A 57,671-nucleotide genomic window follows, 5' to 3' on the forward strand; every position below is an offset into this window, starting at 1 on the left:
GTGCCACAAAAATTCAGTTTTATTGTGGGAAGAACAGGCTTTCCGGCCTGTGCCACAAAAATTCAGTTTTATTGTGGGAAGAACAGGCTTTCCGGCCTGTGCCACAAAAATTCAGTTTTATTGTGGAACGGGCATCTTGCCCGTTCCTAAAAATAATGAAAGATCCGATTTCTAATCAGTCACTGCTTTAACTTCCTTCAAATGACCAAATCTGTAATTAACGGCAAATGATCCGAACCGACATTGCGGCCAGTACGAATCTTCAAAACACCAATTTCTTTGCTGACTAGAAAGTGGTCGATCGGAATATAAGCTAGCGGCATAAAAGTCGGCCAAGTCGGTAAAATGCCAAAGCCCGATCGCGCATTTCGCAAATTTCCGGTTTTTACCATATTTTTGTAGAATGGCGACCACATTGTGGTATTTAAATCCCCAACCACAATCAGCGGATTTTTTACTTGGGCTGCATACTCGCCGATGGCTGCTAGCTGTTTATTGCGATTGATAAAACTCTCCTGTTTGACTGGCACAGTCGGATGAGCAAGAATCAGAGAAATGATTTTACCTTGAAATTTAACATCCGCCGACAAGCTCTTTCTTTGATTTGAAAAGGCTTTAACCGAAGAATTTTCTAAAGGCAGCTTGCTGTATATTGCACTGCCAAATCTCTCAGATTCTTGCTGGGTAGAAGAGTAAGGAAAAATCTCGCTTAAAACCGATAACTGTTTTGCCCAAGTTGAGTTGACTTCTACAAAAACCGCGATATCAGGTTGTTCTGCTTGAACCAGCGAGATCACCTCAGAATATCGCCGATTACTCCTTAAAACATTTGAATGCAAAATCCGCAAGTTGTGTCCGGGCGTTGCTCCTGCAAATGCTGGCGCTGGAAAATACCAAGGAACAATTTCCGCCAAATTAATGATAATGCAAAATGCGCTCACCAGCCACCATATTTTTTTTGAGCGCACGAGAGCGAAGAATATAAAAGTAGAGAAACCAACCAGCAGATATTGTAGTTTAAAATGAGAACTCAATTCAAAAAAAATGTTGAATTCTCCCAGATAACCGACTATTGACAATACGGTATTTACAGTTGCTGCGATAATAAACCATTTTAAAATTACGTACTTCAAACTAAGGTTTTTGTTGGGTATTCTGTGCATCACCGCCCATTTGAGCTTGATTTTGAGGTCGTTGGTAATCAGCAATTTATCAATTTCTGTTACCAGTTGTTCTTCCTGTCCCAACACTCGCCGCTTTTGATAAAATCTCACCAGCAAGCTATCTACCACAAAATAACTAAAATAATTTGCAACAAATCCTACAAATACCAACACACCTAAACCGATCAGCATACCAAAGGAACCGCCGACTTTAACCAAACCCGACCAAACGGCTGCGTCACCTGTTTTCCCTGTAGCTGCTATGGCTATAAATAGCATTAAAGCAGGCAATCCGATCGTGATTGTGTTTCTGATGATATAGTCCATTATACAATGTTAGGTTTTAGATTTTAGATTTTAGATTGGGAATGAATCATGCAGTTTTTAGGGCAATGCACACCCCACATATTGACTTAAGAGCGACTTTACAAAATCGGGATAATCCTTAAATTTCATAGATTTCTAAGGGTAAGTTGTCGGGATCTCTGAAAAATGTAAACCGTTTTTCTGTAATCTCGTCAAGGCGAATGTTTTCTACTTCTACTTGTTGGGATTTTAAGTAAGCAACTGATGCTTCTATGTCCTCAACTGCAAAAGCTAAATGCCGCAAACCGCAAGCTTCAGGATTGTTAACTCTTTCAGGAGGATGGGTAAATGAGAAAAGCTCGATGGTGTCGCCGTTTCCGACTCGCAAATCTAGTTTGTAAGAATTCCTCTCGGTTCGGAAAGTTTCTTTGATAATGGAACATCCCAATACTTCTACATAAAATTTCTTCGACGCTGCGTAATCCGAGCAAATAATCGCCACATGATGTATTGCTTTTATTTTCATCTTAAAAAAGTTAGTTAGTTGCGTTTTTCTGAGATGTTGCACCATTCTCAATAAGCTTTTTATGAACAGGCTTTTCGGCCTGTTCCACAACAAAATTCACTCTTTGTGGAACAGGCCGAAAAGCCTGTTCTTGAGAATGGTGCAAGATGTGAGGTTTTTCCAAAAGCACAGCACGCTATTGACAATTATATTTGACGATCGCAGACTCTGCGAGAAACCCTGCTAAATTCAGGGCGAGATCCTTTTATTTTCCCCCGCCCAAATCTTAATCTGAAAAATTTCTGCAAAAAAAGTACCCTACTTTGATAAAATGAGAGTTTTGCAGTCAATCACCCAATTTGCATCTCAGGAGACAAGCACTATGGCCCGTATGTATTACGACACCGACGCGAACCTAGACCTCTTAGCCAACAAAACTGTGGCTATCATCGGCTACGGTTCCCAAGGACACGCCCACGCCCTTAACCTCAAAGACAGTGGCATGAATGTCGTTGTCGGTTTGTATCCCGGTAGCAAATCTGCAGCCAAAGCAACCGACGCGGGTTTAACAGTTCACCCGGTAGACAAAGCAGCCGCCGCTGCTGACTTCATCATGATTTTATTGCCCGATGAAGTTCAAAAAACTATTTACAAAGAACAAATCGAACCGAACCTTTCTGAAGGAAATGTTTTAGCATTTGCTCACGGTTTTAACATTCACTTCGGCCAAGTTGTTCCCCCTGCCAATGTAGACGTAGTAATGGTTGCCCCCAAAGGCCCCGGACACTTGGTGCGACGGACTTACGAACAAGGGGAAGGTGTTCCGAGTTTGTTTGCAGTATATCAAGATGCTTCCGGTCAAGCGCGCGATCGGGCAATGGCCTATGCTAAAGGTATCGGCGGCACCAGAGCCGGCATCCTTGAAACCACTTTCCGCGAAGAAACAGAAACCGATCTTTTTGGCGAACAAGTAGTTTTGTGCGGCGGTTTGAGCGCCTTAATTAAAGCTGGATTTGAAACTTTAGTTAACGCCGGATACCAACCGGAATTAGCTTATTTTGAATGTTTGCACGAAGTTAAACTTATCGTTGACTTAGTAGTAGAAGGAGGCCTCGCCAAAATGCGCGACAGCATCTCCAATACCGCAGAATACGGCGATTTAACTCGCGGCCCCCGCATCGTCACGGATCAAACCCGCGCCGAAATGCGTAAAATTCTCAGCGAAATTCAATCCGGTCAATTTGCCCGCGAATTCGTTCTCGAAAACCAAGCCGGCAAACCGGGCTTTACCTCCATGCGCCGTCAGGAAGCAGAACATCCTATTGAAGAAGTTGGTAAAGATTTGCGAGCTATGTTTAGCTGGTTGAAAAAGCAGGCTTAATCAATTTTAGATTTTAGATTTTAGATTTTAGATGGGAGGACAAATCTAAAACAGTCCTGGACGCCTAACCTCTATCTGTAGGGTGTGCAATGCACACCTTACCGATGGGAAAATCTCAAATCTCAAGTTTAATCGATTACAGATTAGAGATGGGATAAAAAATCTAAAATCTAAAATCCAAAATCTAAAATCGTCATGTTTGGTTGTGCTTCGCTTAACCCAACCTACAAGAAAATGGCTAAGTATTGTTAGAGAAACCGGGTTTCTCGCTGGTAGATCAAAACTATCGACTCGGGCTAGGACTTTTTTGCAATTTCTCAATATCCTGTTGCCTTTTCTCGTTGAAATCTCTCGGCCTCAACCAATCTGGCCACAACCCGACGAAGAACTTTCGACTGGCCACGCTAGTATCTCTTACAGGTTTGGGGAGAAAAGTTAAAGTGTCACCGTAAAGGGTAAACAGGGCTGCCAACAGAAGCAATAGCGGGATAAGATTTTTTTTAGGCATCGCAGTTGGGGAGTAGAGTTTGTGAAAGCGCTTGGTTATATTTTGCCCCTGCACGGACAAAAAATATCAGAAACAGCTTAAGAAGAAAAATAGACCTCAGCAATCTCGGACGCGGCCGTGCCGTTTCCCTACCCCAAAATCATCAATCTTCTTCGATGAAAGATGTAACCATCGCCCGATTAATTGTAGGAAAACGGCACGGCGCGGTGTCCTGACTGTGGGTAATATCAATTCCGATGTCACCGGATTTGATATTATATCATGTCCGATCGATTGACCATAATATCCCGGCCGGGGCGGGTTTTTGAGATTGTCAATTATTGGCAGATATTGTTGGTGAACCCGCCCCTACCTAATTTCGGGTAATTGACCAGAGATCATATTAGTTAATGACTAATCACTAATCACTAATCACTAATCACTAATCACTACTTATTCCTTTGAATAAAAGTTTGCACGACTGTATTAATTTCCGGGGAAATTTCTGTTACTAGCCGCACCGGGATTGCCGATGTAGAAGCAAATTGCGCGTATTCTGGTGTTAGAAAGACGGCATATTTGTCAGCTTCGGCAGTTAGTTGAGCGGCGGTAGCCAAACTTACAGCTTTAATATAATTGCGTATGCTAACAGCTTGGTCGCCGACAAGTTCATCGCCGGTAATTTCTGTGCTGGGTCGGCGAACTTGGTTTAAAGTTGTACTCGGATCTTTGACGCTTAAGTGGGTTGCTCCTACAAAACCGACTAGCCATTTAGGAGATGGAATTTTCGGAAAGCCGGCAATTTGTTCGGCTAAGGCGGGAGTGGTTTTGTCGGCAGAAGATGCTACTATTAATGTGGGAATCTTAATTTTACTTAAGCCCGTTTCTCCAAATAATAATGATGCGATCGGATTCATGGCGATCGCCCTTTTAATCCTCCCATCCCGCAATTGATACCGTTCTTCGGGCAATCCGGCCGCGGCGCACTGAATGCCTTCGCCTAAGCTGAACCCAATCAAGTCCCCTTGACACCTTTGTTTGAGTCCGCTCAATTGCAGTTCGGCGCCGGCCACGGACAAGGCTGTAGCGCCGCCGAAGGAATAGCCAATTATTATCGATCGGTCGATCGCAATTTTCCCCTGCAAGTTATCATCAGTTTGGTTCAATTTTGTCAGTTCGTCGAGTACAAAACTGATGTCTTTGGGACGGTCTAAAAACTCTTGAGGAGCTAGCAACGGACACTTCCCCGCCATCGCAGCATTGGTGTTCGTCTCGTTGCTGCCCGGATGTTCTAAAGCTGCTACCACATAGCCGTGAGACGCCAAATGCTCGGCTAAATAGCGCAAATCCGTGCGGACGGAACCCAAGCCGTGAGAAAAGACGATCGTCGGTTTGTCGGCTGTCGCAGCTCTCGACCAATACACATCAACCGGAATAGGTCGATTGCGGGCGCTATCGTTCAAATCTAGCGCCCGTACCTGCACGACATTAGGGCCTGGCTGGGTTGGATCGAAAGGCAGCTTAAACGCGGGTTTAACCGCTGCTAACTGAGGTGCGATCGCCGCCATAAAGCGCTGAGTTTGCCAAAAACTTACGTTCATATTTCCCAAAACAGCGAAAGCTCGATCGAGATCCACCACCACCCGCGAGCTCGGATAAGATTCAATGAAACTCAATATAGATAAGCCTTCCGGTGCTTTTGCTCCCTGCACCAGAGCGGATCGCAGCGCTTCCACACCCCCACCGTCGCGCCTGGGTATGACAGTAGTCAAATCCGTCAGGATGCCAGTGCCGATGCCCGTATTTAGCAAGTTGCTCAGGCCGACTACATTTAGGGGAATTTTCGCTTGCAGCGCCCGAAAAATTTTACTCCGCTGTTCCTCAGACAGGAGATTGGCGTATGCTTGCAGTTTGGCGGGGACTTTTCCTGTTTCTGCGAGTTCGCGCAAATCCGCAACCGATATTGACGATTCTAAAATACCTTTGCGGATAACAACCGTTTCTGCCGCTTTTACAGAGGATGTCGCGTCGCTGAAAGTGCCGATCGAAATCGAACCCAAAATACTCGCCACCGAAGAAAACCATCTGAAATTTGGTCTGATGCTCATTTTTACGTTATTGAACTAGAGGGGGTATATCACCATATTCTCAAAATTCTCCCAGATACTGAGAAATTATCTCGATCGGGGTGCCAAAGGCTTTGCCTTTGGTATATTTAATTGCAGATCGATAATGCTTCTATTGCCTACTTACAGTTAAATCTAGACTTCGAGAACTTATTAGCCATAATTGTCAAGCAAAGATGGTCATTTCGCTTAAGGTACTAAGGGGAACTGCGGTTGACATAATATTTTGTGTTAACTATAATAAGCAACTAAACCCTATCCTATCGTTTCCGCCGAAATCGGAATCATAATTTTTCGAGTGCAGTGCCAGCGTCCCGCTCGCATCATATCGTTGCCGCAGGCATGAGAAAAAATATACTTACCTCAGCTATCAACATGATTTCAATGAATACCTTGACACTTCCCGACTACCAAATCAGCGCCCCTATCTCCGACGGCTTGAATACCTGCATTTACCGAGGCATTAGAGAATTAGACGAACAACCAGTCATCATCAAAATCCTCAAGGCAGAATTTCCCACCCTCGAACAAATTACCCGCTTAAAAAACGAATATAAAATTACTCAGCATTTACAGGTAGAAAGCATCGTCAAATCCTACAGTCTCGAAACATATCAAAACCGTCTCGCCCTGATTTTAGAAGACTTTGGCGGCAACTCACTCAGCAAAATAATCTCAACAAAACTCAACTTAACAGCATTTTTAAACATTGGCATTCAACTAGCATCAGCACTAAACTCGCTGCATCAAAACAGTATCATCCACAAAGACATAAAACCATCCAACATTATCATCAACCAGGAAACAGGAACTGTCAAACTTACCGACTTCAGCGTCGCTTCCCGGCTGAGCAAAGAAAACCCCCAAATTAACAGTACCAACTTAGTTGAGGGTACGATCGCCTATATGTCTCCCGAACAAACCGGGAGAATGAACCGCACCTTAGATTATCGCAGCGATTTCTATTCCCTCGGCGTCACATTTTACGAAATGCTGACAGGCAAATTGCCGTTTAACAGCAGCGATATTTTAGAACTCGTGCACTGTCACATTGCTAAACATCCCGCGCCGCCTTGTGAATGCAGAACAAATCAAGAAAATGGTGATGAAATTCCGCAAGTTGTTTCTGATATTGTGATGAAGCTTTTGGCGAAAAATGCCGAAGATAGGTATCAGACTGCCGAGGGGATAAAGGCAGATTTAGAAAAGTGTTTGAATAGTTGGCAGACAACTGGAGAAATTGTTTATTTTGTACCGGGACAGTTGGATCGATCGGGACAACTGTCAATACCTCAAAAACTCTACGGGCGAGAAGCCCAAGTCGATCACCTGCTTGCTGCTTTTGAAAGAGTAGGGACACCGCATTGCCGTCTCCTTACGGGTGACGGTGAAAATGTAGGGATACGGCACTGCCGTCTCCCTACGGATGACGGGCGAAGCGAAATAGTCCTAGTTTCCGGTTATTCGGGAATTGGCAAAACCGCTATTGTTAATGAAGTTCACAAGCCAATTGTCCGGCAGCGCGGCTATTTTATCAATGGCAAATTTGACCAATTTAAGCGCAACATTCCTTATGCAGCTTTGATTCAAGCTTTCCAGTCATTAATCGGGCAGTTGCTGACTGAAAGTAGCGAAAAATTGCAAGCTTGGCGCGAAAAATTGTCGGCTGCTTTGGGTGCAAACGGTGCAGTAATTGCTGACGTGATTCCTGACATTGAGCTAATTATTGGCAAACAGCCGGAAGTGCCGCAACTGGGGCCTGCCGAATCTCAAAATCGCTTTAATCGAGTTTTCCGAGAGTTTATCGGCGTCTTTACTCGTGCAGAACATCCGCTGGTACTCTTTTTAGACGATCTGCAGTGGGCGGATTCGGCATCGCTGAATTTAATGCAATTGTTGGTTGGCGATTCGGAAAGTCAATACTTGCTTTTGATCGGTGCTTATCGGGATAATGAAGTTAGTCCGACTCATCCGCTAATGCAGGCGATCGAGCAAATTGAAAAAACGGGCACTCCCGTTCATCATATCGTCTTGCAACCGCTGGATTTTGCGAATGTCTGCGAATTAATCGCCGATACCCTCACCGTTAACGACAAGGTGCAATTGCTGGCTGAGTTAATCTTTCACAAAACGGGCGGCAATCCTTTTTTTATCACGCAGCTTTTGCAAGCACTTTATCAAGAAAATCTGTTAAAATTTGAATTTAGCAGCGGCCATTGGCAGTGGAGTTTAGCGGAAATTCAGGCGATCGGCATTACTGATAAAAGTGTCGTGGAACTGGTAGCCAGCCGCATCGAAAAACTGCCAGAAACAACGCAGCAAATGTTAAAATTGGCGGCTTGTATTGGCGATACATTCAGCCTCGATGTCTTGTCAATTGTCAGCGAACAATCCCCGGCGCGAGCAGCTAGCGAACTCTGGGCGGCACTGCAAACTGGATTGGTTCTCCCGTTGAGCAATGCTTACAAGATTCCGCTGGTTGGAGGCTGGGGATCGGAGAATTTGCGATCGGGGCGGGCCGGGGGGCACAGCCCCTACGAGCAATCGAAGATTTCCTACAAATTCCTGCACGACAGAGTGCAGCAAGCAGCTTATTCTCTGATTCCCGACGGCGAAAAGCAAGCAACGCACTTAAAAATCGGTCAACTGCTGCTAGACAATACTCCCGCCTCCGAGATTGAAGAAAATGTTTTTGATATTGTCAACCAACTGAATGTCGGCGTTGAATTCCTCGCAGAAAAAACAGAAAAACATCAACTGGCCAAACTGAATCTGATCGCTGGGAAAAAAGCTAAAGCATCTAATGCTTACGAAGCTGCTGTCAGATATTTGAATGTCGGTTTGGGACTCATCAACCCCCTTGGCGTGGGAAGTGTAGGGGGGTCAAGTTGGGAGACTGATTATGACTTGACGCTGAACCTGCACGTAGAAGCAGCGGAAGCGGAATATCTCAATACTAACTTTGGGCGATCGCAAGAATTAGCTGATGCCGTTTTGCAACAAGCTACAAACCTGCTCGATCGAGTTAAAGTCTACGAACTGCAAATCCAGTCTTATTTGTCTCAAAACCAGATGATAGAAGCCATCGATACTGGTTTAAGAGCTTTGGGAATGTTGGGAAATTCCCTATCTGAAATCCCCCGAGAGGGTTTGGGTGGAATTAAGTTACCTCAGCTTGATGAAATCGAAAAATTTCCGGTAATGACTGATGACTATGAGTTAGCCACAATGCGGATAATCTCGGCTGTTCTTTCTCCTATTTTTATTGCAAAATTAGAACTATTGCCACAAATTATCTTCACCATGGTCAATTTTTCTATGGAACGGGGTAATTCAGCACTTGGGGCGATCGCCTATAGTTGGTACGGCTTGCTGCTGGCTGGGGTATTCGGAGAGATAGAGGCTGGATATCATTCGGGAAAGCTAGCTTTGAAGCTATTAGACCAATTCAATTCTAAACAACTTAAATGCCAGGTTTATACCACATTTAACGCTTTTATCCGGCACTGGAAAGAACATACCAGAGAGACGATTTTACCTTTAAAAGAGGCGATGCAAAGCGGCTTAGAAACAGGAGATTTAACTTATAGCATTTATGCTGGTTACAACATTTTTACAGGTGCCTTTTTGATGGGAGAACCGCTAAACACTGTCGAACAAAAACAATTGCAATGCTTGATTTTAGCACGGCAACTAAAACAAGAACATTCGATAGACTTAGTTGAAACATGGGGACAGCTTCTTTTGAACTTACAACAAAACTCCGCCAATCAATTTCATGTGGTCGATGAAAAATTTAATGAACAAGAAATGTTGCCGCGACTTAAAAAAACCCATAACAACCTGGGAATTTTTAATTTTTATCTTGGTAAAATGCTGAGTTATTACTTATTTAAACAATCCGAAAAAGCAGTTGCCAACGCATCTTTAGCTGCCGGATATGCACAAGTAGTAATTGGCTTTGCGATCGTCGTCACGCACAATTTTTACTATTCCCTGGCCCTCCTCGCTGTGTATCCAACTGCTGGCAGTGCAGCACAAGAAAAACACTTGATGCAAGTAGCAGCAAATCAGGAAGAAATGCAGAAATGGGCGCACCACGCCCCCATGAATTACCAGCACAAATACGATTTGGTAGAGGCAGAAAAAGCGCGTGTTTTCGGTAAAAATTGGGAAGCAGCAGATTATTATGACAAAGCCATTCAAGGAGCCAAAGAGCAGGGATACATCCAAGAACAAGCACTCGCCAACGAACTTGCAGCCGAGTTTTATTTGTCTTGCAACAAAGACAAAATCGCTCAAGTCTATCTCACAGAATCTTACTACGGTTACATCCGCTGGGGAGCGATCGCGAAAGTCAAAGATTTAGAAGCCAGATATCCCCAATTAGTCGCCCAAACCCTCAACCGAGAAACCAAAACCCGCGATTTAACCGTCACCGCCACCACCACAACCACCAACAGCAATTTTAGCAATGCCTTAGATATCGGCACATTCATCAAAGCATCTCAAGCTATTACCAGCGAAATTTTCCTGGATAAATTGCTCGCCCGTTTAATCAAAATTTTTTTAGAAAATGCCGCCGCTCAAAAAGCAGTGCTGATGCTCTACAAAGATGACAATCTTTTGATACAAGCAGCTTGTACGGCAGAGCAAAATCAAGCCGCCGTCTTGCAATCCCTTTTAGTTGAAATTAGTCAAGATTTGCCCGTCTCGATTGTAAACTATGTTGCGAGAACTCAAAAAGACTTGGTTTTAAACAATGCAGCCTCAGACGGCTTGTTTACCGCCGATCCGTATGTTGTCAGCCGTCAGCCCAAGTCAATTATTTGCAATCCAGTCATTTATCAGGGCCAACTCACAGGCATTCTTTACCTGGAAAACAACTTAGCAGCGGGTGCATTTTCTCCCGAAAGATTGGAAGTTTTAAAGTTGCTCACTTCTCAAGTTGCGATCGCCCTCGAAAATGCCCGACTCTACGGGAAAGAACAAGAAAAATCCCAGCAGCTAGAACAATATTTGCACAAATTGCAGCAAACCCAAGCTCAACTCGTGCACACGGAAAAAATCTCAAGTTTGGGGCAGTTGGTAGCAGGAGTTGCTCACGAAGTCAATAACCCCGTTGGCTTTATTTCCGGCAATCTCCACCACGCTAACGATTACGTACAAGACTTGATTTCCATTGTCAATCTTTACCAGCAGCACTATCCGCAGCCGGTGCCGGCAATTGCAGAAGCCGCAGAAGAAGTTGAACTCGATTATCTCATGGAAGATTTGCCTAAAATGCTGGGTTCCATGCAGCTAGGAACCGATCGCATCCGCGATATCATGCAATCATTGCGGAACTTCTCGCGCATTGACGGCACCGAGAAAAAACCCGCCGACATTCACGCAGGTATCGACAGCACGTTGATGATTTTGCAGCACCGCTTGAAAGCTAAACCCGAACGTCCAGCAATTCAAGTGATTAAAGAATACGGATCTTTGCCGGAGGTTGAGTGTTACAGCGGACAACTCAATCAGGTGTTTATGAACTTGCTCGGAAATGCGATCGATGCTTTGGATGAATCCAACGGCGAGCGCACTTACGCTGAGATTGAACGCGCTCCCAATACTATCACAATTTGCACCGAAGTCAAGGAAGGTTCGGCAACGGATTATGTAACGGATGTAACGGATGTTAGGAAGGAAGAAGTAGGAAGAGGAAGAAAAATCGAGAGTTTTGCGGTGATTCGGATTAAGGATAATGGGCCTGGGATGCCTGAATCAACGCGGTGTAAACTGTTCGATCCGTTTTTTACAACTAAACCAGAGGGTAAAGGTACTGGATTGGGATTATCGATTAGCTATCAAATTGTTGTCGAAAAACACGGCGGGGCGATCGAGTGTATTTCGGAACCGGGAAAAGGTACCCAATTTGCGATCGCAATTCCGTTGGATTAGGATTAAATCTTAACAGCAGATCAATGCAGATTCATAACGTAATCTGCGGTTCAAATATTCCTCAAGATACAGGAAAATAAACAACAAGCATCGAAATATTTTGGTGAGTCCGGGCGATCGCTTCCGGTTCTTTGAGAGTTCCTGGTTTTTCCCACAAATTCTGTTGTTGAGAAATGGTTGTTAAAATCAGCAAATCGTGTTCTAACAAATTCTGCGAAACTAGCTTGATAAAATTTCCCCGCACCCGATTTACTGGTATCTCAGAGAGAATTTCCACCTCCGCCGCACTTTGGTTGCTTTGTTCCCGTTTTGTCGCCACCAACAACACTTGCAAACTCGCCTTAAGTTCCTCGGCCAAACTCTTAGCAATACCCACGGTTTCCTGAAATCCAAACCGAGTCAACTCGCTGTCAGTTACCGCCAAAATAACTCTGGCTGTATTCTGGAGAGGATCGGGAAATCGAGCAATCAGTACGGGTACGGGCGATCGCCTTACCACATTGTCAATGATGCTGCCAAAAAAATTGTCGCGAGTCGTGGAAAATCCCTTCCAACCACAAACTATTAAACTAGCCTCGCGTTCGGTTGCACTCCGCAGAATTCCGCGATCGATCGCATCATCTATCCTCGCGATCGGTTCAACCGCACAAGCAGCCGCATGGGCCACAGTTTCCGCAGCCGTCAAAAGTTGAGTTTGCTGCATTTTATCTGCCGGTGAAATTGCTTCCCCGCGATCGGACAAAATATGCAGCGGCAGTAAAGTTCCGTGAGATGTTTTTGCTAAAATCAAAGCCAAACGCAGCAAATTATCTTCCGTATTCGGATTAGCAACAGGTACTAAAACTCGGTCTCCCCAGGAATGCTTTCCCGAAGTAGCAGCCGGCAAACTCGACCCCGGCTGCTGCATTTGTTGACCCCACCGAGCTACAATCCAAGGAGAAGCCACACAAGTTACTAAAATCATGGCAATGATGCCGTTCACCGTTACGCGATCGACCAATTTAATCTCAAAAGCAACCGTAATCGCCGCCAAAGTAGAAGCAGCTTGAGCAACAGAAAGACCGAACATTACCATAATGCTGGGAAACTCAAAACGAAATAATTTCCCCGGTAGCCAAGCTGCCAAAAACTTGCTCACCACTTCAGCTAAAATCATCACCGCAGCCACCAACAAAGACTGCGGCTGCTTTACCAAAATTAGCGGGTCAATTAACATCCCCACAGAAATCAGAAAAAACGGCACAAACAGCGTATTCCCAATAAACTCAATCCGATTCATCAGGGGACTCATTTTGGGAATAATTTGAGTAATGGCAATCCCCGATAAAAATGCACCAATAATTGCCTCAATTTCAATTAGTTCTGCTGCGTAAGAAACTAGAAATAGGGTTGCCAATACAAATATAAATTCTGCATTTTCGTCGTGTCCAAATTTCTTAAAGAACCAGCGACCGATTTTGGGAACGCCCCACAAAGTAGCAAAAGTGTAGATAGCAAGAGAGGGAATTAGAAACAGCCAAAATTCGATCGTGAGATTTCCTTTGAAAGCTTTAACAACAATTGCCAGCACCAACAGCCCCAACACATTCGTAATTAAAGTCCCGCCCAAAGTCGTAGTAATAGTCTGAGTTCGCATCAATCCCAATTTTGTGAGAATTGGCAGTGCTAAAAGGGTGTGCGTAGCAAAACAAGAAGCGACTAAAATTGCAGCCAGCCAGCTATATCCCAACAGCAACATCGCTGCTGTCCCCAATATCATCGGTAGCGAAAAAGTAGCCAGCCCAAATATGACAGCTTTGTCCGCATTGAGTTTGAGGTCGTCGAGGCTAGTTTCCAGTCCCGCTAGGAACATCAAAAACAGCAATCCTACAGTACCTAACAAAACAATAGTAGCGTCCCGTTGCAGCAAATTGAGACCGTTGGGCCCGACAATTACGCCAGCAATAATTAAACCCACTATTCCCGGTAGTCGCAAGCGCTCAAATACCAGCGGCGCGAGTAGCATGATTGCTAAAAGAACCAGGAAAACGGGAACGGGGGCGGTAATTGGCCCGGAAGTTAACATAAATTTTTTACCCTACATATTGGCAGCGAACTGCTACCAGTTTTAAAAGGAAATAATCAAAATGTCTATCAATCTAAAGAGGTATTATCAATATTTTACAGCGTAATTGGTAATAAGTAGGACTGGGCGGGAGCAACTGGGTTTATTTGTAAAATATAGGTTGGATGACTAGAAATTGGGCGAAGCACGAACTCCGAGAAAAAAAACTATATTTTTCAGTCCTGGAAGCACAAGAACCAGGTTAAGAGTCAAAATAACAGGTTGTGAGCGATCGACTTTAACGCCGAAACCGGGTTTTTTATCCTATTTGCGTCCACAACTATTTAGGTATCAAATGCAGGGGGACACAGATATATATCCCAAGATGGACTTTGGCATACTCGGTCTAATTCAGAAACCCGGTTTCTTAAAAAAACCGGGTTTTTCACCACAACAGACAATTTAAATGGGTTAGTCTTGGACGCGAAAAAACCGGGTTTCTACGCAACTTACTTAACCGTACCCTTACGGTAGCTAAGTATGTATTTCTTGTCAAGATTTTTCCATCTAATTTTCAATGATAGGCTAAGCGAGCGACACAATGCTAGCTCGCTCGTAAGGCAATCTGTTTGTAGGCAAAACCTCCAGATTAATTTGCAACGAATCCAAAGCCGGATTTTCGGCTAGCAGCTTTTGCGTCAAACTCTTATTAAGAATTTCCCAGAAATCCGTTTCATTGGGATAATTAGTCAAGAAACTGTCGATGCTTTTGTAAATCGGCACAAAGTCTGGATACTCATCCTGCGTAATTCCTGGTTTGTACTGATATTTGACATCCATATTGAGGTTATTCAAACCCTGGTGATCGATCGAGTAATTAGGAATCTTGAAATCCCATGCTTCGCCTAATTTACCATCTTGAGTGCGAGTAACGGTACTGCTGCGATCGTAAGGCAATCGGTTCGTCGGTAAAACATCCAAATTAAGCGTCACCGACGAAAGTGCCGGATTGTCAGCGAGCACTTTCTCGGTCAGATTTTTGTTGACAATTTCCCAAAAATCTGTTTCGTTCGGGTAGTTAACTAAAAGATTGTCAATGCTCTTGTAAATCGGCACAAAATCAGGATACTGATAATTTAGAATCCCGTCTTTGTACTGATAATTTACATCAATATTCAGGTTGTTTAACCCTTGATGATTAATTGGGTAATTTGCCAAGCTAAAATTCCATTTCTGCGTCAGTTGACCATCGGACGGAAAGAAAGAAATTCCTATTGGACGCTGTAGCTTGCTGTCGGGAGGGACAAAAATAGAACTGTTACTCGACCCTGGATTCCCCGATATGGGCAGCGGTTCGTCAGTCTTGCCATTGTACCGCAAAACAGCGCCGGCACTGTTAGCATTGGTGCGGTTGTCAAAGCCAACTGCAAACAAATTGCCGATCGGCGAAAAGGCCAAACTACCTACATAATTGCTACTGGGGGAAGTATCAGTATAATTGGTAGATAAAACCTTGACCAATTCCCCACTTTGTAAATTGTAGCGCCTGATATCGTTAGCAAAATCGCTGACATAAAGGTCGCCGTCACCGGGCCCGATTGCCATTCCCAAAAGACTTGCAAATCCCTGACTCCGAGGCGAAGGATCGGGCGAAGCAAAGATACTTGACTGCCGGGTTTCAGGGTTGTAACGCAGCACCTGACTGGGGAAACCGGCGCTATAATCTGCTTTACCATTGCGAGCAACACTCCCCTGCGTTGTCACATACAAATTGCCGTCAGGAGCAAACAGTAAACCGTTCGGGCCATTCAATCCTCCCCCTTGCTGATTTCCCGAAGCAAATACATCAATAAACTGTCCTGTTTTGCCGTTATATCGGAGAATTTGGTCACTCAAAAAACTGCTGACATAAAAATTACCGTCAGGGCCAAAAGCTAAACCGTAAGGGCGAAACAATCCGCCAGTTTCATCTACCGCCGTGTTCGGATTATCCCCGACAAACTTGTCAATAAATGCGCCAGTAATTCCGTCATACCGCAATACCGCAGATGCTGTCGGTTCTCCCGAATTTCCGGGCTTTTCGCCGCTAGCAACGTAAATGTCCGACTTATCATCGCCATTGCCATCTGGCCCAAAAACGATCGTATCTGGATTGGACAAACCGCCGCTTCCCGGTGAAATAAATTCGCCTAGAAAATTGCCGGTATTGCCGTCAAACCGAAGTACATTATTTCCCCTGCTATTGCCAACTAGGAAAGTTCCTTGAGGATTGCTGGGTTGAGTGCGAGTAACTTTGCTGGTGCGGTTGTAGGGCAAGGTTTGGCTTGGCAGAACGTTGAAATCTATCTTAATTGCCGCCAATGCAGGATTTTCGTTGAGGATATTTTGAGTCAAGTTTTTATTGACAACTTCCCAAAAATCAGTTTCGTTCGGATATGTGGTGAAAAAGTTATCAATGCTCTTGTAGATTGGCACAAAATCGGGATATTCATTGGGAGCGATTTCCGGCTTGTACTGGTAATCTATATCGAGATTCAGCTTGTTCAATCCTTGGTGATTGATTGCGTAGTCTTTGACTGAAAAATTCCAATCTTCTGTGATTTTGCCCGATTGACTGCGGAAAACTGTACTGGCGCGATCGTAGGGCAATCTCTCCGTTGGCAAAACTTCCAGTTGAATCGTAACATCTGTCAGTACCGGATTTTCATTAAGCACCTTTTCCGTCAAATTTTTGTTAACAATTTCCCAAAAATCTGTTTCGTTCGGGTAGTTAACTAGGAAATTATCAATACTTTGGTAAATGGGAACAAAATCTGGATATTCGTTCGGGGTAATTCCCGGTTTTAACCCGTAACCAACTTTGAGGTTGAGGGTGTTTAAACCTTGGTGTTCGATGGTGTAATCTTTAAAATTGAAAGCCCACTTTTCATCAGGAAATAGGGAAGAAGTTTGGGATAGGGAGAGTTCGGGCTTGCCACCACTATCACCAACAGCAAAATCCATCCCTGTCAGTTCGTCTCTCTGAACTTGATTGGAGACAGCAATCTGGGATTTTAGACTACTATCAACTTTAAGATTGTCCCCTCCTGACGATTGGAGACCGAAGTCGGTGGATGGCTCAAAAAGGCTGATCGCACTACCAGTCGCAGCAGCCGCCCAATCGGGTTTTTGAGTCGAATCGTAGCTGGTATCACATAAACCATTGGTATCCCCGACGGCACTTTGGCTGATCCGATTTAAGCGCTCGAACTTACTGCCCAATAAGTCTTGTATTGCCGCTGAAACACCCACAACATTTCCCGGAATCTGGTTTTCTTCAAACAGTCCTGCTGTGTTAAACATAAGGTATTTTTTTAGATACACCCGCCATCGGGAAGGAAGTTGAAAAGATTATACCCTCTTTCGCCAAAAAATCAAGTACCTTAAGAAGTGTTTTATTTTTGTTTACCCAAACTAAAACAGAAAATTGTCCCCTTTCTCAATCCTCTCGTTTGCCGTTGCATGGGTATTGTTCAAATGTCAAACAGTCAACACTCAATAGAAATTTCTGCGAAAAACCGGATTTCTAGTTCCCCGCGCACCAATCCTGATTTGGCATACCCCTAAAAAAGGGAAACGTGCTTTTATCCCTTGCTCTTCTCTATTTAAAATCTAAAACGGGGAAAGGTTTCGCCGCTTCCATCTGCGCCGCTAAAGCAATTAAAGTTGCTTCCGCCGCTGGCCGCCCGATAATTTGAATTCCCACGGGCAAACCGTTGTTATCTAAAATTGCAGGAAGTGCGATCGCAGGCAAACCGCTAGCATTAAACGGCGGACAAGGAGCAACCCAATTAATAATGTGCTGCAAAGTTTCTTCAAAACTCAAATCCGCCCACTCCCCAACCCGGATTGGCGAGTGCATATAAGTCGGCAAAACTAACACATCAAATTTTTCAAAGAATCCCACAATCCGCCGTGAAATCACCTGCATTTGATTCACCGCCCGCAAATATTCCCCAGCCGAAATAGTTCTTTCTAACAGCCAGCGATTCATCGGTTCCAAAGCAGGGCCGGGAATACCGCTTGCCGCCGCCCCCGACTGCCAAACTGCGATAAACGGTTCGATTAAACCCGTAAAATCCGGGCATCCAGGTTCGACATCATGACCCAAATCTGTCAATAATTTTACTGTTTCGAGTACCGCTTGCTGACAGATAGGCGCAGCCTCGCCCACAGGGGAAATAGTCGTAGAAAACGCAATTCGCAGTTTGCCCTGCTGTTGACGGGAAGCCTCTAGAAAAGTCGGATTTGAATCTGGTAGCCAGTACGGATCGCCTGTTGTGTAGCCTGACATCACGTCCAAAAGTGCGGCGGCGTCAGCTACAGTGCGCGCCAGTGGGCCGTTGGCAGAAATGCCACTGAGGTAATCTCCGACAGGTGCCCAGGAAACTCGCCCCCGCGACGGTTTAATGCCCACTAAACCGCAGCAGGAAGCTGGGCCTCGAATCGAACCGCCACCGTCTGAACCTTGGGCGATCGCACACAAACCCGCTGCTACAGCCGCCGCTGAGCCACCGCTGGAACCTCCGGGTGTATAGTCTAAATTCCAGGGATTGCGGGCGGGTGGGAAACCTTCGGGTTCGGTGTAAGGTAATGAGCCAATTTGAGAGGTTGCTGTTTTCCCCAGAATGTTAAATCCCGCTGCTTTTATCCGCCATACTACTGACTCGTCGTAGGCAGAGATGTTACCCAGCAAAGCCTGAGTGCCGTATGTACACGGAACGCCGGTAACTGGTGTCAAGTCTTTAATGGCGATCGGCACTCCGAAAAAAGGTGGCAATTCCTGTGGCTTGTTTAACCCAGCTAGTTTTTCGGTTTGAGATTTAGCCAGGGCGATCGCCCGCTCGGCCGTTACAGTAAAATAACTGCCCAGATCAGGGTTTAATCGCTCAATGCGTTCCAAGTAGAGATTGACAATTTCTAAAGGCGACACTTCCAGGGTGCGGATCGACTCCGCCAACTCCAGAGCTGGAGTAAAAGCCCGATCGGCAGAATTCATCGGTTTAAGTCCTTAATATTTGGATAAAGTATCAATTTATACTGCCTGGCTGCGGAAAACTCTTTTCCTTAACAAAAATTCTCCCAAAAAGTAGAAAATCCATATTTGCTGCTAGGGCCAGAGCGATCGCATCCTCCAATTGGCAGAATATTTCCTTATTAGTGCAGCATTATGACCCCCTCTTAGGATAGACTTAGTACAACAGTTAAGCTTTTGTGCAAGACGCGCACAATGGCGATCGGCATTGTCCAACTTCCACAAATCATCTGTTCGAGTCAGCCTTCTCACCAACTTAAGGTAGCGCATATGACACAACAGCATCCGCCCGCTCCTCGCCCGCCCGTACCCGGAGCCCCCCCACCGCCCGGAATGCCCCGCCCTCCAGCTCCAGGGATGCCCCCCAGAGCAGCAGGAATGCCACCAGCACCGCCGCCCGCACCCGCACCAGCAGCGCCACCCGCACCAGCGCCGCAATCCTTCGCCACACCTAAAGGCCCGCTCTCTAGCAGCGGCGGATCTCCGACTTTGAAAGAGCTAGTCATGCGAGCCAAAGAAGAAGGAGTATCCGACCTTCACCTCGGAGTAAACGAAGTTCCCCGCTTCCGCACGCGGGGCGAGATTGCCGACATCGGCTATCCACCGACGGATTTAGATACGTTTTTTGGCTGGTTGCGCGAGTGCATGAGCGATGAAGAAATTGAAATTTTCCAAAAAACCCTAGACTTTGACGGCGCTTTCGACTTCGGGTTCGTCCGCATTCGGATCAGTTGCATGGACTCCTTGGCCGGCCCGGCGATGGTACTGCGACTAATTCCTGCCAAAATCTTGACAATGGAGGAATTGAAACTGCCGGAGGTATTTAGGAAAATATGTGGCTACCACAAAGGGCTGATTTTGGTGACAGGCCCGACAGGTTCGGGTAAGTCTACCACGTTGGCCGCGATGATCGACTACATCAATAAGAATAAAGCCTACAATATCATCACGATCGAAGACCCGGTAGAATTCGTACACGAAAGCAAAAAATCCTTGATTAAGCACCGGGAAGTCGGCAGGCACACCCTCAAGTTTATGAGCGCTCTCAAAGGCGCTCTGCGACAAGACCCGGATATGCTGCTAGTAGGAGAAATTCGGGACAGAGAGACGGTGGAAATCGCCCTCAAAGCCTCTCAAACCGGTCACTTAGTTGCAGGAACCCTGCACACCAACAGTGCGGTTAAGACCCTGAACCGGATTCTTGATATGTTCGGGGCGGAAGAACAGGATGCCATACGGGTCTCAATTTCCGAATCCCTAGTGGCGATTATTGCTCAACTGCTGTGCAAAACCACAGACGGAAAGCGGGCTGCTTTCCACGACGTGATGATCAATACCGACGTGGTTAAGGAATACATTCTGAAGGGCCAGAATGAGGAAATCAATCAAATCATGATCAAAGATACTTATGAAGGCATGACGACGATGAATAAGTCGCTCTACGGCCTTTATCAAGAAGGTCGGATTACTGAAGAACTTTGTGTAGAGAACTCGCCGTTCCCGAACGAAATGGCTCAGATGCTCCGAGGTCGAGTCTAAAGGTCGAGTGTTAACAGTTAGCAGTTAAAAGTTAACTGTTAACTGTTAACTTTTATTGGTGTACTGAATTGAAAGTCGATCGCCCTATTTTGCCAGAAATTTTCAAAGGCATTGCGCTGTTTACACCAGGGGGAGACTTAATCTATTGCATAGACCCCCGCAAGCAAACTCGGTGGCATTTGCAGTTGTGCGTAGCTCTACAGGAGATTCTCGGTTTGTCGGAACCGCCGCATTTTCTGATACCTTGCTACACAGCAACCGTTGACTCCTGGCTCGATCCAGGCGATAGGCAGGTGCGGCTTGCTGCCGAGGCTTACCCCCCCGTGCTCCGACATCAAACACTGCTGAACGCCATTTTTGGGACTGGCGACTTAGTGTGGCATCCCCGCAGCGAAGAAATGTGCGAACCGATGGCAATCGCTACTTATCACGAACAATTCCCCGAACTTTGGGAAAATCACGACTTAGTTGTACAGTATGCCAGCCCCGAAGCTCGATCGGACTGGAACAGTTCGATCGTAACTCCCTTGGGCTTTCCGCAATCGCAGCAGACTCGGCTTCCCAAACCAACAGCACTCACCCCACCGCCACAAACTCAAGGGTACGTTTTGCGTCTGTTTGTTTCCGGCAGCAACCCCAGCACCGAACGCACCCTCGAAACTTTACACCAGTTCTTAGAGAAATGCCTCGATCGTCCCTACACTTTAAAAGTAATTGATGTTTTGAAACATCCAGACCAAGCTGAGGCAGATCAGATTTCAGCAACTCCTACTTTGATTAAAATCTGGCCGAAACCCGTGCGACGAATTGTCGGCGAATTGAACGATAATGAAAAAATAGTGCGGCTGCTGAGCTATGCGGAATTTTAGATTGGGGCGAGGATTTTTGCGATTATTTAATACGGGCGATCGCGCAATACAGTTCAGTTAACACTGTTAATTCCCCGGAGATCCCCCTAAATCCCCCTGATTGTTGGGGGACGCAAGAGCAACTTCTTGTCCCCCCCTTCGTAGGGGCGGTGCCAAGAGTGCCCGCCCTCTTGGCTTGGCTAGGGGGGATCAGTCTTATCTGAACCGTATTGGGCGATCGCGGGTTAACTCACCATTGAATTAACAGCATAAGACTTATGCACGATTGTTTAGAAACCGGGTTTTTTTACGAAAAGACCTGTTGTAGGCCGCAGATTCGGTGAAAAACCCGGTTTCTCCGTCGCCATGCGACTGGGGCAGTCCTGGACGCACGAGACCAAAAAAACCCGGTTTCTCTTTGTGGCGATCGAGCGTATATGACAAAATTACCTGAAGAAACCTGGTTTTTGCGTCCATGACTGTTAGGTTAACTTACTTGGCTTGAAAATTGTGGTAAGGTGCGCCGAAGAGCACCCTACTTTACCACAATATTTCTGGCAATCACGAGAATTGAGAACCGTGCCTGAAGTAAAAAAGGTCGATCGACTTAATCAGGAAGACAAACATCCGGGGCGCACAAACTGGGGAAATCCAAAGTTGTGACTTCCAGCGTATCCAACTCAACTCTTCGGATTACATGATTGTTCGTATCAGCAACAAACAAATGAGGCCCGATCGCACTCAACCCTGAAGGTTCAAAAAATCGAGCCTTGAGACCTTTAGCATCAACCAAACCTGCTGTACCATCTCCAATCATTGTTCTGCACGTACCGCCCCGGTGGTCGATCCGCTTAATTTTGTGATTGTAAGTATCAGCAACCCAGAGGTAATTTTGAGCGTATTCAACACCTAAACAGTGCTGTAACCTTACCTCCTCAGCGCGACCATCTTTATCTCCAAAACCAAACAATTCACCGCTACCGCAGACTGTACGCACCTTCGGGTCTTCATCAATACCCACAGCGCGAATCGAACTAATTTCGCTGTCAGCAACAAACAACTCCGATCGATCGGTAGACAACCCGCTGGGCTGAGAAAAAGCAGATTCTGCAAGACTTCCGTCAACACAGGATTCTCGGCCAATACCTGCATAAGTGCCGATCGTGCCAGTGTCTAACTGCATTTCCCAAATTTGATGGGAACCCGCCATTGCAATAAAAAGTCTATTTCCAACTCTTTCTAAATCCCAAGGCGAATTCAATTGCGTTTCTAAACCCTTGCCGCTGCGGGGGGAAATTTCGTGACTTTGTTCGCCGGTACCAGCAACAGTTTCTACCCGTTGAGTCGTAAAATCAATCTTTCTGAGAGCATGATTTTCCGTATCAGCAACATATAGAATTTGACTTTCTGCATCAAAAGCCATACCTTGAGGTGCATAAAACTCAGCCTCTTCAAAGTTCCCATCAGTTAAACCCGGTTTACCGCTACCGATAACGTGCAGCACCTCACCTTCGAGGGTGCTGACAACAATCCTATTGTGGCCGGAATCGGCAATAAATAAGCAAGAACCCACTAAGTTTTGGATGACTGAATTAGCAGGCCCCGGCAATACAGTTTCATCTACAGATTCATTTTCCTGACTCATTTCGCCCAAAAGCGCGCCCTGTTGGTGAAGCTGTTTTGCCTCCGTTGCAGCGATCGCAAATGCCAGCACTTTACCGGGAAAAGCCAGCGGTGTTGATACAGGTTTGCGCTGTTTTTCTAAGGTAAAACGCAGTTGTTTAAAGTTGAGTGCATTTTTATCTTTGTATTCAGCAATTAACTTGCCAACTAACTCGTCAAGTGCTTCTCTATTGCCTTCGCCCGAAACAAAGCCAACGACATAACTTTCAGGATCGATCACCATTAAAGTCGGCCAAGCGCGAACCGCGTAGCTTTGCCAAACTTTCATGCCGCTGTCAACGATTACAGGATGTTCGATATCGTAGCGGAGGATAGCTTGGCGGATGTTTTCTACTTCTTTTTCGTTTTCAAATTTAGCCGAGTGAACGCCGATAACCGTGAGGGAATCTTTATATTTTTGTTCGAGGTATTTTAAGTCGGGCAGGACGTGCAAGCAGTTGATGCAGCAGTACGTCCAGAAGTCGAGAAGGACGACGCGCCCTTTTAAGGATTCAATGGATAAAGGTTTTTCGGTGTTCAGCCAGGGGTAGTTTCCGGGGAATTCTGGTGCTCTGACGCGGGGCATGGCATCTCCTGGGTAGGACGTGAATGATTTTTTTACTTCTTTAATTTAGCGGGAAGTTTGGCAGGATGGGAAGAAAGCTTACTAAACCAGGGTTTTTGGAGACAGCCAAGATGGCTGTGCCACCAGAGGGGAGTGAGTTCAGTGTTCATATTGCCACATTGAATACTTTAGTCTGTAGAACTTTTGTATTCAAAACCTTACTATTTCTCTCTATGCAGCCTAGCAAACTAGACCAAACTTTAGGACTAGAAATACAACGTCGTCGCATAGAGAAACGTTGGTCACAAGAATATCTGGCAGAAGTCACAGGTCTGCACAGAACCTATATCAGCCAGCTTGAGCGAGGACTGAAAAGTCCATCTGTTAGAGTTCTTAGTCACATAACAAATGCTCTGGACATAACAATGGGTGAATTTTTACGAGTTGTAGAGGAACTCTTGAGTGCTGACGGAAAACGAGATTGAAAGATTGAGGCAAGCCATTATTGCTACCATTGCATCTCCAGTTATAGGCTCGATAGAGGATTATACTTGGGAAGCTATTTTTCATTATGTCAAGCATATTCCTTTATCAGATCCAGCATTAGGACGTAGCAAACTCCTCTATGATGCTGTTGACACCACGACTGCAACTGGTTGGTCACTCAAATCTCTTCAACTGAATAGTCTTACTGTTGTAAATACATTTTTGTTTGTCATTCAGAGAGCAGATGTGATCAAAAAGGCTGCCCAACTTGGTTTTCCTGGTTTGACGGAACAATCCTCACCTGCTGAACTCGGAGCAGCTATTGTTCAGCATTGGAACGAGAAAATTATATCGAGTCAAGCAGCACAGAGCATTACCAATAGCTATGAAGGCATACTGCTGAAAACCATTAGAGGATATGAATATATTTACTGTGAATTCCCTCTTAATCCACTTGACCCAAATGCTTTTTCTTGGGCTTGGACAGTTGATAGAGTTACTGGAAGATCCGGAGTAGGCCTACAAGGCAATGTTGCAGGTAAGCTAGAGTTAGTTTGGTACAAGAATCAAAAGCAACTTTTTAGAGCTAGAACCATTCCTCCAGAAGCCGTTCACATTAGGGTTCAGCGAACTCGTATTACACTTGATCGATATGTGCAAACTGTTCTCTCAGCTTTGCAAGATCAACTCAGTACACAGTCTTTGGACAGTGAACTTGGAGAATAGATGCAGCTATTGCTTTACCTAGAAGTGGGGGTACTGATTCTCCGATTTGAGAAGCCATATCAGTGTATGTTCCCAGAAAGTTAAAGTTATCTGGGTAAGAGTGCAATCTTGCAGCTTCACGGATGGTAATTGTCCGATTTTGGGTTGGATGAAAAAACCTGCCCGATCCGGGATGGAAAACCCACCTTGTGATAGTTCTTGCTGGTTTATCCCAGTAAAGCCTTCCATATGCACCGCTATAGTGCTTTTTAGGAGCTAATTCCGGTGGCAAGTCTCTAGCATCTTGCCCTTCACTAAGAAGACGCACTCTTGACATTTGAATGGGGCTCAAAGCACGAGCAACGTGATTGAAAAGTTTCGTACTTCCATTACGTATCATTGCTTGGTACGCAGTTTGGGGTGGAAAAGGATAAACTTCAGCATTATATTCCTCTCCTGCGTTCAATGACGGCAAATCTCCAATCGCATCTTTAACTGTGACGACTGAAGAAATGTTTGATTCTAGGAGACTAAGTTGGTAACAAGATTTAGTAGATCTGTAATCGCTTCTAATGTCGCCAGCGTGTGTAGGTTCAGGGAATTGAAGTGGTTTATCTAAACTCGCCAGGAAAAAAGCCCTCGATCTGGTCTGCGGTACTCCATAATGCGCGGAGTTTAGTGAGCCATAAGTGACTTTATAACCTTGCGACTCAAGTTGCTGTGTAATTTCATTCTTAACTACACCACCATAAGCTTTCAATATTTCAGGTACGTTCTCCATAACAACGTAAAGAGGTCTAAATTCCTGTACGAATTCTAAAAATGTCCGATATAACTGATTGCGAGAGTCGCTGAGGTAGCGATAGTCAGCAGGAATATTTCTTGAAAATCCTTGGCATGGGGGGCCGCCTATCAACGCTGTTAGTTCCTCTCTCTGCAAACCCAAACATAATCGCAAATCCAAAGGATTGATCTCACGTATATCCTGATGAACAATTTTGGTGTTTGGGTAATTATGCTTATAGGTCGCTAGAGCTTTCGCATCCATCTCGATCGCACATAAAGATTCAAAACCAGCCAGGTGAAATCCTGTAGTCAAGCCACCCGCACCAGAAAATAAGTCAATAGTCTTATATGTCATAATCGAATACTATAGTATTAGGAAGCTATTGTCAACCAACTTCAGCAATTGGCGTCTCTTGCTTGTCCTAAATTTTAGGCTTGCTTTTCCCTGCAATTATTTTCCAAAATAACCAATACACCGTTAATTTTTTTGTGGTCGATCGCACTTGCGATCGAGTTAACCCACAGATTGATATTCTGCGGTTCCCCTTGCAAAGGCAATCTTGACGCGATCGCAGTAATATTGTTTTCATTTGAGTGGTAGACGGATTGTAAATGTACTGCCTTTTCCTAACTCACTCTGGACTTGAATGCTGCCTTGATGAGCCACTGCGATCGCACTTGCAATCGATAGCCCTAATCCAGCACCACCCGTGGCTCTAGAACGATCGCTCTGCACTCGGTAGAAACGATCAAAAATCCGCGTTTGCTCGGCTAGGGCAATACCAACACCTGTATCTTGAACTTGAATTATGGCTTCCTTGTCGGTGCAATCGAGGATGGCAAGGATTAGCCCTCCTGGGGGAGTGTAGTTAATCGCGTTGGTAATTAAATTCGTCACCATTCGGTAAAGTTGGGCTTCATCCCCAAGAATTACAACGGCTCGCGAAGCACGAATTTCTAACTTCAATTCCACCGAAGCCACCATTGCTAAACCTGCAAGTTCTTCTACTAAATCGCCGATCAGATAGTTGAAACAGCAATGCTGCAATTGAGTCGGAATCTGTTGTTGCTCAAGTCTACAAATAAACAATAAATCTTTCACTAACCTAGAAAGGCGGATGTTTTGTCGTTCGATAATATCGAGGTTTTGACTAACCTCCGGTAAATCTTCAGCCAGACGAGTATCCTCAACAGTAGCCTGAATGACAGCCAGAGGCGTTCGCAATTCATGAGCGGCATCGGAGGTGAATTGTTGCATCTGGAGATAGGACTGATAAATTGGTCGCATCGCTAATCCAGATAACCACCAACTAGCTCCTCCCACTAGCAGCATGACCAAGGGTAAGCCTAAAAAGAGCAACAATCGCAAAGTGCTCAGATAAGCATCCCATTCTTTGAGCGATCGCCCAATTTGCATATAACCCCAAGGCAAACCGCTGTTTGTTCTCAGTAATAGAGAAATTTGATAAAAGCGATCGCCATTAGAAAGATGCAGAATTTGCCAAAACTCTTTTGGTGCAAAGTTTTCTAATACATCCGGCTGCTCTCCAACCTTTGCTAATATTTCCCCAGATTGGTCTAAAAAGCGGAGATAATATCCCTCCTGCTGAAACACCCTAGCAGTATGTCGCGCCCCGTCATTGCCTGAAGAGTAACAGTTTTCATTCCACAGACATAAACCGGGCAAAATAGTTTTCAAGCTGGATGAAAGCTGTCCCGGTTGTTGTAATTGTGGTTCGATAGTGTCATGCAGCGTTCCGGCTAAGGACTGTAGTTTTTCCTGGAGGATGTATCGCTGCGTGTGAAACACAACCTGATAGACTGCAACACCGCATATACCTAACAACAACCCAATGACGATCGCATACCAACCCGCAAGTTGCCAGCGCGTGCGGTTAAATAGCTTGTTGGAGTGCATATTACTTGCTCAAGCGATACCCGAATCCATGAACCGTTTCAATCATCCCGTCACAGCCATAATCTGCCAGCTTGCGGCGCAACAGACGAATTCTAGCAGCAACTACATTGCTCATCGGGTCAGTATCCACATCCCACAGCCGAGTCAAAAGTCGATCGCGCGTGAGGATTTGGTTCGGGTGCTGCATGAAATATTCCAGTAACCGAAACTCATTAGCCGTCAGAGGAATCACCGTTAGCTGTCCTCCGTCATCCGTAGTGGAGATGATGGATTTAGTATAGTCAAGCCGCAATCGCCCCGCCTCAAGTTGGGCAGGATTGAAATATGGCGACTGTTCTGGCGACAAACTCCGTCCCCGTCGCTGAAGTGCTCGCAACCGAGCTAACAACTCCGCTTTCACAAACGGTTTCATCAAATAGTCATCAGCCCCAGCATCCAGCCCCGCCACCATATCCTCCGTGCGATCTTTTGCCGTCAACATCAAAACGGGTAAAGGATTATTCTGCCGGCGCAAGCGTTGGCATAGTTCGACGCCAGAGATTTCCGGCAGCAACCAGTCAAAAATGGCAACCGTGTACTCGATCCATTGGTCTTCCAGATAGTTCCAAGCAGTGGTGCCATCTTGCACCCAATCCACCAGGTACTTTTCTCGGCTCAAGGTGCGTTGCACGATCGCACCCAAATCTGGTTCGTCTTCCGCCAGCAGAATTCTCATTTTATAGCTATCTCGTCCGATACTTTTTTACTAACAAACAGATCATACTAATTCTCAAAATTTATCCAAAATTAGCTCTGGGTGCGTCGCTATCAAAGCTGCTAAATAATATCGATATAATTCATTGCATCGGAATGATTTAACCACAGAGGACACAGAGGACACAGAGAGAGAATAGCTGTAGGGTGCGTCGCTATCAAGCTCCTAAATAATATCGATAGTTTCACAGCGACGCACCGGTGCATACAGTCTTTTAGGAAAATCCTGCGAGCACCGTTGCCAATCTCTGTCCGTTTTTAACCCAGTGGTCAAGGTTTAGCCTACTTCTTTGGTTGGTGTCGGCTCAATGCCATAGTTTTTCAACTCGGTTGCTTTCATCACCCGTTTAGGCATTAGAAACTTGCCAAATCGAGCATACAATGCAGGTAGAACCAGTAGGGTGAGAGCAGTTGAGGTAAAGAGTCCGCCGAGGACGACGATCGCCAAAGGCTGCAACAATTCCTTACCAGCCCCACCGCTTAAGACCAGGGGAATCATCCCCAATGCCGAGGTGAGTGCTGTCATCAGAATCGCCAGCAACCGTTCCATCGAGCCTTCGACAATGACTTTGGGAAGCGGCATTCCTTGTGCCAGTTTGGTGTTGTAGTTGTCTACGAGCAGCAATCCATTGCGCGTCGCTACGCCAAACAGCGTCACAAAGCCTACCATTGACGGAACTGAGATAACGCCGCCCGTCAGCAGGACTGAGATAACACCGCCAACCAGGGCTAATGGTAAGTTGATCATAACCATCAGCATGGCAGGAACGGATTTCACCGTGAAGTACATCAATACGGCGATCGCTAGCACTGCTAATATTCCGAAAATTAGGAAGTTTTGAGCAGCCCGTTGTTCCGACTCATACTGTCCGCCGTACTGAATATAGTAGCCCTGGGGCAGTTGCACCGATTGCTTGACCTTGGCGCGAATGTCACCGACGACCGAAGCAACATCGCGTCCCTGTACGTTGGCTGACACTACAATTAAACGTGAGACATTTTCCCGGTTAATCGTGTTCGGACCATTGCCAAAGTCAACCTTTGCTACCTGCGAAAGCGGGATGATTTGACCTGTTGGGGTATTAACTTGGAGGTTGCGAATCGTGTTGAGATTGCGACGGGCAGATTCGTTGACCCAAACCAACACATCGACCAACTGTTGACCATCGGGCACTTGAGCAACCACGCGACCATTTAGGGCTGTTTCGGTGAAATCTGACAATTGGGCGATCGTCAATCCGTAGCGAGCGGCTGCATCTCGGTTAAATTGAATTTGTACTTGACGGATCGGTATTTGGGGCTCAAGCTGAAGGTCTACCAATCCCTTCACGTCTTTCATTGCGGCTTCGATTTGTTCTCCAATGCGGCGTAGTTCTTGCAGGTCATTGCCGAATACTTTGATCGCGATCGCACTCCTGACCCCCGACAACACTTCATCCATCCTGTGACTGATAAATCCACCGACATTGGTGGCAACTCCCGGAAACTGACCCAATGCCTCCCGCAAGGCTTCAATGGAGGCAGGACGGTTTTGCATCGCTGCTTCACTTAGTTCCACGTCTAAGTGTGCCAAGTTCACCGATGCCGCATCTGGATCACCCGGAGCACGCCCTGCCCGGAGTTGTACTGATTCAAACCGGGGGTCATCCTTAAGAGCATTTTGAATTGCTAAGCCAACGCGATTGGTTGCTTCGAGTGAGGAACCCGGATAAAGGGCGATCGCATTCATCAGCGATCGTTCCTGGAACGTTGGCAGAAAATCCCGTCCTAACGTCGGCACAATCAACATTGCCGCTACCATTGAGGCTGTGGCCAATCCTAAAATTAAGGTAGAGCGACGCATCGCCATTCGCAGCAACGGATCGTAAAGTTGTTTAGACCACCGGGCTAGGAAGGGTTCTGTCGTCTGCATCCGGCTGTGCGGTAACAGAATGGCACACAATGCAGGGGAGATTACTAGCGATTCCAGGCTGGAGATGACAACCACCACTAGGTAGGCAATGCCCATCGGGGTGAAGATCCGCCCCTCTACCCCAGAGAGTGTGAAAATCGGTGAAAAGACAATAATGCCAATTAACGTCGCCCCAATCAGCGACTCGCGCACTTCCTGAGAACCCTCAAAAATAATTTCCAGTGGTGGCTGGGGATTGGGCGAGAGGCGATTTTCCCGTAAGCGGCGGTAGGTATTTTCGCAGTAGACGATCGCATCATCCACGGCTGTTCCGATCGCCACTACCAATCCGCCGAGGGTCATGGTGTTGAGTTCCAAACCGATCCAGGAACACACCAACAGTGAAAACAGTAGCGTCAGAAAGAAATCAAACAAACAGACAGAGAGAGTGCGCCAGTTCATCAGAAAGGGAATCAGAATGGCTGCGACAATCAAACTGCCTTCGATCAAGGCCGATCGCACATTACCAACTGAGGCATCAATGTAGGCATCTTGCCGGAAAGTGACGTTTGCCTTCACATCCTTGGGTAAGCCCGGTTTAATTTCCTCCATCGCCTCGATGATGGCTTGCGTGACGGTAGGACTATCCACCAAAGGTTGCTTGTTGACCATCACGACCACAGCCCGTTTAGTATTCCAACTGGCATCGCCTCGCTGGAGTGCAGCCCCAATCTTCACCTCTGCCACATCCCGCAGTAGAATGGGTTTTCCCTCCTGCACCTTGACCACAGCTTTTTGCAAATCTGCGATCGTCTGGATTTGTCCCTCTCCCCGAATGACCAATTCGCGATCGGGGTCAATCAACAATCCACCGGCGGTTTTGGCATTTGCCTCGTTTGCCGCCTTGACGACTTCCTGTAGCGAAACCTTCAACGCTTTGAGTTTTTCAGGATTCGCAATGACCTGAAACTGCTGCACGTCTCCGCCGTAAACCAGCACTTGCGATACGCCTGGAACTGCCAACAACCGATTGTTGACTTTGCCATCCACCAAACGTCGCACTTCCATGATCGATGTAGTGTCAGACGTGAACGCATATTGAATCACCGTTCCGATGGGGGGAGCTAGGGGCGATATCTGCGGGGTACCAACCCCTTCCGGTAGTCGGTCTTGCGCGTCCTGCAATCGCTCTGCCACGAGTTGACGAGCTTGATACGGGTCAGTACCCCACTTAAACACTACCCGCAATACAGAAATTCCTACGGCTGAGGAGGTACGAACGACTTCAACTCCTGGTGTTCCGTTGACCGCACTTTCTAGCGGTAACGTCACCAACGATTCCACCGCTTCCGGGGCTAGACCGGGGGCTTCTGTCTGTACTTCTACTTGAGGGGGCGCAAAGTTGGGCAACACGTCGAGGGGCATTCGACTTACAGTATACAGGCTCCAGATGGTCAGGGCGATCGCCCCGATCACCACTAACCATCGTTGAGCAATAGACCATTTGGGGATGACGTTTAACATAAAAATGAAATTTGGATAGCATTAGGCAAGCTTTTAGGAGACGGAGTAAAGATTTTTACTCCGTCGCGATCGACTGTTACCAAAAATCTTGGTTTTTGAATGTCTACCGATCCTTGCCTTTTAACCCAAAGAGGGCGAATCCACCCACCAGTAAAACTCCTGCGCCTGCTACCCACATCAAAGGTGACGATCCTTGAGCAGGCTGCGTTTCTGCTGGCGATGTAGCGGCCGATGCTTGCGTTTCTGCTGGCGATGTAGCGGGTGATGCTTGCGTTTCTACTTGCGATGTAGCGGGTGATGGCGGGGTTTGGGCCTGCGGTTTACCTCGCAATGCCTCCGAGTACAAAAACGTTGCCCCCTGCATCACAATCTGATTTCCCGGAACTAAATTGCCTTCTTTAATTTCCACCACATCTCCAGAGTCGCTACCAATCTGAACTGAGATTGGTTTGTAGGTTGTTCCTTCCTGGATGTAGACGAGCTTTTGCCCATTGGCATCAACTAAGCTGGTGCTGGGAACTTTAACAATACCTCCATCGGTTGTAGGGGCAATTGCCTCTGTCTTAATTCCCAATGCGGTTGCTTTACTGGCATCAACTTCGATCGGCTGCATAATCTTCGCCGCATCCCCACCTGCAAACTCGTTGTCATGCCCAACGTGCGCCAGCACCGGGGCCGAAGCCGTGCACAACACTAATCCCAAAACAAAACTAGATCCGTAACGGACGATCGATAATGAACTTGAATTTAAAGATTTCGATAGCATGGAAATTTCCTCCTCACATTTAGCGAACGGGGGTGATGAAGACAGCCACTCCTCTCAAGAGCAATCTATTCCTTACTTCAGAGTTGTGAACCTTCTCCCGCTAGGATGTCAGGTGGAAATAAAAATTTGATGAAAATTTGAGGCGAAGTCTAAAATTAGAGATCTCTATACCATTGCTCACCAACATGAGGTGCAAAGGGAGCATCTCAGTTTTGTATTTATAGTGCGAGCGTCCCCCGCTCGCGATTTGTAGAATACGCGAGCGGGGACGCTTGCACTATAATAAAAAAAATGCTTTTTGCAAAACTGAGATGCTCCCGGTGCAAGGTGCAAAGAGGGCATAGGAAGCGCCCACACACCTCACTTTTTTGAGAAACGCTCTATTCCCCAAAGATTAAGCTGTGGAGCATTTAAACCAGTAACGAGGCTAGTAGGGTGCGTCAGCTATAACCCTTACGCTGAAACGGAAAACCTTAGATGCTGACGCACCTTACGCAAGCCCTTTAAATGCCGAACAGCTTACAGCCGCATTATTCCGAAATAAATCTAACAGCAACCGCCGCCGTTATAATGCCAAGTCGAATCAGTAATTAACACCTTATCGGGCATTAATCCCCCCAACTTCCCAGCAGTTTTATCGCACACTGCCGCCGGCACGCCCCGCTGCAAAACGTGACCCGCCCCGTCATCAAACAGCTCTTCAGACCCCGTATAAATCGCCGTCTTGCCAGTGAAAATGCAAGCTCCATCATCCGGTACATCCACTTTGAAAGACACCGAATCTAGGCTTTCTAACAGCAAATCTGCATCCAATTGATAATTGTGTTTGTCCAGCAATCGGTAAGGACGGCGCGCCCGCACTTCGACTTGCCCAAAACCAACGTCTACAAGCTGTTGAACATATTCTTCGTATGTCAAAGCGCCGGACAAACACAAGGCCCGCAAGCGTTGGTCTTCCTTCAAATGCTGGGGAATGGGGCGAGTTGCGATCGGATCGCTCATCAACAATCTGCCACCCGGTTTTAACACCCGATAAGTCTCTTTTAATGCTTTAGCTAAATCCGCTGGTTCAAAGATATTAAACAAGCAGTTTTGGGCGACAACATCTACAGAAGCATCCGGCACCGGCAAAGCAAAAGCATCGCCTTCACAAATTTCTACAAAACTCGGATCGAACCAATCATTTTCGTGGGCGGCTATTTGCAAGTTTCGTGCAGCAGCATCTCGCATTGCTGGAACTGGATCGACGGCAATAACCGCTCCTTTGTGTCTAGAAAAATATGCAAATTGTAGTGCTTCCAATCCGCCGCCGACGCCTACATAAAGCACGAAGGGATTGCCGACAAGTTCGGCGGCGTGAACGGTTGTGCCGCAGCCGTAATTCATTTCTTGCATTTGTTGGGGAATTTTTAATCCTGGCAATTGCAAGGGGCTGCTTTGGACGCAGCAAAGTCCGATTTGGGGTGTTTCGGCAACATCGCTGTAGAATTTGGCGGCTGTTTCGAGGTAGGTCATTTTTTAGTGTCCTAATTTTTGATTTTTGACCGCAGATGGATCGCGGGCGGGACGCCCATGCCACGAAGCCCAGAAAGATTTTGTTAGGTGGCAAATTCTACTGGATCACGGGCGGGACGCCCATGCCACGAAGCCCAGGAAGATTTTGTTAGGTGGCAAATTCGACTTTTTGTTCGGATTTTGGCTGATTTTCTGGTTCGGAAACTGTTGTTTCGGGAGGGGCTAATTCGCTGGTTGGCTGGCTAGGAGTTTCAGCGGCAACTGGTGGCGTTGGCGGTACAAGATTGGGAGATTGTTCTGGTATCGCGGGAGCAACTACTTTTGGTACTGGAGCTTTTTCTGTTATTTCTGGCAGGGTTGGTGGCTCTGAAGGATTAGCAGGTTGGGGTTCTTGACGCAAGAAGTTGCGGAACCGATTGTAGTATCCTTTATATTCCTGTTTTTTTGTTTGGGGAGATGCTGTTGGGGTCGGTTCTATTATTTTAACGGGTGCAACAACTTTCGGGGTTTCTAACTGTGGAGTTGCTGCCGGTGTCGGTTCTATTACTTGAACTGGTTCTACAATTTTCGGCGCTTCGAGTTGGGGGGTTGCTGTCGGTGTCGGTTCTATTACTTGAATTGGTTCTACAATTTTCGGCGCTTCGAGTGGGGGGGTTGCTGTTGGTGTCGCTTCTATTACTTGAATGGGAGCAACTTCGGGAGCGACTGTTGGCTCTAAGCTCGGTTGGGTAACAGGGGTTTCTGGAACCGCTGGTGAGGGTTGGACAACTGGTGTTTTTTCTAATGCAGGTGTCGGTGTCGGTTCGGGGGTTGGGGTTGGTGTCGGTTCGGGGGCTTGGTAGGTACGATCGACTATACCGCGACTTTCTGCTGCTGTTAGTTCGCCCCGCACTAATTTAGAAAGAGGCTCTTGGCCGAGCGGTTGGAAATTTATCAGTCTGACTGTATTATTAAAGGCGTTTTTGACGATTTTTCCCCGCTCGTCAATTAATTCTAGCTGTACCCAGTTTTTCCCTGGTTTGAATCCTTTAAGATATATAGGTTGCCACTGGTCGATCGCAAAGCTTTGGCCGTTGACTGTGGCTCGAATTTTCCAATCGAGTATTTCATCTTGGGAATTTTCTTGCGCCACTTGGTGCGGGGGGGCATTTGTCAAGTAAAAGTCGAGCAGGATGGGTTCTGCCCCGTAGCTGCCTTGGGGGCTGTTGTACGTTAATAGGGGCAATGTTCGATCGGGATTATTATTGTCTGTTTTGGTAAAAATGTGAAAGGTGGTTTGAGCTGCGGCACCTTCGTTTTTAAAGCTTTCTTCCCAAGGGCGGGCGGCGAACACCTGCAGGGTATGGGTTCCGGGATCTAAGTCGGAGAGCATTAAAGGTTGTTTGATGTCGTAAACTGCTGCATAAGGTTGGTTGTCTAATAAAACTTGCAGATGGGGGCCCAAACCCAAGTTTGCATCTTTGAAAATGGGCAAGTCCTTCACTTGGAACTCAACAGATACATTTATATCCTGAAGCACTGCGTCAGGTTTTGGATTCAAAATACTAATTTGAGGCTGGTAGATTTCTAGAGCCTGACGCAGTTGTTGAATGGCTTCTGGGGGAGAAACCTCTGAGATTCTGTTTACTGGGGCGGTAGCTGAGCCGCTCTTGTTCCCTGATTTGGGCAATTCGGGATTGCCCGCGCCACAACTTGCTAAACCCAAAATTAATACTGCTACTGCGAACAATGCCACCAGCCTGCCCGCAACCGTTCTGTGCCAATTGATCCCAATCACGCAACCATACTCCTAGAAGCCTTCTCATAGGGAACTATAGCCCAAAAATGAATTTAGTATTGGGGAATTGCCGGCTTTGGAATTCCCAAGCCGCGTAGGAGCCCGAATTGAGGCAGCAGCGGGCAACCCATCCTCTCCTACTCTTAATTGCCACAGCCTTTTTGCCAAACATATAGCGGTTCTCAAGCGTGGTGAGGTATGGGGGTGAGTCCTAGGCCTATGCCCTAAGCCCTATGCCCACGGAGGCCGCCAGAGCACCTCATGTTACTGAGAAAGGCTATATATCTACAAATGAGTATTCCTAAATTACCTTATCTTTGAGTTTTGTAAAGTTAATGGCAGTACCCCTTGACTTTTTTGAGGGACTGTGGGATTTAAAGGCGTTATTACATCAAGAATTGAGCCTTTTTTAAGTATTGTTAACAAGCGATTAATACTTCTCTAGCAAGCTTATAATTCATAAAACTCCCTCAAAAGGAGCAGGCGTATCAAGTCTGAATCAAGGACGCGATCGGCGGCTCCAGATAGCGAGAAGAGTTGGCAGTACCCAGGCACATTGTTAGCGACACTGGGAAACTGGCTTCTTCACAGAAGCAAAATGCTTGGGGAGACGATGCACCTGCGTCTAGCTCTGCAAAGAGTAAAGTGCCGTGTAGTGTCGGCTTTTTCGAGAATCCCCCGCCTAATCAAGCGTGGGGAGTGTCCGGTACAGTGTTCAGTTCTCGTTCCTTGTCTTACCGAGAGGAGAGTCTTCATGACCATTAGTCCTCCAGAGCGAGAGGTAAAAGCTAGGGTAGTAGTCGATAAGAATCCGGTTCCAACTTCTTTCGAGAAGTGGTCAAAACCCGGTCATTTTGATCGCACTCTAGCTAAGGGGCCAAAAACCACCACTTGGATTTGGAACCTCCACGCTAACGCTCACGACTTTGACAGTCATACAAGTGACTTAGAAGACGTTTCGCGCAAAATCTTTAGCGCTCACTTCGGCCACTTGGCAGTAATCTTCGTATGGTTGAGCGGCGCATATTTCCACGGCGCTAAATTTTCCAATTACGAAGCTTGGCTGACAAATCCTACAGCCATCAAGCCCAGCGCTCAAGTGGTCTGGCCGATTTTTGGTCAAGAAATTTTAAATGCAGATGTAGGCGGCGGCTTTCACGGGATTCAGATCACCTCTGGTCTATTCCAACTGTGGCGCGCCAACGGCATCACTAACTCATACCAGCTATATTGCACTGCGATCGGCGCCCTGGTAATGGCAGCTTTGATGCTGTTTGCCGGTTGGTTCCACTATCACGTCCGCGCTCCGAAACTGGAATGGTTCCAGAACGTGGAATCGATGATGAACCACCACTTGGCAGTTTTGTTAGGCTGCGGGTGCTTGGGCTTCGCAGGACAACAAATTCACGTGGCTCTGCCGATCAATGCTTGCATGGACGCGATCGATGCAGGTGCACCGCTGACAGTCGGCGGTAAGCTGATCAAAACAGTTGCCGACATCCCCCTGCCGCACGAGTGGATTTTGACACCGGGCTTGATGGCTGACATCTACCCGAGTTTCGCTAAAGGTTTAACCCCCTTCTTCACCCTCAACTGGGGCGCATACACAGACTTCCTGACCTTCAAAGGCGGTCTGAACCCCACCACAGGCGGTTTGTGGCTGACTGATACAGCACACCACCACTTGGCTTTGGCAGTGCTGTTCATCGTGGCTGGTCATATGTACCGCACGAACTGGGGCATCGGCCACAGCATGAAAGAAATCCTAGAGAACCACAAAGGCCCCTTCACTGGTGAAGGTCACAAAGGTCTCTACGAAATCCTGACTACTTCTTGGCACGCGCAACTGGCGATTAACTTGGCACTGATGGGCTCTCTGAGCATCATCGTCGCCCACCACATGTACGCGATGCCTCCGTATCCGTACATCGCGACCGACTACCCGACTCAGCTATCCCTGTTCACCCACCACATGTGGATTGGCGGATTCCTGATTGTTGGAGCAGCCGCTCACGGAGCAATCTTCATGGTTCGGGATTACGATCCCGCTGGAAATGTCAACAACTTGTTGGATCGCGTGATCCGTCATAGAGATGCGATCATTTCCCACCTGAACTGGGTTTGTATATTCTTGGGCTTCCACAGCTTCGGTTTGTACGTTCACAACGACACGATGCGCGCTTTCGGTCGTCCTCAAGATTTGTTCTCGGATACCGGGATTCAGTTGCGTCCGATATTTGCCCAGTGGGTGCAAAACATCCACGCTTTGGCTCCGGGCACAACAGCGCCTAATGCTACCGAAATCGTCAGCCACGCTTTTGGCGGCGGTGCAGTAGTAGTCGCCGGCAAAGTAGCGATGATGCCGATCGAGTTGGGTACGGCGGATTTCATGATCCACCACATCCACGCTTTCACCATTCACGTTACAGTCCTGATTCTCTTGAAGGGCGTGTTGTTTGCACGCAGTTCTCGCTTGGTTCCTGACAAAGGCAACTTGGGCTTCCGGTTCCCTTGCGACGGCCCAGGCCGTGGCGGCACCTGCCAAGTTTCTGGTTGGGATCACGTGTTCCTAGGCTTGTTCTGGATGTACAACTGCATCTCGATCGTGATTTTCCACTTTAGCTGGAAAATGCAGTCGGACGTGTGGGGAACAGTATCGTCAGACGGCACAATTTCTCACATTACCGGCGGCAACTTCGCACAAAGTTCGATCACGATTAACGGCTGGCTGCGGGACTTCCTGTGGGCGCAAGCTTCTCAGGTGATTCAGTCCTACGGTTCGGCACTGTCGGCCTACGGTCTGATGTTCCTAGCTGGACACTTCGTCTTCGCCTTCAGCTTGATGTTCCTGTTCAGCGGCCGCGGCTACTGGCAAGAACTGATTGAGTCGATTGTTTGGGCTCACAACAAGCTCAAGGTAGCTCCGTCGATTCAGCCTCGCGCTCTGAGCATTATTCAGGGTCGGGCTGTGGGTGTAGCTCACTACCTCCTAGGAGGAATTGTCACTACGTGGGCATTTTTCCTAGCGCGAATCATTTCGGTAGGGTAAACTACCCCTAGGTTTTGGATTCTCGATTTGGGAGGAATCTCAAATCGAGAATCCAAACTCCGAACCGAATCCCTTCAATTTTGTTCAGGATTCAGGATTAATCAAGGCTTATGGCAACGAAATTTCCAAAATTTAGCCAAGACCTTGCCCAAGACCCGACCACACGGCGGATCTGGTACGGGATTGCCACAGCACACGACTTTGAAAGCCACGATGGCATGACCGAAGAAAATCTTTACCAAAAGATTTTTGCTTCTCACTTCGGCCACGTAGCAATCATTTTCTTGTGGACATCGGGCAGCCTGTTCCACGTAGCATGGCAAGGTAACTTTGAACAGTGGATTAAAGACCCTCTAAACGTCCGCCCGATCGCTCACGCGATTTGGGACCCGCAATTCGGCGCTCCTGCAGTAGAAGCTTTCACTCAAGGGGGCGCTTCTAACCCGGTGGATATCTCTTACTCCGGTGTCTACCATTGGTGGTTCACCCAAGGGATTCGGACAAACGCCGACCTGTATCAAGGAGCTATCTTCTTGCTACTACTGGCGGCTGTATTCCTGTTCGCAGGTTGGTTGCACCTCCAGCCCAAGTACCGCCCCAGCTTGTCTTGGTTCAAAAATGCTGAATCTCGCCTCAACCACCACTTGGCTGGTTTGTTCGGTGTCAGCTCTTTGGCTTGGACTGGTCACATGGTTCACGTTGCTATCCCCGAATCTCGCGGACAGCACGTAGGTTGGGACAACTTCCTGTCTACCCCGCCTCACCCGGCCGGTTTGGCTCCGTTCTTCAGTGGTAACTGGGGCGTATACGCCGAGAATCCAGATGCAGCGAACCATGTCTTCGGTACTTCCGAAGGCGCGGGAACCGCAATTCTGACTTTCTTGGGTGGCTTCCACCCTCAAACAGAATCCCTGTGGCTGACAGACATCGCTCACCACCACTTGGCGATCGCAGTTCTGTTTATCGTTGCCGGTCATATGTACCGGACTAACTTCGGTATCGGTCACAGCATCAAAGAGATGTTGGATTCTAAGGCTGGTTTGGTCGGCGGCAAGAGTGAAGGACAGTTCAACTTGCCTCACCAAGGCTTGTATGAAACCTACAACAACTCCCTGCACTTCCAACTGGCATTTCACCTCGCTGCTTTGGGCGTAATTACCTCCCTGGTAGCACAGCATATGTACGCGATGCCTCCCTACGCTTTCATAGGTAAGGACTTCACGACTCAGGCTGCGCTTTACACCCACCACCAGTACATTGCTGGATTCATCATGGTCGGCGCTTTCGCCCACGGAGCTATCTTCTTGGTGCGGGACTACGATCCTGAAGCAAACAAAGGCAACGTGCTCGATCGCGTGTTGCAGCACAAAGAAGCGATTATCTCTCACTTGAGCTGGGTGTCGCTGTTCTTGGGCTTCCACACTCTCGGCTTGTACGTTCACAATGACGTTGTAGTCGCTTTCGGAACTCCTGAAAAGCAAATCTTGATTGAACCAGTGTTCGCACAGTTCATCCAAGCTGCTCACGGAAAAGCTCTCTACGGCATGGACGTGCTGTTGTCTAACCCTGACAGCATTGCTTCTACCGCTTGGCCCAACTACGGCAACGTATGGCTCCCAGGCTGGTTGGACGGGATTAACAGCGGTACTAATTCTCTGTTCTTGGCGATCGGACCTGGCGATTTCTTGGTTCACCACGCGATCGCACTAGGCTTGCACACCACCACCTTGATCTTGGTCAAGGGCGCTCTGGATGCACGCGGTTCTAAGCTGATGCCGGACAAAAAAGACTTCGGTTATGCTTTCCCTTGCGACGGCCCCGGCCGTGGCGGTACTTGCGACATCTCTGCTTGGGACGCCATGTACCTGTCTGTATTCTGGATGTTGAATACCCTAGCTTGGGTAACGTTCTACTGGCACTGGAAGCACCTGGGCATCTGGCAAGGTAATGTGGCTCAGTTCAATGAGTCTTCTACCTACCTGATGGGCTGGTTCCGCGATTACCTCTGGCTGTATTCTTCTCAGTTGATCAACGGTTACAACCCGTATGGTACTAACAACTTGTCAGTCTGGGCTTGGATGTTCTTATTCGGACACCTTGTTTGGGCAACTGGTTTCATGTTCCTGATCTCTTGGAGAGGTTACTGGCAAGAGTTGATCGAGACTTTGGTTTGGGCTCACGAGCGCACTCCTTTGGCTAACTTGGTTCGCTGGAAAGACAAGCCTGTTGCTTTGTCGATCGTCCAAGGTCGTTTGGTTGGCTTAGTTCACTTTACTGTGGGCAACGTCCTCACTTACGCGGCCTTTGTAATTGCCTCGACAGCCGGGAAATTCGGGTAACTCTGAACTCTGGTTTTGTAGGTAATTAAATCAAATCCCCTGCCTTCTGGCGGGGGATTTTTTTGTATATTTCTGTAAGGAATTACCGCATAGGAAACAGTGGTATAAAGAAGAGAACGCATCATATATTCATGTTCCTATTATCGTGTCTCAATTATTCAACCGCATCCCTGGACGAACCTATTTATTACTAGCAATCCTCATTTTTGCTGCCTCTAACTCTGTCATTCGCAAACTGACCGATTTAGGAGCGCAGAACCTGATCGACGGCAGAAATTTGATTTCACTTTGTAATGTTTTATTTGTAGGGAATCTCTGCGCGTTAGCAGTTTTATTCCTGGTTTATCGCCAGCAATGTACGGTGCAAAATTTCCGCTCGATTCCCAGTAAAACATGGTGGGGGTTGATCGCAATTTCTTTGCTATCTGGGGCATTGGCTCCAGCCTTAACTTTTATGGCGTTGGATTTAACCGCTGTCAATAATGTGGTACTGATTGGACGCATCGAGCCGCCTCTGATTTTAGCGCTGTCCATTCTAATTTTGGGCGATCGCGTCAATCTTTGGGTGATTGCCGGGGCGATGGTTTCGTTTGTCGGTGTTGCACTGACTATTGTATTGCAAGCACCGACTACCGATATGATGGGCATGGGCGGATTGACGATCGGCAGAGGCGAATTGATGGCAGCATCCGGGGCGATCGCGTTAGCCATTTCGACGATTATTAGTAAAGTCACGCTCAAACAAATTCCGTTAGGATTGTTCTCTATTATCCGAACAACACTGGGAACAGTTGTTTTCTTTATTGTCGTTTTAATCTTATATACTCCCACCCACTTTATCGATGTTTTTGCGCCCTTCCTCTGGCAGTGGATGCTCGTCTATGGTGCGATTATTGTTGTTGGCGGACAACTGTGCTGGTTTACCGGACTAAAAACGACGGGCGCTGCAGATGTATCCCTCGCCAGTTCGTTTAGTCCGATCGCGGGGATTTTAACCGCCTATTTGATTTTATCGGAAACGCCCACAACAGCTCAATACATCGGCGGCAGCATCATTTTAATCGGGATCGTTCTCAATCAAATTGGTGTTTTTCGCAACCAAACCCAATCCGCGCCTCAACCTCCTGTAAGTCCGGCAAAAGAGATGGATCTGGAAGTGGGATTCAAAGGGATTTAATGCTTGATACCCAGCCTCAGTTAAAGGGCGATCGAGTCAAAACTTAAAACGGATTGGAACATACTACAGATTCTTAGTTACAATAAGTAACCCTAGAAGTTGATATTCGTAACAGTCCGATTAATGTTCATTGGCGAGAGAATGTGAAGCGGTTGGCTGAGTCTGTTAAGCACGAATAAAAGTTCAATTTTATGAAACCTGTTCTGAATAAAGGGCAACTGACAACATGGAAAAACGATCGGGGGTTTGGCTTCATTAAACCGGATGATGGCAGTAAAGAAGTTTTCTTGCATATCAGTGCGCTGAAGGAAGCAAGTCGTCGCCCAAAAGTCGGAGATACGATTTTGTACGAGCAAGTTGCTGAAACAGACGGGAAAGTACGTGCAACTAGAGCATCAATTCAAGGTGTTGCACCTCGAAATGAACCAACAAAGCAGAAACCACAGAAACGCGGTGTACTCAAAACAGTTTTTGGTATTGGGATTCTGGCTGTCATTGTGGTTCTTACAATGGAGTTTAGTCCTAGTCGTTCACCTTCTCCAATTACATCGATCGCAAAACCAGGATGTACTATCAAAGGCAACATCTCGATCGATAGAGGCAATAAGGTTTATCACCTTCCAGGCATGGAAGATTACGAATCAACAGTTATCGATCCAGCTAGCGGTGAGAGATGGTTTTGCACAGAGTCAGAGGCTAAAGCCAATGGTTGGCGTAAAGCACCGAGGTAGCCCCAGCATCCCAACAACCGCGCTGCACCGCAACGAATTGCTCAAGGAAGAAGCAAGAAGTTGATATCGCCGTTTTTGCTATGGTGGATTTACTTGAGCCCCCAATTAACGATGCAACTCTACGTCGAAAGCAAAAGAAAGAAAATTGACGTGATACGCAGCCAATATTCTCAAGCCCCGATTGTTGATATTACATCGAAAGCTGATCGACCTTGGATAAAGTTGAGTCCATTTTTGCCGTAAAGATTACACTGTTGACCTGGTTTCCCTCAGCTTCAAATCTCCCCATTCATCTGCATTTGATGCACCTTGTCCGCCAACTCTTGGCGGCTTTCCTTATCGAGTGCATCAATTGCCAGCATTCCCAAATACACTACTTCTTTCTGAGTTAGTCTGGTCGCTAGCGCTTGTTTTTGAATGACTTCCTTGATCGCGGAACTGACCGCGATCGCAGTATTAGTTTTAGCCACGAAGAATAATCAACTATTAATAACAACTTTCCTTGATGTTACCATCCTCAGTCCGATTAAGTACAATAATGTTTGACTAAGTACAGTTAATCATGCTATAGTGTAAAAAATACAAAAAAGCGATCGCCCCCGGTCTAGACAACTTAAGGGCGATCGACCTATTCCTCCAAAACCTCAACCAAATCCTCAATCATCACATCAAAAGTCCGAGCTAACTTCCGCAGCAAAGTAAAGTCAACCGTTGTCAGCCCTGGACAACGAGCATAATGCTTGACAGTGTTGTACATTACCCCAGAACGTTCTGAAACTTCCTTGAATGTCCAACCTTTCTCAGCAGCTAGTTCTCTGACTTTAATTCTTACTAAACCCATGCTTGAGAGTGGATGCAATTCTTAGGTTGGCTCACCATGATATCAGAAAATCCGTCAATATCGTGGCCGATCGACCTATTCCTCCAAAATCTCCACCAAATCCTCAATCATTACGTCAAACGTGCGAGCCAACCTGTGCAAGTAGGCAAAATTAACGGTTGTCATGCCTTGACATTGGGCGTAGTTTCTGATGGTGCTGTAACCAACGCCCGATCGATCGGAAACTTCCTTAAGTGTCCAGCCGTTCTGGGCAGCAAACTCCCGAATCCGCAACCTCACTAAGCCTTTGCTCATACTGACTTGACAAATGACAATCTGCTGTCGTTTAATATTAGATATCTTAAAAAGCGATCGCCTCTGGTCTGGACAACTAAGGGCGATCGCCTATTAAACCTAATGTGGACAGATAATCTCTGTCCTGCACATCTACAACAAAAAGATGTACACACCTACAATCAAGAGATGAGTCTATTATGATATCAGAAAATCCGGCAAAATCGCGGACGATCGACCTATTCCTCAATAATCTCCACCAAGTCCTCAATCATCACATCAAATGCCCGCGCTAACTTGTACAGGGCGGTAAAGTCAACCATTGATATTTCTGAACGACGAGCATAGCTGGTTATGGTGCTATAGATCACGCCCGATCGCTCAGCCACCTCCTTGAATGTCCAGCCCCTCTCGGCCGCTAGCTCTCGCACTTTAACTCTGACTAAACCCATGCTTGACAAATAATGCAGTTGCGTTTTAAGATAATTGCATCTAAAAAAGCGATCGCCTCTGGTCTGGACAACTAAAGGGCGATCGACCTATTCCTCCAAAACCTCAACCAAATCCTCAATCATCACATCAAAAGTCCGAGCTAACTTCCGCAGGCAAGTAAAGTCAACCATTGCCATTTCAGGACGACGAGCATAGCTTCTGACTGTGCTATAAATTACCCCGGAACGATCGGATACTTCCTTAAGCGTCCAGCCCTTCTCCGCCGCTAGTTCCCGAATTTTTAGCCTGACTAAACCCATGCTTGACAGTTGATGCAATTGCGTCGTACAATTTTATATGTAAAGAGCGATCGCCCCCCGGCCTGGAAAACTAAAGGGCGATCGTCTGTAAAACCTCATCTGGACAGATTATTTCTTTCTATCAAAAAGTGCATTTGCCATATCCAGAAGTCTACTAACCATATCCAGAGGTGTACTAGCCATGATATCAGAAACTCCGGCAAAATCGCGAACGATCGCAGAATCTAGAATAATTCATAAATCTCCTATCCTGCATCCGCTGGCGAGATTCGTTACAGAAGAAACAGTCGCACTGCTGTTCAATATCTCAGCAGACGAGATTTACCGGATCGAATGCTGTCGCTACATGGTGTACGTGCACGCCAAAGGCATCAGCCGCTTTGTCAGCTACGCCGATTTTCCCCCTATTTTAGAAGTACAGCCGATCGCACCTCAAGATTTTGGCAGATGGTACAAACGCTGGAAAAGCAAGCAAGCACCAGCATTTTGGACTAAATTCTACACGTACAATTTCAAAAAAGCTGTTTCCGTTGACAGCTTGCTGGAGTGGGGCCAATTGGTAGCTACTGTTAAATCGGTCATTTCTGGGGCCGCGCTGCAACAGCTACGAGATGTCTATGCCCAAGAAAAAGATTTGATGGAGAAATTTTAAAGTGCGATCGCCCCGGCAACCAACTGCCAGAATGGGCCAAGGAAAAATTAAAATAAATGGCTAAGTGAGAAAATGGAGGTAGAAAATGGACAATCACCATGCCTAGAAAAATTCGCGAGTTAAAAGCTCAGATTAGCCGTGAGGGCTTTATTTATTTGCCAAAACGCGGAAAAGGCAGCCATGAGAGATGGCAGCATCCTTTGATTGGGAAGACATTAACAATTCCAGGCAAAGACGGAGATGATGTGCCACGCTATTTAGAGAAGCAGTTGGCAATATTGTTAGCCGAACTCGACGAGTTAAAGGAGGAAGATTCATGAATCGATACAGTATGATCGTCCAATGGTCTGACGAGGATCAACTTTTCCTCGTGACGATTCCAGAGTTTGCCGATCGCGTTGTCATGCCCTGTACCCACGGCCAAACCCGCGAAGAAGCCATCCGACATGGCGAAGAAGTGCTCGAAATGTATCTAGAAGCTTGGCAGGAAGAAGGTGAACCCATCCCCGCACCTAGCATTCTTCAAATCGCCTAGAAAACCTCATCCTCGATTCCCAGCCACCATTCCCCCAGATTCATTAAATCTTTGTGAATGTCTGTAAGTTCTGTCATATACTCTTCAGCAGAAATCTCTGATCGCCTTTCTTGTAATTTTTTCAGTCGCAGTTGCACCAACAGCCAAGGTTTGGAAATCCCATCGGTTGCTTCGATATATTTTGCTAGCTCTTTGCTGTCCATAGTTATTGGTTATTTGTTATTGGTTATATCGTTTCCGGTTGTATCGGAATGATTAAACCGCAGAGAACGCAGAGAACGCAGAGAAATCAGAGGAGAAGAGAGAGATATGAATAATTACGATGCCAACTGGCTTAATATTATAGGAGTTTTGAAACGGCTTTAAAAGCTCTGATTTTTCCCAGTCGGTTTCAACCGACTTGAGCTTTGAGCCTGGGGTTTCAACCCCAGGCGGACTAACGGACTGGCGGACTTTTCAGCTAAGATGCCTCCCAAAAACATCTTTTACCTATAATCCGAAGTCTGAATACTCTTCAACTTCGCAGCATATTTCATGCCGTATTCCGGGCGACAGAAGCGATCGATCTGAGACTCAAAGAAAGCCCGATTTGCCTTCAAATGCTTTGGATTCGGATCATCTAAAGGATACAAAAGAGCAGTCCGCAAAGCTTGAATCACCGCCGAAGTTACGCAATACATTGATCGCTGAAATGTCACCCCAATTTGATTGAGGATATCATCTTCGCCGCGACAGCGCTGTTTGTAGAAATCCTTCAAATAAGGCGGCAGGAAATGCAGCATATCTTGTGCTAGCAAAGTCGGCGGAATCCCCGCCGTACCTACGGGGAATTTGTCTGCATAAAGCACTCCGTAGTGGAAGTCTTTTTGGTCGTCAGGAACTTCTCTAGCTTGAGCGTTGTAAGATTTGGTGCCTCGGAATGGCGAAGTGCGATAAAATACAGCTTCCACGTAAGGTAACGCTGCTTCGTAAAGCCAAGTGAAACCTTTAGATTTGGGGATAATTTCGTACTTCTCGCCGTCGATGTAAACGTGGTGGTAAATCGGGCGTCCGGCGATGGCAAATATGCCATTTACTAAGAAATCCATCGCCTGCGGGACTGTGGTAACTTTCCCTTCGTCGTAAAGATCCGAAACTTCAAAAAACACCGGTGCCATTACTTCCCAGAATAAACCGAGATTGCTGTAATAAGACATTTGGCGGCACTGTTCTAAAAACATTTCTGGAAATGCTTTGTGCAGTGCCAGCATGAACGGGTCTTTTTTGAAGTAAGCTTTAATTGCCCGATCGGCATTAGCCTTATATTCGTCACTGTCCAAATAAGGATCGAATTGATTGGTCGGCACGTACAAGCCCCGGTGCCACAGCATCGCCCTCATGCACTCTTCCGCAAATTCCATGTTAATGCGATCGTGCCACAAATGGTGAAACAGCCGCGGGAGTTTGCCAGTTTCTCCCTTTTCCATGAACTCCAAAAGTTCCGGGTGGGCGCTTCCAGTCCCCCGCCACACCCGCAAATCTGCACCGTCGCCCGAATAGTGATTTTGCAAGTCTAAATACTCCTGGGGCAAGAAGTATTTAAAGAAGGGAAGCGGGTGTAAAAATACCCGTTCGGCGATGTAAAGCAAATCCCGCCAGTAAAAGTCCATCGGCACCGCGTAAGCTTTCCAGATAGCGATGATTTGCATCAGATTTTCCGGCGTATCTGGAATCATCGCGCCGCCAGCTTCTAGCCTGTGAATTATTTCGGCAAATTCGTGTTTGGAAGGAGGTAGTTTAGTTGCTGGTTTATTAGGAGTTTGTACCATTGTTTCTTCCTTTGGTTGAGTGAAATTGAATATTTATCTACTTCCAGCCTCTGCCTATTGGTGAGAACTTAACGTAAAACCGATAGTCCCTAAGTCCGGCAGGGAATGAATTCCCTGCCTCACAGCTAAAGTCCTCTTAAGAGGACTAGAAAACTCATTAGTCCTCATAGCGAGGACTTTCGCTATTAGACAGGGAATTCATTCCCTGGCGGACTTCGTTTGTGTAGATGCGATTTCAATCGCTGACTTTTCCCCAGGATAGCTAATAGCAACTTGGGTATTTCTGTCAGCCGGCAGAGTGGCTACGATCGCATTTGTAGTAGATTCGCTCCACTTGAGCAGCCAAGCAGGTTGAATTCCCAATACAAAAATGATGCCTGCCAAAACCAGCGCCGGCATATTTTCAGCAAACGTAACTGGAGGGTAGTAAGCCGTGGCATTGTCCAACTTCCCAAAGCAGGTGCGGTTGAGCAGAATCACAAAGTAAACTGCTGTTAAACCCGAAGCTAAAATGCAGAGTAAAGTTGGAATTGGAAAGATCGAGAAACTGCCTTGAAACACTAAAAATTCGGCAACAAAACCCACCAAGCCGGGAATTCCGGCGCTTGCCATGCCGCCCAAAACTAACAGGGAACTGGCAGTGGGTAAACCCCGCATCGGGTTCATCAAACCGTTGAGCACGTCCAAATCCCGCGTGCCCACTTTGGTTTCGATGATGCCTACCAAATAAAACAGCAAAGCTAAAATTAAGCCGTGGCTTACCATTTGCCCAACAGCGCCGATTAATGCCAGCTTCGTACCCGCGGCGCAGGCAACGAGGATGTAGCCCATATGCCCGATCGAACTATAGGCTACCATGCGTTTGATGTCTTTTTGGGCGATCGCGCTCAAAGCCCCGTACATCACGCTCACAGTTCCGATAATCGCTAAACCGGGAGCTATAATCGACCAAGTTTCGGGAAACATCTGCAAGCCAAACCGCACTAAACCGTAAGTTCCCAACTTCGCCAGAATCCCTCCCAGCAAAATTGCTGTTGCTGGCGAAGCTTCCACGTAAGCATCCGGTAGCCAAGTATGCAGCGGCACCAAAGGAATTTTAATTCCCAACCCAATTAGCAAAAGTGTGAGCAGGATTAACTGCAGATTTCTCGGCAATTCTTGAGTGGTAATCGCACTGTAATCGAAATTTAAAGAACCGCTCAGCCAAGCCACACCCAAAAATGCTGCCAGCACTAAAAGTCCCGAAACTGCCGTGTAGATCAAAAACTTCATGGCAGCGTATTCCCGCTGCTTTCCGCCCCAAATCGCAATCAATAGATAAAAAGGAATTAATTCTACTTCATAAAACAGTACAAACAGCAGCAAATTTTGAGACATCAAAGCTCCGGCAACACCCGCATTGATTAGCAAAATCAAAGCGTAGTAAAGCTGGGGGCGATCCATCTTTTCGCCAGTGCCGTAAATGACTAATAGCGTCAGCAAGGCACTTAAAACCAGCAGCGGCAAAGACAAGCCGTCAATGCCCAAATTGTAGCTCAAACCTAATTGCGGAATCCAAGGTAAATATTCTTGAAATTGCAGTCCCGCATGGGCGGGATCGAATTGAGTCAGCAGCCAGATATTCAACAGGAAAACAACAGCAGCAAAAGCTGAGGCAATGGAACGCAACCGCATCCCGTTGATGTTTCCGGGCAGAAACCCGACTACCGCAGCGCCCAACGCGGGCAACCAGAGCAAGGCACTAAGCATAATGTGTGAAGAGTGAAGAGTAATATCAATTCCGCTTGCACCGGAATGATTGTTGACGGTTGACAGTTAACTCGAATTTACTATTCCGATGCTAACTTATAGCCTTTCTCAGTAACATGAGGTACACGCTTGATAAGCGGCCTCCGTGGCCTCCGTGGCCTCCGTGGCCTCCGTGGGCATACCTCACTTTATTGAGAACTGCTGTATTTGATATTAACTATCAATTTGGCACGCTTTTATGGTTGATAATTTGAGAATTTAGAGCTCACTTTTTTCCCAAATTATAACTTTAAAATTGCATCAAGACTCAACCAGAATATTGACTGCACCCGTGTCTAAATCGTAATATCCACCCACAACTTTCAGTTTATTCTCCTCAATTAACTTAGAGATAACAGGAGATGCTTTCAACCTCTTAGCTTGCAGCACAACATTGGCTTTGCAGGCATTTTCTAGATGATCGCCTGCTTGGCCTTTCGAGCTTTCTACAGCCGGCTTAATGGCGTCGAGCAAACTGCCAATTTGACCCGGAACTTGAGCTCCTTTGATGGTTGCCTCTACCGCACCGCAACGTTTATGCCCGATTACCATCAGCACTTTTGCTCCCAATACCAGCGTGCCAAATTCCAGGCTGCCAATTTCTTCGGGAGTAGCAACATTTCCGGCCACGCGACACACAAATAAATCTCCCAATCCCTGATCGAAAATAATCTCCGAAGGAAAGCGGGAATCTGCACAGCCGAGAACAGCAGCAAAGGGTTTTTGAGATTTGGCAACTTCGACGAGGCGGGGTAAGTCTTGGTTGGGACTTTGGCGTTTTCTGTTAACAAAGCGCTTGTTCCCGTCCATTAACTTTTGCAGAGCTGCATCGGGAGTCGAGTCATTTTGAGCAATTGCTGGTTCGGGTGCAGCCAAATCAGCGCCTGCTCCTGCTGCAAGTATCCCTGTACCAATGGCTCCTGCGACAAATTTGAGGGAATTGCGTCGGGAAAGATTGAATTGTCTGTTGTTTGATGTCATTTATGTGCCTTATTTGAACGAGTTGGAAATCTTTGTTCAAGACTTCATGCTTTTAAGATTTTAGATTAAAACTGTCACCTAAAATCTTAAAATTTATATCTTTTTACCCGCCTACAATCAGCGACAGGCGAGCTAGCAGCGGCCAGCTTATCAGCAGTCCCAAAAGCGCAACTCCGAACAGAATTGTTAGGGCGTAAAACTGAGTTTGACCGTTAACGTTGTATTTGAGGCTTTGCCCGCCGAAAACCGTTGCAAAACCGATTAAATTTACGAAACCGTCAACAATATTGCGATCGATCCAAGAGATAACTTGAGCAACTAGACCGACTGCAAATATCACTGTTACTCGGTAAAGTTTGGCAGTGTAAAAGTCGTAAGCAAAAAAGTCTTGCAAAGCTTGAGAACCAATTCGCACCGGTTTTTCCCATTTTTCGTTCAGGTAAACAAATGCTCCGGCACCGATGCCGATCGCCGTTGACAAAACTAGCAGTCCAGTTGCGGTATAATTCAAACTTGCCCCCGGCAATAAATGCCACGCAGCCAGCAAGTGCGGAACGTGCAAAGTAAAGCCCATTAAAACAGTCATCGGCAAGATAAAAGGCCAGTGAACTTCCGGCGAGCGTTCGGTCATTTGCTTTGGTTTGCCGCCAAAAACTAAACCGAAGACGCGCATCAACCCAAAAGCAGTGACGCCGTTTACAAACAGCACTATTCCTAACAAGGAAGGATGAGTTTGCCAAAGCCCGGATGTGAAGTCTTCTAAAGCCCAGAAGCAGCCGAAGGGCGGCAGTCCCACCAATCCAGCGCTACCGACAATAAACGATATGGCCGATATCGGCCGCTTTGCCCACAAACCGCCGAGAGAGCGGACATCCTGAGTGATGCTGTTCCAAACTACCGAACCGATGCTCATCACCAGCAAACCCATTGCCAAGCTGTAGGCAAATATTAATGTCAGGGCTGTCTGGGCTTGTCCGGTGCCGACGGCGATAAATACTAAGCCCATGTAAGAGCTGACTATATAGGAAAGCGTGCGCTTGATGTCAATTTGGGCGATCGCAATTAATGAAGCACCAACCGCCGTCGCAGCGCCTACAATAATAGTTGTCTTCAGTCCGCTCGGCGACAAAGCAATCACCGGCTGCAACTTAATCAATATCCAAGCACCAGTTTCGACAACTACGGTGTTCCGCAAAATCGTCGCCGGCAGCGGGCCTTCCATCGCCTCATCCAGCCACAGGTGCAAGGGAAACTGAGCGCACTTACCCATCGGCCCGGCAATCAAAGCCAAGCTCAACAGCGTCGCTACAGTAGGGTCAAGCTTTGCAGTCTGAGCCCAAACAGCCAACTCGTCAAAATTCCAAGTTCCAGCCAGTGGCAGAATTGCGACTACTCCCATCAGCAGGAATAAATCTCCCACCCGCTTTGTTAAGAAAGCGTCGCGGGCTCCTGTCACCACCAAAGACTGATTGAACCACAGCCCGACTAGCAGGTAAGTACCCAAAGTCAGAACTTCCAAAATCATGTAGCTGAAGAACAGGGAATTGCACAGTACCAAGCCGCACATCCCTGCTTCAAACAGCCCCATCAGGGAAAACAATCTCGCCCAGCCCCAGTCCATTTCCATGTAACCGAAAGCATAAATCTGCGCCAGCAAGTTCAGTCCGGTAATCAAAACTGTCGCGCCGACGGTGACAGTAGAGATTTCTACGGGAATGGTTAAGTCTAAACCTGCTACATTCAGCCAGGGAATTAACTGGTGTTGTGCCGGTTGGTTCCAGATAGCTGTCAGGGCTATGACGCCGTGTAAGAAAGCGAACAAGGTTAAGATGGCGTTCACGTAACCGGATGGTCTTGGCCCCGTGCGACGGGTAATTGCCGGAAACCACAGCATCGACAGAACTCCGCCGATGAGTGGATAGCAAGGTATAAACCAAACGGTCTGGAGTAAGATTTGAGCCATTGGCATTACTTGTAAAGGTTACAAAAATTTAAAATTATGAGAATAATTCCCAACGCGCTGACGACAGCAGTGAAAAGCCCGAAGGCAGAAGTAAAGAAAATTTTGGGGTTTGCCTCTGAGTTTCTTCTCCTCGTCAAACCGAGCGCTTCAGAATAGACTTATTAATTTTATATTAAGTATTGCGTTAAATTTTCATATTTCGGATTCAGCTTATTTATCTGTACTGATAAACTATACTTATATGTATATAAGGGCGGATTGTGTACAAACGAATATTTGTCGATCGCAAGTGCGATCGAACAATAATTTATTGCTCTAAAATATTAAAACCGATTAAAACCGCTCAATCTGCCAAGCTGATTCTGGAAGTTTGGCTTGGCGCTGTCCCATCGACCTTGCCCTAACATTCACTAGACCGATCGGCGTATTAAACAAATCTACCATATCGGCTTGGGCCATCGCACTTTTGGCAGCCGCAACCGGAAATTCCTTTAACAGCCACCTAGCCAGCCGGTAAAAATATTCCCCTGTTGTGAATTCTCGCATCAAATCGACACCGTGGAGTTCGTGCAAATATTTATTTGATTCGCCGTACCGATACCATTGACTTTGCAACTGTTTTATTGTAGAACGGTGGCGGTGTCGGACGATCGCATTTTCGGCAAAATACATTTTATAGGATGTTTCCCGCAAAATCCGCCAGCATAAGTCCGCATCGCCGCCGCTGGTGAGATGCGGGCGAAACAAACCTACTGTTTCTAAAACTTGTTTGCGTACAGCTAAATTGGCTGTTTGGCCGTAAGCACAAAAAGGGTGAGCGAGTGTATGTTTTTGAGATAAAGTATTTTGGCGATCGGCGTGTTGTTCTAAAATAGTTTTACCGGGCAATGCGAGTATTTCCCCGGCTGAAAGTGCGATTTCTACATCTAAAAATGGTTTAACTAAATTTTCCAGCCAGTCAGATTCCGGGCGACAGTCTGCATCAGTAAATGCAATGATTTCGCCTGTTGATGCGCGAATTCCTTTATTGCGGGCGGCGTAGGAACTTTGAATCTGGTTTTCTGTGAGGTGGCGAATGGTTATTTGATCCAACTTAGCTGCTGTTTCGAGGATTGCTGAAGTGCGATCGCGACTGTTATTGTCTACTAAGAGATATTCTACACTGTCGATCGGATAAGTTTGCGATCGTAGGCACTCGATCAACTCCGGCAAATCCATCTCGCCGTTGTAAACAGGCACAACCACCGAAACTTGAGGTAAAAACCCGTCACTGTTCATTAAATTCTTGTGGAACAGGCCGGAAAGCCTGTTGCTTCAGAAAAACAAGTTTTATACCAGTTTACCTTATTTAACAATTTCTACTGCCGTTCCCTTCTGCACAAACCCATACAACTCCTCAACATCCTTATTTTCCAGCGAAACGCAGCCCAAAGTCCAGTTCGAGCGAGATTTTATTATATTATCCGAATTAGGAGGAACGCCGTGAATCCCGACTTCGCTACCCACGCTATCGCCCCAGCCAATTGTACCGTTTTGCTTGGCTTTTACGTGTTTGCGCCAAGATTGTTTAGTTGGATAATCCAGCCACAGAAACTTTGACCAAGTTTCGTGAGGGTACATATCTTTAATACTAAAAACACCTTCCGGCGTCCGCAAATCCCCTGCTTTTAATTTATCACCTGTGGGGTTGCCACCAAATACTACAGGATAAGATTTTACTGGCTTTTTGCTATCGTATACAGTCAGCCTGTATTTGGATTTTTCAACTAGGATGGAAATTCTGTTTTTATCTAACTTATCTGGTTCGCCTAAAATTTGTCTTAGCGGCTTGTCGTAGTTTAATAAATTATCGGGCGGGAATTGGGTATGCAAAATATTTAAATCATCAGCCGGACAGTTATTTAAGCAGAAAACGTCTAAAATGTAGGGAATTGGAACAGCATAACCCAGCCTAACGAGGTTCCAGTAAAAAACTAAGCTAGCAGCCAGCAATAGAAGGCTTGTAGATGAAACAATTCTTCCAATATTGCCCCTGATTTTTTTTGTTTCCATTGCATTAACTAGGGATATTATAGATTGTTCGGCGGTTGAAACTGCTACTTACTACAGAAACGAAGTCCCTCTCTAAGAGACTAAGAAATGTGGAACAGCCCAAAAGCGTGTTGCTTTAGCTTTAAACGGGCAAGATGCCCGTTCCACAACTGCATTGAGTTATTGTGGAACAGGCATCTTGCCTGTTTCTTTCCCTTAAACAGGCAAGATGCCTGTTCCACAACTGCATTGAGTTATTGTGGAACAGGCATCTTGCCTGTTTCTTTGAAATAGGAGAAAATATCTCTTGCATCCCCTGCACAATCCGTTACCAAATCCGCGGTTAACTGTTGCTAGTAAACATCAAAATCATTAACACTAACACCCCGTTTGTTAAATAAAAGATGCCAACAACCTGAGTTTCCAACCAGCCGCACAACTCTAAATGATGGTGCAGTGGAGCCATTCTTAACAGACGCTTGCCGATGCCATCCGGGCCTTTTGTAGCTTTGTAATAACCTACTTGAGCAATTACTGACAGCGTTTCAATAAAGAAAATCCCGCTGATAATTAATAATATCCAAAGGCTATTTGTTAATAAAGCTACCGCACCCAACGCACCGCCCAAAGCTAAAGCACCTGTATCGCCCATAAACACCTTGGCTGGATTGCGGTTGTGTGCTAAGAAACCGAAACAACTGCCGCTGATGCAAGCGCAAAATATCATTAATTCTGGCGAAGTTGAGGCTACAGATGCGCCCAATCCCAAAAGTGCGATCGCCCCCAAACCTCCCATCAACCCGTCAACACCATCGGTAATATTAGTAGCATTGCTTTCGGCAACTAGCACAAAACCCGCCAGCGGCCAGAACAGCAAACCTAATGGCAATACCCAACCGAAAGGCAAAGCAACATTCGTAGAAATTGCTGGTTGATGAAACATCAGCCACAGACAAAATAGAGCAGCAAAACTTATTTGCAAAGCCAATTTCATCCGAGGTGAAATACCTTTGTTCGACTTACGTCGCAGAATTTGCCAGTCATCAATCCAGCCAATGAAACCGTAAGCTAAAGTTAAAGCCGATACGGCAACAACATCTGAGTTAAACTTAGACCAAAGTAAAGCGACTGCTACCCCAGCAGGTACAAAAAAGATGCCTCCCATTGTCGGCGTTCCCGCTTTTTTCAAATGGGCTTGGGGGCCGTCTTCGCGAATTATTTGTCCTGCTTTTAGTTGCTGGAGTAGGGGTACAACTGCATAGCCCAACCCCGACGCAACTAAAGCACAAACAATTAGCGGCATAAATAGCGATGCAGGTAAATTCAAAAATCTATCCGCTGCTACATCTAAACCGATCGCTACAGTGCCTAGCCCCAAACCCAGCAGCAGGAATAAATTCCTGCCCGTAAGTTTGAAAGGCAGACTAAAAGGGATTTTCTCATCCAAAAAGTTATCCATAACACTCCTCACCACACACTATTTGAGAATAAGCAATTGACAATGGGGAATAGGGTGCGATACAGGAGATTGAGAAATCTCTTAGTTTTTCTTCCCTGTTTCCGGTTGATTTCTTCACCCTTTTACCCGTTATTCTTCGCCTACACTCACATCCTCTTCTACTTCCTCTTCTAAATCATCGTAAGGACTGTCGTCAACTGCCATAAGTTCCGAAATTTCTTCTTCGTGCAGATAGTCGGGTTCTTGGACATCCCTTGCTAACAGGCGATTGTTAGATTCCAACCAGTCTAAAAGAGAAGATTGCTGTTTTAATGGAATTACATCCGCAGGTAAATGGCGAGGAATTTGACGCAGAGATGGGTTGTACATGATTATTGGTTTTTAAAGACAAAGACGCGATCGAGTAGAGGTAACGTTTTGCCGACGAACTGCTCCTTTGATCAAGCACTTGCAAATCGGGCATTTAGCAAGGCTAAAGCATTATACCACAGGCACTGTTTGGTTCCGGATCGGGATAAGATGGGAGACCGAAAAGGCGATCGCCCCCAAGCATGGGCATGAGGATAACACTAAAATCCGCTCTTGCCAATCCTTCTTTAGCCGTAAGCATTGTAATCCCAGACGATCGTCTTTAAGATATCGCGGGACAAGCGGCGATCGTATTCTGCAAGCTTCGCTAACGGCAAGGGTTTGATTCACAACAGTCTCCTGGTTTTTCATCAAAGCCTGAGCTCGAATGCCGTCTGGCTTCTTCAGTCAACTCTCAAGCAATAAATCTCAGAATGGATATAACGGCAGCGGTTTTATACAACAAAGAGGGCTACCACACCGGAGGCAAAAAACTTCTGGGGCGTCATTCAGCCGGAGAAGGGTTTCTCAAAAGCTTAGTCCAACACGGAACCGCTGACTCTCTCTACTGTTACGCCGACAGCAAAACAACCTTTAAGGAGTTTTGTTCGCACATCCAACCTTGGCTGCAAAAACCTCGGAAAGTCCGCTGGATTCCCACAGAACGACCGGATTTGCTATCTCAACCGGGCACAATTTACCGACCCGATCCGCTTCTGTCGCAGATGGTTTGGGCGCGCAGATTTGTCGATCAGCGGGCCTACAGCGTTTGCGGCGTTACTCACACGATCGGTACAAAATACATCATGGGGGCGATCGGCGATTTGATAACCGCACCCATGCAGCCTTGGGACGCCCTGATCTGCACCTCTGCAGCGGTGAAAACAGCAGTAGAAGGAGTTATGAGGGAGTGGTCTGAATATTTAGCCCAGCGCAACGGCGGTAAACCGGAAATTTTAGTCAAATTGCCGGTTATTCCCCTAGGAGTGGATTGCAGCGCGTTTCCGCAGGGTGTGGAAGCAGTTAATAGTCGCCGCCAACTGCGACAAGAAGTGGGCATTTCTCCCGAAGATATTGTTGTGTTATTTGTCGGTCGATTGATTTTTTCTGCAAAAGCTCATCCGGTACCGATGTACATCGCCCTAGAGGGCGCGGCACAACAGACAAAAGCCAAAATCCA

44 protein-coding genes (1 of these 44 only partly in view) are annotated in these 57,671 nt (G+C 46.6%); 15 read left to right on the top strand and 29 right to left on the bottom strand.

Translation table 11 applies throughout. The annotated features are described in order from the left end of the window. Window positions 1-197: 197 nt before the first annotated feature. Both QUB35_RS06525 and gloA2 read right to left on the bottom strand, forming a co-directional pair. Complete coding sequence (locus QUB35_RS06525; RefSeq protein ID WP_333140464.1) at window positions 198-1,490, bottom strand: endonuclease/exonuclease/phosphatase family protein; 1,293 nt, start codon at window positions 1,488-1,490, stop codon at window positions 198-200. Window positions 1,491-1,608: 118 nt separating this feature from the next. Further along, a complete protein-coding gene (gloA2, locus tag QUB35_RS06530) occupies window positions 1,609-1,995 on the bottom strand; it encodes an SMU1112c/YaeR family gloxylase I-like metalloprotein (protein ID WP_190744055.1) in 387 nt (128 codons plus the stop codon). A 310-nt stretch (window positions 1,996-2,305) separates the two neighbouring features. Between gloA2 and ilvC the strand changes: the two genes are divergently transcribed. Next, window positions 2,306-3,355 carry a ketol-acid reductoisomerase gene (ilvC, locus tag QUB35_RS06535; protein ID WP_333103730.1) on the top strand — a complete coding sequence of 350 codons (1,050 nt, stop codon included), beginning with the start codon at window positions 2,306-2,308 and terminating at the stop codon, window positions 3,353-3,355. Window positions 3,356-4,291: 936 nt separating this feature from the next. Here ilvC and QUB35_RS06540 read toward each other — a convergent pair. Beyond that, on the bottom strand, window positions 4,292-5,950 hold the full coding sequence (locus QUB35_RS06540) for an alpha/beta hydrolase (protein ID WP_333140467.1): 1,659 nt from the start codon (window positions 5,948-5,950) through the stop codon (window positions 4,292-4,294). Window positions 5,951-6,352: 402 nt separating this feature from the next. On the opposite strand from QUB35_RS06540, the gene QUB35_RS06545 reads away from it, so the two are divergent. Beyond that, window positions 6,353-11,911: an AAA family ATPase gene (locus QUB35_RS06545; RefSeq protein ID WP_333140469.1), complete on the top strand. Its 5,559-nt coding sequence runs from the start codon at window positions 6,353-6,355 to the stop codon at window positions 11,909-11,911. Window positions 11,912-11,972: 61 nt separating this feature from the next. Here the strand turns inward: QUB35_RS06545 and QUB35_RS06550 are convergent, their stop codons facing one another. The 3 genes from QUB35_RS06550 to QUB35_RS06560 form a co-directional block, all read right to left on the bottom strand. Beyond that, on the bottom strand, window positions 11,973-13,976 hold the full coding sequence (locus QUB35_RS06550) for a cation:proton antiporter domain-containing protein (RefSeq protein ID WP_333140471.1): 2,004 nt from the start codon (window positions 13,974-13,976) through the stop codon (window positions 11,973-11,975). Window positions 13,977-14,540: 564 nt separating this feature from the next. Next, window positions 14,541-17,297, bottom strand: coding sequence for a hypothetical protein (locus QUB35_RS06555; RefSeq protein ID WP_333140473.1), 2,757 nt, complete (start codon window positions 17,295-17,297; stop codon window positions 14,541-14,543). A 298-nt stretch (window positions 17,298-17,595) separates the two neighbouring features. Further along, window positions 17,596-18,993: an amidase gene (locus QUB35_RS06560; protein WP_333140475.1), complete on the bottom strand. Its 1,398-nt coding sequence runs from the start codon at window positions 18,991-18,993 to the stop codon at window positions 17,596-17,598. A 306-nt stretch (window positions 18,994-19,299) separates the two neighbouring features. Between QUB35_RS06560 and QUB35_RS06565 the strand changes: the two genes are divergently transcribed. Together QUB35_RS06565 and QUB35_RS06570 are read left to right on the top strand one after the other, a co-directional pair. Further along, the gene (locus QUB35_RS06565; protein ID WP_333140590.1) at window positions 19,300-20,568 is read left to right on the top strand and encodes a type IV pilus twitching motility protein PilT; all 1,269 of its coding nucleotides are present in this window, start codon (window positions 19,300-19,302) and stop codon (window positions 20,566-20,568) included. Between the two features lie 68 nt (window positions 20,569-20,636). After that, the gene (locus QUB35_RS06570) at window positions 20,637-21,437 is read left to right on the top strand and encodes a circadian clock KaiB family protein (RefSeq protein ID WP_333140477.1); all 801 of its coding nucleotides are present in this window, start codon (window positions 20,637-20,639) and stop codon (window positions 21,435-21,437) included. A 586-nt stretch (window positions 21,438-22,023) separates the two neighbouring features. On the opposite strand, the gene QUB35_RS06575 is transcribed toward QUB35_RS06570, so the two are convergent. Next, a complete protein-coding gene (locus QUB35_RS06575; protein WP_333140480.1) occupies window positions 22,024-23,664 on the bottom strand; it encodes a thioredoxin-like domain-containing protein in 1,641 nt (546 codons plus the stop codon). 65 nt (window positions 23,665-23,729) lie between these two features. Here QUB35_RS06575 and QUB35_RS06580 point away from each other — a divergent pair, with 65 nt between their 5' ends. Continuing rightward, the gene (locus QUB35_RS06580; protein WP_333140482.1) at window positions 23,730-24,128 is read left to right on the top strand and encodes a helix-turn-helix transcriptional regulator; all 399 of its coding nucleotides are present in this window, start codon (window positions 23,730-23,732) and stop codon (window positions 24,126-24,128) included. Further along, window positions 24,106-24,855, top strand: a complete 750-nt coding sequence (locus QUB35_RS06585; protein WP_333140484.1) for a hypothetical protein — start codon at window positions 24,106-24,108, stop codon at window positions 24,853-24,855. The genes QUB35_RS06580 and QUB35_RS06585 overlap by 23 nt, the downstream gene beginning before the upstream one ends. Here QUB35_RS06585 and QUB35_RS06590 read toward each other — a convergent pair. From QUB35_RS06590 to QUB35_RS06625, 8 genes are all read right to left on the bottom strand, one after another. After that, window positions 24,818-25,975 (bottom strand): DNA cytosine methyltransferase, encoded by a 1,158-nt coding sequence (locus QUB35_RS06590; protein ID WP_333140485.1) that lies wholly within the window; start codon window positions 25,973-25,975, stop codon window positions 24,818-24,820. The two genes, QUB35_RS06585 and QUB35_RS06590, sit on opposite strands and share 38 nt — an antisense overlap. A 67-nt stretch (window positions 25,976-26,042) precedes the next feature. Then, window positions 26,043-26,210, bottom strand: a complete 168-nt coding sequence (locus tag QUB35_RS06595; protein ID WP_333140487.1) for a hypothetical protein — start codon at window positions 26,208-26,210, stop codon at window positions 26,043-26,045. Beyond that, window positions 26,207-27,538, bottom strand: coding sequence for a two-component system sensor histidine kinase RppB (gene rppB, locus QUB35_RS06600; RefSeq protein WP_333140489.1), 1,332 nt, complete (start codon window positions 27,536-27,538; stop codon window positions 26,207-26,209). Before rppB ends, QUB35_RS06595 begins: the two co-directional genes overlap by 4 nt. A 1-nt stretch (window position 27,539) precedes the next feature. Then, window positions 27,540-28,253 (bottom strand): two-component system response regulator RppA, encoded by a 714-nt coding sequence (rppA, locus tag QUB35_RS06605; RefSeq protein ID WP_333140491.1) that lies wholly within the window; start codon window positions 28,251-28,253, stop codon window positions 27,540-27,542. 315 nt (window positions 28,254-28,568) lie between these two features. Then, window positions 28,569-31,706, bottom strand: a complete 3,138-nt coding sequence (locus QUB35_RS06610) for an efflux RND transporter permease subunit (RefSeq protein WP_333140493.1) — start codon at window positions 31,704-31,706, stop codon at window positions 28,569-28,571. Window positions 31,707-31,809: 103 nt separating this feature from the next. Continuing rightward, on the bottom strand, window positions 31,810-32,472 hold the full coding sequence (locus tag QUB35_RS06615; protein WP_333140495.1) for a hypothetical protein: 663 nt from the start codon (window positions 32,470-32,472) through the stop codon (window positions 31,810-31,812). A 546-nt stretch (window positions 32,473-33,018) separates the two neighbouring features. After that, window positions 33,019-33,987: an arsenosugar biosynthesis arsenite methyltransferase ArsM gene (gene arsM / locus QUB35_RS06620; RefSeq protein ID WP_333140498.1), complete on the bottom strand. Its 969-nt coding sequence runs from the start codon at window positions 33,985-33,987 to the stop codon at window positions 33,019-33,021. Window positions 33,988-34,135: 148 nt separating this feature from the next. Further along, window positions 34,136-35,764 carry a hypothetical protein gene (locus QUB35_RS06625; RefSeq protein WP_333140500.1) on the bottom strand — a complete coding sequence of 543 codons (1,629 nt, stop codon included), beginning with the start codon at window positions 35,762-35,764 and terminating at the stop codon, window positions 34,136-34,138. Window positions 35,765-36,518: 754 nt separating this feature from the next. Between QUB35_RS06625 and psaA the strand changes: the two genes are divergently transcribed. The 5 genes from psaA to QUB35_RS39085 all read left to right on the top strand — a co-directional run bounded on the left by psaA (window position 36,519) and on the right by QUB35_RS39085 (window position 43,303). Then, window positions 36,519-38,813, top strand: coding sequence for a photosystem I core protein PsaA (gene psaA, locus QUB35_RS06630; RefSeq protein ID WP_333140502.1), 2,295 nt, complete (start codon window positions 36,519-36,521; stop codon window positions 38,811-38,813). A 110-nt stretch (window positions 38,814-38,923) separates the two neighbouring features. Continuing rightward, window positions 38,924-41,152: a photosystem I core protein PsaB gene (gene psaB, locus QUB35_RS06635; protein WP_333140504.1), complete on the top strand. Its 2,229-nt coding sequence runs from the start codon at window positions 38,924-38,926 to the stop codon at window positions 41,150-41,152. Window positions 41,153-41,297: 145 nt separating this feature from the next. Next, a complete protein-coding gene (locus QUB35_RS06640) occupies window positions 41,298-42,329 on the top strand; it encodes a DMT family transporter (protein ID WP_333140506.1) in 1,032 nt (343 codons plus the stop codon). Window positions 42,330-42,520: 191 nt separating this feature from the next. Then, on the top strand, window positions 42,521-43,060 hold the full coding sequence (locus QUB35_RS06645) for a cold shock domain-containing protein (protein ID WP_333140508.1): 540 nt from the start codon (window positions 42,521-42,523) through the stop codon (window positions 43,058-43,060). A gap of 111 nt (window positions 43,061-43,171) precedes the next feature. Beyond that, window positions 43,172-43,303: a DUF6939 family protein gene (locus QUB35_RS39085; protein WP_445252016.1), complete on the top strand. Its 132-nt coding sequence runs from the start codon at window positions 43,172-43,174 to the stop codon at window positions 43,301-43,303. A 32-nt stretch (window positions 43,304-43,335) separates the two neighbouring features. On the opposite strand, the gene QUB35_RS06650 is transcribed toward QUB35_RS39085, so the two are convergent. The 5 genes from QUB35_RS06650 to QUB35_RS06670 form a co-directional block, all read right to left on the bottom strand. After that, window positions 43,336-43,530, bottom strand: coding sequence for a hypothetical protein (locus tag QUB35_RS06650; protein ID WP_333140510.1), 195 nt, complete (start codon window positions 43,528-43,530; stop codon window positions 43,336-43,338). Between the two features lie 158 nt (window positions 43,531-43,688). Continuing rightward, complete coding sequence (locus QUB35_RS06655; RefSeq protein ID WP_242717445.1) at window positions 43,689-43,901, bottom strand: helix-turn-helix domain-containing protein; 213 nt, start codon at window positions 43,899-43,901, stop codon at window positions 43,689-43,691. A 75-nt stretch (window positions 43,902-43,976) separates the two neighbouring features. Further along, on the bottom strand, window positions 43,977-44,195 hold the full coding sequence (locus tag QUB35_RS06660) for a helix-turn-helix domain-containing protein (RefSeq protein ID WP_293135490.1): 219 nt from the start codon (window positions 44,193-44,195) through the stop codon (window positions 43,977-43,979). A gap of 218 nt (window positions 44,196-44,413) precedes the next feature. After that, entirely contained in the window at window positions 44,414-44,626 is a 213-nt protein-coding gene (locus QUB35_RS06665) for a helix-turn-helix domain-containing protein (RefSeq protein WP_006631308.1), read from the bottom strand. Between the two features lie 87 nt (window positions 44,627-44,713). Beyond that, a complete protein-coding gene (locus QUB35_RS06670) occupies window positions 44,714-44,926 on the bottom strand; it encodes a helix-turn-helix domain-containing protein (RefSeq protein WP_006631307.1) in 213 nt (70 codons plus the stop codon). Window positions 44,927-45,107: 181 nt separating this feature from the next. Here QUB35_RS06670 and QUB35_RS06675 point away from each other — a divergent pair, with 181 nt between their 5' ends. From QUB35_RS06675 to QUB35_RS06685, 3 genes are all read left to right on the top strand, one after another. After that, the gene (locus tag QUB35_RS06675) at window positions 45,108-45,578 is read left to right on the top strand and encodes a hypothetical protein (RefSeq protein ID WP_333140514.1); all 471 of its coding nucleotides are present in this window, start codon (window positions 45,108-45,110) and stop codon (window positions 45,576-45,578) included. Window positions 45,579-45,676: 98 nt separating this feature from the next. Continuing rightward, entirely contained in the window at window positions 45,677-45,898 is a 222-nt protein-coding gene (locus QUB35_RS06680) for a type II toxin-antitoxin system HicA family toxin (RefSeq protein WP_333140516.1), read from the top strand. Beyond that, window positions 45,895-46,113 (top strand): type II toxin-antitoxin system HicB family antitoxin, encoded by a 219-nt coding sequence (locus QUB35_RS06685; protein ID WP_242717443.1) that lies wholly within the window; start codon window positions 45,895-45,897, stop codon window positions 46,111-46,113. The genes QUB35_RS06680 and QUB35_RS06685 overlap by 4 nt, the downstream gene beginning before the upstream one ends. On the opposite strand, the gene QUB35_RS06690 is transcribed toward QUB35_RS06685, so the two are convergent. The 9 genes from QUB35_RS06690 to QUB35_RS06730 form a co-directional block, all read right to left on the bottom strand. Beyond that, window positions 46,110-46,316 (bottom strand): hypothetical protein, encoded by a 207-nt coding sequence (locus tag QUB35_RS06690; RefSeq protein WP_333140518.1) that lies wholly within the window; start codon window positions 46,314-46,316, stop codon window positions 46,110-46,112. The genes QUB35_RS06685 and QUB35_RS06690 overlap by 4 nt on opposite strands. Before the next feature lie 282 nt (window positions 46,317-46,598). Beyond that, on the bottom strand, window positions 46,599-47,921 hold the full coding sequence (locus QUB35_RS06695) for a CO2 hydration protein (RefSeq protein WP_333140520.1): 1,323 nt from the start codon (window positions 47,919-47,921) through the stop codon (window positions 46,599-46,601). A 198-nt stretch (window positions 47,922-48,119) separates the two neighbouring features. Beyond that, a complete protein-coding gene (locus QUB35_RS06700; protein ID WP_333140522.1) occupies window positions 48,120-49,670 on the bottom strand; it encodes an NADH-quinone oxidoreductase subunit M in 1,551 nt (516 codons plus the stop codon). Between the two features lie 300 nt (window positions 49,671-49,970). After that, the gene (locus QUB35_RS06705; protein WP_333140524.1) at window positions 49,971-50,690 is read right to left on the bottom strand and encodes a carbonic anhydrase; all 720 of its coding nucleotides are present in this window, start codon (window positions 50,688-50,690) and stop codon (window positions 49,971-49,973) included. 103 nt (window positions 50,691-50,793) lie between these two features. Then, a complete protein-coding gene (locus QUB35_RS06710; protein ID WP_333140526.1) occupies window positions 50,794-52,653 on the bottom strand; it encodes an NAD(P)H-quinone oxidoreductase subunit F in 1,860 nt (619 codons plus the stop codon). Between the two features lie 333 nt (window positions 52,654-52,986). Continuing rightward, window positions 52,987-53,931, bottom strand: a complete 945-nt coding sequence (locus QUB35_RS06715) for a glycosyltransferase (protein WP_333140528.1) — start codon at window positions 53,929-53,931, stop codon at window positions 52,987-52,989. A gap of 66 nt (window positions 53,932-53,997) precedes the next feature. Then, window positions 53,998-54,705 carry a L,D-transpeptidase gene (locus QUB35_RS06720; RefSeq protein ID WP_333140530.1) on the bottom strand — a complete coding sequence of 236 codons (708 nt, stop codon included), beginning with the start codon at window positions 54,703-54,705 and terminating at the stop codon, window positions 53,998-54,000. A gap of 322 nt (window positions 54,706-55,027) precedes the next feature. After that, entirely contained in the window at window positions 55,028-56,143 is a 1,116-nt protein-coding gene (gene mraY / locus QUB35_RS06725) for a phospho-N-acetylmuramoyl-pentapeptide-transferase (RefSeq protein WP_333140532.1), read from the bottom strand. Between the two features lie 129 nt (window positions 56,144-56,272). After that, on the bottom strand, window positions 56,273-56,512 hold the full coding sequence (locus tag QUB35_RS06730) for a DUF3134 domain-containing protein (RefSeq protein ID WP_006631296.1): 240 nt from the start codon (window positions 56,510-56,512) through the stop codon (window positions 56,273-56,275). Window positions 56,513-56,925: 413 nt separating this feature from the next. On the opposite strand from QUB35_RS06730, the gene QUB35_RS06735 reads away from it, so the two are divergent. After that, a protein-coding gene (locus QUB35_RS06735; RefSeq protein ID WP_333140534.1) for a glycosyltransferase family 4 protein crosses the window boundary here: on the top strand, window positions 56,926-57,671 show its start. The gene runs 931 nt beyond the window's last position; the window shows 746 of its 1,677 coding nt (coding positions 1-746); the start codon lies at window positions 56,926-56,928; the stop codon falls past the right edge of the window.

Source organism: Microcoleus sp. B13-B6 (assembly GCF_036705405.1).
In the GTDB taxonomy this organism is placed as follows: Bacteria; Cyanobacteriota; Cyanobacteriia; order Cyanobacteriales; family Microcoleaceae; genus Microcoleus.

Bases quoted from the DNA above. Each gene is read 5' to 3' on its own strand.
- QUB35_RS06655 (WP_242717445.1), bottom strand. From the start codon at position 43,901: ATGGGTTTAGTAAGAATTAAAGTCAGAGAACTAGCTGCTGAGAAAGGT.
- QUB35_RS06595 (WP_333140487.1), bottom strand. From the start codon at position 26,210: ATGAAAACAATATTACTGCGATCGCGTCAAGATTGCCTTTGCAAGGGG.
- QUB35_RS06715 (WP_333140528.1), bottom strand. From the start codon at position 53,931: ATGAACAGTGACGGGTTTTTACCTCAAGTTTCGGTGGTTGTGCCTGTT.
- psaB (WP_333140504.1), top strand. From the start codon at position 38,924: ATGGCAACGAAATTTCCAAAATTTAGCCAAGACCTTGCCCAAGACCCG.
- QUB35_RS39085 (WP_445252016.1), top strand. From the start codon at position 43,172: ATGCAACTCTACGTCGAAAGCAAAAGAAAGAAAATTGACGTGATACGC.
- QUB35_RS06645 (WP_333140508.1), top strand. From the start codon at position 42,521: ATGAAACCTGTTCTGAATAAAGGGCAACTGACAACATGGAAAAACGAT.
- arsM (WP_333140498.1), bottom strand. From the start codon at position 33,987: ATGACCTACCTCGAAACAGCCGCCAAATTCTACAGCGATGTTGCCGAA.
- mraY (WP_333140532.1), bottom strand. From the start codon at position 56,143: ATGGATAACTTTTTGGATGAGAAAATCCCTTTTAGTCTGCCTTTCAAA.
- QUB35_RS06610 (WP_333140493.1), bottom strand. From the start codon at position 31,706: ATGTTAAACGTCATCCCCAAATGGTCTATTGCTCAACGATGGTTAGTG.
- QUB35_RS06665 (WP_006631308.1), bottom strand. From the start codon at position 44,626: ATGGGTTTAGTCAGAGTTAAAGTGCGAGAGCTAGCGGCCGAGAGGGGC.
- QUB35_RS06525 (WP_333140464.1), bottom strand. From the start codon at position 1,490: ATGGACTATATCATCAGAAACACAATCACGATCGGATTGCCTGCTTTA.
- QUB35_RS06555 (WP_333140473.1), bottom strand. From the start codon at position 17,297: ATGTTTAACACAGCAGGACTGTTTGAAGAAAACCAGATTCCGGGAAAT.
- QUB35_RS06670 (WP_006631307.1), bottom strand. From the start codon at position 44,926: ATGGGTTTAGTCAGGCTAAAAATTCGGGAACTAGCGGCGGAGAAGGGC.
- psaA (WP_333140502.1), top strand. From the start codon at position 36,519: ATGACCATTAGTCCTCCAGAGCGAGAGGTAAAAGCTAGGGTAGTAGTC.
- QUB35_RS06575 (WP_333140480.1), bottom strand. From the start codon at position 23,664: ATGCCCCGCGTCAGAGCACCAGAATTCCCCGGAAACTACCCCTGGCTG.
- QUB35_RS06565 (WP_333140590.1), top strand. From the start codon at position 19,300: ATGACACAACAGCATCCGCCCGCTCCTCGCCCGCCCGTACCCGGAGCC.
- QUB35_RS06615 (WP_333140495.1), bottom strand. From the start codon at position 32,472: ATGCTATCGAAATCTTTAAATTCAAGTTCATTATCGATCGTCCGTTAC.
- QUB35_RS06590 (WP_333140485.1), bottom strand. From the start codon at position 25,975: ATGACATATAAGACTATTGACTTATTTTCTGGTGCGGGTGGCTTGACT.
- QUB35_RS06580 (WP_333140482.1), top strand. From the start codon at position 23,730: ATGGGAAGAAAGCTTACTAAACCAGGGTTTTTGGAGACAGCCAAGATG.
- QUB35_RS06685 (WP_242717443.1), top strand. From the start codon at position 45,895: ATGAATCGATACAGTATGATCGTCCAATGGTCTGACGAGGATCAACTT.
- QUB35_RS06695 (WP_333140520.1), bottom strand. From the start codon at position 47,921: ATGGTACAAACTCCTAATAAACCAGCAACTAAACTACCTCCTTCCAAA.
- QUB35_RS06730 (WP_006631296.1), bottom strand. From the start codon at position 56,512: ATGTACAACCCATCTCTGCGTCAAATTCCTCGCCATTTACCTGCGGAT.
- QUB35_RS06700 (WP_333140522.1), bottom strand. From the start codon at position 49,670: ATGCTTAGTGCCTTGCTCTGGTTGCCCGCGTTGGGCGCTGCGGTAGTC.
- QUB35_RS06720 (WP_333140530.1), bottom strand. From the start codon at position 54,705: ATGGAAACAAAAAAAATCAGGGGCAATATTGGAAGAATTGTTTCATCT.
- QUB35_RS06680 (WP_333140516.1), top strand. From the start codon at position 45,677: ATGCCTAGAAAAATTCGCGAGTTAAAAGCTCAGATTAGCCGTGAGGGC.
- QUB35_RS06660 (WP_293135490.1), bottom strand. From the start codon at position 44,195: ATGAGCAAAGGCTTAGTGAGGTTGCGGATTCGGGAGTTTGCTGCCCAG.
- ilvC (WP_333103730.1), top strand. From the start codon at position 2,306: ATGAGAGTTTTGCAGTCAATCACCCAATTTGCATCTCAGGAGACAAGC.
- rppB (WP_333140489.1), bottom strand. From the start codon at position 27,538: ATGCACTCCAACAAGCTATTTAACCGCACGCGCTGGCAACTTGCGGGT.
- QUB35_RS06690 (WP_333140518.1), bottom strand. From the start codon at position 46,316: ATGGACAGCAAAGAGCTAGCAAAATATATCGAAGCAACCGATGGGATT.
- gloA2 (WP_190744055.1), bottom strand. From the start codon at position 1,995: ATGAAAATAAAAGCAATACATCATGTGGCGATTATTTGCTCGGATTAC.
- rppA (WP_333140491.1), bottom strand. From the start codon at position 28,253: ATGAGAATTCTGCTGGCGGAAGACGAACCAGATTTGGGTGCGATCGTG.
- QUB35_RS06545 (WP_333140469.1), top strand. From the start codon at position 6,353: ATGAATACCTTGACACTTCCCGACTACCAAATCAGCGCCCCTATCTCC.
- QUB35_RS06560 (WP_333140475.1), bottom strand. From the start codon at position 18,993: ATGAATTCTGCCGATCGGGCTTTTACTCCAGCTCTGGAGTTGGCGGAG.
- QUB35_RS06540 (WP_333140467.1), bottom strand. From the start codon at position 5,950: ATGAGCATCAGACCAAATTTCAGATGGTTTTCTTCGGTGGCGAGTATT.
- QUB35_RS06705 (WP_333140524.1), bottom strand. From the start codon at position 50,690: ATGACATCAAACAACAGACAATTCAATCTTTCCCGACGCAATTCCCTC.
- QUB35_RS06550 (WP_333140471.1), bottom strand. From the start codon at position 13,976: ATGTTAACTTCCGGGCCAATTACCGCCCCCGTTCCCGTTTTCCTGGTT.
- QUB35_RS06675 (WP_333140514.1), top strand. From the start codon at position 45,108: ATGATATCAGAAACTCCGGCAAAATCGCGAACGATCGCAGAATCTAGA.
- QUB35_RS06710 (WP_333140526.1), bottom strand. From the start codon at position 52,653: ATGGCTCAAATCTTACTCCAGACCGTTTGGTTTATACCTTGCTATCCA.